A 57,671-nucleotide genomic window follows, 5' to 3' on the forward strand; every position below is an offset into this window, starting at 1 on the left:
CACCGGCGTACGGGCCAGCTCGATCGAGCCGGGCATGGCCGAAACCGAATTCACCGTGGTTCGCACCGGCGGCGACCGGGCCGCCTCCGACCAGCTCTACGCCGGCGCCCATCCGATCAGCGCCGGCGACATCGCCGACACCATCTGGTGGATCGCCAACCTGCCGCCGCACCTCAACATCAACCGCGTCGAGGTGATGCCGGTCAGCCAGTCGGCCGCGGGCTTGCAGGTGCACCGGAAGCTGTAGAAGCGCACCCTGTGCGCGACGCTCTTCGATTCCCGATTCCCGATTCCCGATTCCCGACTCCTACTGCATGAACCAGCCGTGGCTGACCACGATCGACTGGCCGGTCAGTGCGGCGGACGGGAAGGTGGCCAGGTACAGCGCGGTCTGGGCGATGTCTTCGAGCGTGGTGAAAGTGGCATCGACGGTGTTTTTCAACATCACGTTCCTGATCACCTCGTCCTCGCTGATGCCCAGCTCCTGCGCCTGCTCGGGAATCTGCCGCTCGACCAGCGGCGTGCGCACGAAACCCGGGCAGATCACGTGCGAGCGCACGTTGTGCGGCGCGCCTTCCTTCGCCAGCGTGCGGGCCAGGCCGAGCAGGCCGTGCTTGGCGGTGACGTAGGGCGCCTTCAGCATCGAGGCCTCGTGCGAATGCACCGAGCCCATGTAGATCACGATGCCGCCGCGGCTTTGACCGGCGCCGTCGTCCTGGTACATGTGCTTCAGCGCGGCCTTGGTGGTGAGGAAACCGCCGTCAAGATGGATCGCCAGCATCTTCTTCCAGTCGGCAAAGGCCAGCTGGTCGATCGGGTTGATGATCTGCACGCCGGCGTTGGAGATCAGGATGTCCAGGCGGCCAAACGCGGCGACCACCCGGTCGGTGCCGGCGTTGACCGCCTCCTCGTTGCTGACATCCATCGCGATGCCGATCGCCTGGCCGCCGGCGGCGTTGATTTCTGCCGCCACCGCATCGGCGGCCTGCTGGTTGATGTCGGCGATCGCCACGCTGGCGCCGTGCTTCGCGTACAGCTCGGCGATCGCCTTGCCGAGGCCACTCGCCGCGCCGGTGATCAGGGCGACCTTGCCTTCAAGACTGCTCATGCCATTGCTCCTTCAGATGGGGAAGGCGCGGCCGCCGGCCGCGCGCATGCCGCAAATTGTAGGCGCCGCTGCGCACGGCGCCATCGGACCTTGGGACAGGACCTCAGCCGAGGTCCTCGGCCAGATAGGTATAGGCGGTGAGGCCGCCATCGAGCGCTTCGTACAGCTGCGCCGCTTCGGCGCCGCTCACCCCGGCACTGGCGATGCGTTCGCGGTAGCTCTGTCGCAGCGCCTCGAGGTCGTAGCCCACGTAGTCGAGCATCAGGTCGGTGGTGTCGCCGCTGCGCCTGTGCGCGAACACGTAGCCGTCGCCGTCCACTCGCACGTTGACCGCGTCGGTATCGCCGAACAGGTTGTGGATGTCGCCCAGGGTCTCCTGGTAGGCGCCGACCATGAAGATGCCGAGCCGGTAGCTCTCGCCGTCCTTCAAGGCGTGCAGCGGCAGGCTCACGTCGACGCCCTCGGCGTCGACGTAGTGGTCGATGCGGCCGTCCGAATCGCAGGTGAGGTCGACGATCACGCCCCGGCGCGTCGGCTGCTCGTCCAGCCTTGCGATCGGCGCGATCGGGAAGATCTGGCCGATCGCCCACACGTCGGGGATCGACTCGAACACCGAGAAGTTGACGAAATACTTGTCGACCAGTTTCTCGTCCAGCTCGTCCAGCGCGGCGCGATGCGAGCGCTCGGCCGGCAGCAGGCGCGTGCGCACCGCGTTGGCGACGGCATAGAACATCTCGTCCAGCCGGGCGCGGTCGGCCAGCGCCAGCTGGCCCAGCGCGTACAGCGTCTGCCCTTCGCTCAGGTGGTGCTGGGCTTCGTGGAACAGCTCCAGCGCGGGGCGCCGATCCAGCTCCCCGTACGTTTCACGCAGGCGGCGCAGCACCGGCGGTTCGTCCGCGCACGGCGGCGGGATCGCGCCGGCCGGCACTTCTTCCACCTCGGTCACGTTGACCACCATCACCGCATGGTGCGCGGTCATCGCGCGGCCCGCCTCGGTGAGGATGTGCGGCGCGGCCAGGCCTTCGGCGGCCACCGCCTCGGCCAGCGACTGCACGATGGTCGAGGCGTATTGTTCGATGGAATAGTTGATCGAGTTGTGGCTGCGCGAGCGCGAGCCCTCGTAGTCCACGCCGAGGCCGCCGCCGACGTCGACGATCTCCAGCGGCACGCCCATCCGGCGCAGCTCGACGAAGTAGCGGGTGGCCTCGCGCATGCCGTTGGCGATGTCGCGCACGTTGGAGATCTGCGAGCCCATGTGGAAGTGCTGCAGCTTCAGCGTGTGCTTGAGGCCGGCCGCGTCGAGCCGCTCGATCAGGGTCAGCACCTGGTTCGGCGACAGTCCGAACTTGCCCTTGTCGCCACCGGTGTTCTGCCACTTGCCCGCGCCGATCGAGGCGAGCCGCACGCGCACGCCGAGCAGCGGCTCCACGTCCAGTGCCTTCGCCTCGCTGAACACGTGCTCCAGCTCGGACAGCTTCTCGATCACGATGTGCACGCGCAGGCCGAGCTTGCGCCCGATCAGCGCCAGGCGGATGTACTCGCGATCCTTGTAGCCGTTGCAGATCACGATCGAGCCGGGCCGCGCCATCGCCAGCACCGCCATCAGCTCGGGTTTCGAACCCGCCTCCAGGCCGAAGCCGTGGGTGCCCGCCGCCACCAGCTCGCCGGCCACGCCGCGCTGCTGGTTGACCTTGATCGGATAGATCGCGGTATAGCCGCCGGCGTAGCCGTGTTCGGCGATCGCCTGGGCGAACGCGCCCTGCAGCCGCGCCAGGCGGTCGGCCAGGATGTCGGGAAAGCGCACCAGCAGCGGCAGCCGCAGGCCCTCGGCGCGGGCGCGCTCGACGATCTGCGGCAGTGACAGCGCCGGGCCGTTGACGCCACGCGGGCGCATCACGATGTCGCCGGCACTGTCCACGTCGACATAACCGTCGCCCCAGTGGGGTACGGCGTAGGTGTGGCGGGCAGCGTCGGTGTTCCAGGGGTTCGCCATGGTGAGAGATCTCCTCGATGGAAAAGGATGATGTCGTCGCAGCGGCGAGCCTTGACGTCTTGCTCAACGGTAGGAGCACGAGCCCGAGCGACCGGAAGCCTCGCACGCCGCGGGGCCGATCGGACTGGTCGGCCACCGGCGGGACGCCGGCAGGCCAGCCGCCATTGTAACGGGCGGGTGTGACGATATGCGCAAGACCCGGCCGCCGCTGGCGGGACGTTCACGGCGGTTGTCGCTACAATGGGCAGTCTTGCTATCCCACCACGGTTCGTCAGGAACACCCGCCATGTCGCAGCAGACCACGCCGAATGAAGCCAGCTGGTTCACCGAAGCCCACCAGGCTTCCGGTTCCTCCATCGGTTTCCGCACCGAGCAACTGCTGCACGCGGAGAAGACCCCGTTCCAGACCATCGAGATCCACAAGACCACCGACTGGGGCAACCTGATGGTGATCGATGGCTGCGTGATGCTGACCACCCGTGACAACTTCTTCTATCACGAGATGATGACCCATCCCGCGCTGTTCACCCATGCGCGGGCCAAGCGCGTGGTGATCATCGGCGGCGGCGACTGCGGCACGCTGCGCGAGGTGCTCAAGCACGAGGAAGTCGAGTCGGCCGTGCAGGTGGAGATCGACGAGCGCGTCACCCGCCTGGCCGAGCAGTATTTCCCCGAGCTGTGCGAGTCGAACGACGACCCGCGCGCCGAGCTGCTGTTCATCGACGGCATCAAGTACATGGCCGACGCCGAACCCGATTCGCTGGACCTGGTGATCGTCGACTCGACCGACCCGGTGGGTCCGGCCGAAGGCCTGTTCAACGCCGCGTTCTACGCCAGCTGCTTCAAGGCACTGCGCCACGGCGGCCTGCTGGTGCAGCAGAGCGAATCACCGCTGGCCCACCTGGAGCTGATCAAGTCGATGCGCTCGGCGATGCGCACCACCGGCTTCAGCGCGGTGAAGACCCTGCCATTCCCGCAGCCGTGCTACCCCACCGGCTGGTGGAGCTGCACGATGGCGCGCAAGGGCGGCGACCTGTCCGGCTTCCGCGAGCGCGGCGCGCTGAGCAAGAACTTCCCCACCCGCTACTACAACGCCGAAATCCACAAGGGCGCACTGGCCCAGCCGGAATTCATGCGCGAAGCTTTTGGCGAATAAGCCAAAAGCTTCAAATGGACATGGTACGGATCTCCGAAGCGCGGCTTGGAACAAGCGCGCTCTGGTGGTGCCCAGGCCTACCTCGGGCCAGCAGCCCCGCATTCAAAACATCTTCGAGCGCACCTTCGGCAGCAGCACGATCAGCAAGGTGGCGATCGGCCCCAGCAGCAGCGACAGCAGAAACCACAGCAGGCCGCTGCGGTTCTTGCCCTGTGCCAGCGCGGCATTGATCAGGGCCAGCGTGCCCCAACCGACAAACCAGGGTGCGCCGTCGGCGAATGTCGACAGATGATCCACTACGCGTCTCCCGAACGATAATCATGGGGGCGCGGCCTTGCGCCGGGGAACGTCCATCCTAGCAAGCTCGGTGAAAACCGCGCGTTCTGGCCGACCGCCGAATCAGCCACGCTTAATCTGCGGGCGGTATGCTGCACGCTTTGACTGCGGAAGCACGCCCATGCTGCACGGACTGCGTCACCTCGCCCTGGTTTGCTCGCTGTCGCTGCTGGCCGCACCGGCATTCGCCGCCAAGACCAAACCCGAAGCCAAGGCGCACGGCCCCAGCGCCAGTGCCCAGGCCCGCGACAAGGCGCAGCTGGCCTTTCAGCGCGATCTGGTGAGCGTGCTGGCACCCGGTGGCGATCCGAACCGCCTGCTCGGGGCTGCGCTGCTGGCACGTCCACTGTTCAACCAGCCGCCCGCCAACAGCTTCCATCGACTGATCGAACGGGCGGCGATGGCCGAAGGCGCCGGCGCCGCCATCAGCTGGGCCCAGCTGGCCGATTGCGACGCCGAGGCCGATGCGTGTCCGAACAGCGCCGCGCTGGACAAGCTGCTGAGCCAGGCCCCCGACAACGCCGCCGTCTGGCTGGTCAAGCTGGGCGCCGACGCGCGGGGCATGAAGCAGGATGACGCGCGCGACGACCTGGCCAAGGCCGCGGCGGCGAAACTCTACGACGACTACAGCGGCGCCAGCCTGCAGGCGCTGGCCGGTTCGGTCGGCGTGCTGCCGCCGCCGGCCGACACGCTGGACCCCGCCCATGCGGGTGGCGCGGTAGGCATGCAGACCATCCTGGTGTTCGGCCTGGCCAGCGGCCAGCCGCAGCCGAGCCTGCCGCTGATCGCCAAGCTTTGCGAAAACGCCGGCAAGGATGCCTCGATCAAGTCCGACTGCCTGGCGCTGGGCAAGACGCTGGAATGGGGCTCCAGCCCGCTGGCCCGATCGCTGGGCCTGCACCTGCGCGAGGTGCTTTCCGACGATCCCGCCGCGCAACAGGAAGCGAAGGACGCCCGCCGCACGCTGATCTGGCAGGTGCAGAACTTCACCCAGCTGCTGGCCCGTGCCCCGGACGATGCCGCGCTGTCGCAGCGCCTGCTGGCGCTGGCCCGCAAGGGCGGCACCCAGATGAGCCTGCAACTGGCTGCGTTGCGCGAGAACAGCATCCCCACCGACCCGCCTGCCGACTGGCAGCCGCGAACCGCGGCGAATCAGGAATAGGGCACCGGGGAGGGCCGGAGCGGCGCGCTTTTCCGCTTCGCGATCGTCCCTGCCCGATTCCCTGCCCAGGCCCCATTCCCCTTTCGCGCCTCGCCCGTTAGGCTGGGATCACCTTACGTGGCAGGGGTGATCCGATGCTTACGACGCTGGTGGCAAGCAGCAAGGGTGGTTGCGGCAAGAGCACACTGGTGACGCAACTGGCGTCGCACTGGGCACAGGCGGGGCAGCACACGGCCATCGTCGACGGCGACCGGCAACATTCCAGCTTCCACTGGGCCGAACTGCGGCCGGACAACGTCCCCGGCGTGCTGGCGCTCGAAGGCGGTCGACGCGGCCTGCAGCGGGTGCCTCCGGACACGCAGCAGCTGTTGATCGACACCCCGGCCGGTTCCACCGAGCGTGACCTCGAGCCCTACCTCGAATCGGCCAACGTGCTGCTGGTGCCGGTGCTGCCGTCCTCGTTCGACCTCGACGCCACCCTGCATTTCCTCGACGAGCTGCGCTCGATCAACCGCATCCACCGGGGCAAGCTGCCGGTGGCGCTGGTGGCCAACCGGCTCAAGCCGTGGACCCACGCCAGCCAGGACGCGGTGACCCGGCTCGCCGAGCAATCGCCCTTCCCGATCGCGGCGCAACTGCGCGACAGCCAGGCCTATGTGCTGCTGGCCGGCCTCGGCAAGGGCATCTTCGACTACCAGTCCGAACAGGTCCGCAGTCACCAGCAGGACTGGAAGGCCTTGCTGCGCTGGATCAAGCGCCAGCACTGAAGCACGCTCCCTGATGCATCCCGCGCGCCTCGCGCAACCACTGCCGGAGTCCCCCATGCACGAACTGATCTTGTTGCGCCACGCCGAAGCGGTGCCGATAGAAGCCGCCGGCGAGGATCGACAACGCCCGCTGAGCAGCCGCGGCGAGCAGGAAGCCCAGGCCGCCGGCCTGTGGCTGGCCTCGCACAAGCTGCGCCCGGACCGGGTGCTCTGCTCGCCCACCTTGCGCACCGACGAAACCACCCGGCTGGCGCTGGCGGCGATCGACAACGCCCCGGTGCCGCAACAGGCCGCCGAGATCTACGACGCCTCGCCCGGCGAGCTGCTGGCCCTGCTCGACCAGCACGACGACGCCGGCACCGTGCTGCTGGTCGGCCACAATCCCGGCATCGAGCGCCTGGTCGCGCTGCTGGTCGAAGGCCGCTCCGACGAATTCCGCGGCATGCCTCCCGGGGCGCTGGCCGTGCTGCATCTGAACGGCTCGCTGGAGCCGGGCAACGCGCGACTGGATGCCTTCTGGTCGCCCTGACCCGCCGCTCCGACCCGCCCGGCGCTTCGCCGGCATCGACGCTTCCCGTACCGTGCTGGCGGCCGTGCAATCACGGCCGCACCGGGCGCAGCACGTATCATCTGCCCATGTCCGTTACCTGCCGATTCCTGCTACCACTGCTGCTGGCGCTGACGCTGCTGCAGGGCTGCACCGTGTCGCGGGCGCAGATCCGCCGCGCCGACGCGGTGGTGGCCGCCACCACCAACCGCAGCAGCAGCTGTGACCAGCCCGACCATTGCGCCACGCCGTCGCCGCTGCGGGCCGCGGCCCTGGAGGCCGTGGCCGCATCCACGGCCGCGCAGCCGGTGCACGTGGTCACCCTGCTCGACGACAGCGAGCCGGCGCTGGCCGCGCGCATCAACCTGGTGCGGGCGGCGCAGCAGTCCGTCGACGTGCAGACCTTCATCTGGGACCAGGACGACGCCGGCCAGCTGATGCTGGACGAACTGGTGCGCGCGGCCAGACGCGGCGTGCGGGTGCGCATCCTGGCCGACCAGCTGTTCTCGTTCGGCAACGTCGACCTGCTCGACCGGCTGGCCCGGATCAGCCCGAACCTCGAGGTGCGGCTGTACAACCCCACCTTCCACAAGGCGCGCACCCAGCCACTGGAGTTCGCCGCCGGCGTGCTGTGCTGCTTCATGCAGTTCAACCAGCGCATGCACAACAAGCTGCTGCTGGTCGACGGCCTGATCGGCATCACCGGCGGGCGCAACTACCAGGACCGCTACTTCAACTGGGACGATGCCTTCGACTACGTCGACCGCGACGTGATGGTGGGCGGCCCGGCCGCCCGCGCCATGGCGGACAGCTTCGACCTGTTCTGGGACCATCCCCGTGCGGCGCCGCTGACCCACCTGCGCGACGTCAACGCGCGCCTGCTGGGCGACACCACGCCACCGGACTGGCCGGCGCCGAAGTACCGACGCCCGCAGCGGGTGGCGCAGCTGCTGCAGGCCGCCGAGGACCCGGCGTGGTTGCAGGCCTGGCTGGTCGATCCCAGCCTGCAGGTGGGCAAGGTCGACTACTTCAGCGACCTGCCGGCCAAGACCGACGAGCCCGACAAGCGGCGCGCGCGGCAGTACACCGGCCACATCATGCGCATGGTCAGCGGCGCGAAGCGCGAGGTCCTGCTGCAGACGCCGTACCTGGTGATGAGCAAGCGCGCGCAGCACATCTTCCGCGTGCTGCATCGCCTTTCCGACCCGCCACGGGTGATCGTGTCGACCAACTCGCTGGCCTCCACCGATGCGTTCGCGGTGTATGCGATGTCGTACAAGCACCGCAAGCGCTACCTCACCAAGTTCGGCTTCGAGATCCACGAGTTCAAGCCGCACGCACCCAGCGCAGCGGTGGACAACGAACTGGCCAACCTGGACACCGACGCCGCCGCGCTGCCGCCGGACCTCGTCAGCCCGGACGGTCCGGCGCGCGCCCGCTTCCACCTGCTGGGCAGCCGCGGCAGCAACAACCGGCCGGCGCCGCTGCACAGCGAAGGCCGGCGCTACGGCCTGCACGCCAAGTCGATCGTGGTCGACGATGCCTTCGCCATGGTCGGCTCGCACAATTTCGACCCGCGCTCGGACCACTACAACACCGAGGCCGGGGTGATCGTCTACGACCACGCGTTCGCCGACCAGCTGCGCCACAGCATCATGCGCAGCGTGCAGCCGGAGAACGCCTGGGTGGTCGCCCCGCGACAGTCGAAGGTGCCGGTGCTGACCGACATCAACCAGGCCATCGGCACGGTGTCGGAAAGCCTGCCGCTGTTCGACCTGTGGCCGTTCCGCTACGCCACCAGCTACGACCTCAAGCCCGGCTGCCAGCCGATGCGCGCCACCGATCCGGACTTCTACGCCTGCTACCAGCCGGTCGGCGACTTCCCCGACGTGGCGCTGTCGCCGAAGCTGATCATCACCCGGCTGGTCACCGCGTTCGGGGTGGGCGCCAAGGGCGTGCTGTAGGGGCGGGCTTCGCCTGTCTTGCGCAACGGCAGCCGCCGCCGTTACGGGACGCGGGCGATGCGGTCGCCCTGCGAGGAGTAGCGCATCGGCAGTTCGCCGCTGAGGCCGTCCGGATGATCGGCCGGCACGGCGAAGCGCCAGCCGCGCACGCTGCGCAAGGCGTGCTCGTCGAGGACCGGGTCGCCGCTGGACTGGATCAGGCTGGCGGCGCTGACCTGGCCCTGGCCATCGATGTCGAGGTGGAGCAGGACGCGGCCATCGAGGTGGCCACGCAGCTGCTCCCATGACTGCGAGGTGTCGGCGGGTGTCGCCAGCGGCACCAGGGCCGGCGCGGGTGCGGGCACGAAGGCGGCCTGCACCTCGTCGGCGACGATCCGCGGCGGCTGGGCGCGGCGCGTCGGCACCACGCGGGGCCGGACGTGCGGGCGGCGCGGCGCCGGGCGGGCACGCACGGCGGTGGGCGTGTCGACCGTGGCGGCATAGCGCGCCGGCGGGCCGGGCCAGGCGCCGGTCTGCGTGCTGAGCCAGCCGGTGCCGGCCGTGCCGACGAGCAGGGCCAGCAGGCTGAGAGTGGAGGTAGTGCGCAGGCGAAACATGGCGGCCTTTATGCACCCGCCCGGGCGAATCGCGGCTGAAGCCGCGACCCGCTCACCGTTCGAGGATGGCGGTGACGCCCATGCCGCCGGCGGTGCAGATCGAGATCAGGCCGCGGCCCGAGCCCTTCTGTTCGAGCATCTTCGCCAGGGTGGCCACGATGCGCGCGCCGGTGGCGGCGAACGGATGGCCCACCGCCAGGCTGGAGCCGTGCACGTTGAGCCTGGCCGGGTCGATCGAACCCAGCGGCGCATCCAGGCCCAGGCGCTGCTTGCAGTAATCCGCCGACTCCCACGCGCGCAGCGTGCACAGCACCTGCGCCGCGAACGCTTCGTGGATCTCGTAGAAATCGAAATCCTGCAGGCTCAGGCCGTTGCGGGCCAGCATCCGCGGCACGGCGATGGTCGGCGCCATCAGCAGGCCCTCGCCGTGGACGAAGTCGACCGCGGCCACCTCCGCGTCGCGCAGGTACGCCTGCACGGTCAGCCCGCGCTGCGCCGCCCAGGCGTCGCTGCCCAGCAGCACCGCGGCCGCGCCGTCGGACAGGCCGGTGGAGTTGCCGGCGGTCAGCGTGCCGTGGCCGGAGCGCTTGTCGAACGCCGGCTTCAGCGAAGCCAGTTTCTCCATGCTCGAATCGGGCCGTAGGAAACCGTCGCGCTTGAGGCCACGGAACGGCACCAGCAGGTCGTCGAAGAAACCCTCGGCATAGGCGGCCGCCAGCTTGTGGTGGCTGTCCAGCGCCAGTTGGTCCTGCGCCTCGCGGCCGACATGCCACTCGCGCGCCATCTGCTCGCAGTGGTCGCCCATCGACTTGCCGGTGCGCGGCTCGGCCACGCCGGGGAACGAGGGTTTCAGTTCGCTGAAGGAGAACCCGCGCAGCGCGACCTTCAGCTTGTCCATCGGCGTCTTCGCGCGGTTCATCGCCAGCAGGCGCTTGCGCAGGCGGGTGCCGTAGACGATCGGCACGTCCGAGGTGGTGTCCGAGCCGCCGGCGATGCCGGCCTCGATCTGCCCGGCGGCGATCTTGTTGGCGATGATGATGGTGTTGTCCAGCGAGGTACCGCAGGCACGGGCGGTGGTGATGCCCGGCGTGGTCGGCGCCAGCCCGGAGCTGAGCAGCGACTCGCGCGCCAGGTTCCAGTCCGACGCGTGCTTGATCACCGCGCCCATCGCCACTTCGCCCAGTTCCACGCCATGCAGGCCGAAGCGTTCGACCAGTGCGCCCAGCACCTTCACCGACATGCCGAAGTTGCCGACGTCGGCATAGGCGGTGTTGTTGCGGCAGAACGGAATGCGTACCCCGCCGATGATGCCGACGCGCCTCTGCGTGTTTTCCATGCTCAAAACAGTCCACCACTCAAGTTGGGTCAAGGCTAACCCGCCATGCCGTGCGGCGGAAGCCCAAAACGCTGAATGGTAGAATTGTGCTCTTTGTCCGTGGATGCAAACCCCGTGGAAGCGCAAACGCTGATCGCCCTGCCCATCGTGCTGGCCCTGGAACCGGTCGCGGGCGAGCCGCCGGCGCGCCTGACGCTGAGCCGCGACGAAGCCGCCGAACTGGCCGCCCTGGTCGCCACCGACCTGCATGCGCTGGTGCCGCAGGTCGACGCGGCCCGGCTCGCACTGGCCGGTGCGCTGTTCGATCAGGTCGAATTGCTGCGTCCCGGCTTCCCGGTGTGGAGCACGCTGGACGAGCTGGCCCGGCGCGTGCCGCGCGGGCACCTGGAGAACGTGGTGGCCTTCGGCAGCCACGAGGGCCACATGCCGGCGCAGCCGCTGGAACCCTCGACCCTCTACGCCGAAGGCCCGATGCGGCTGCTGCCGATGAGCCTGCTGGCCCCGGCGGAACTCGCCGAAGAACTTTCCGACCAGCTGGAGATCCAGCTGGTCGGCCGCGGCGAGACGGGCGCGCTGACCGCCGACTGGCTGATGCGCACGCTGGGCATCCGGCTGGAACACGTGCGTTACCTCAGCCGCAACGACCTGCTGGCGCTGACCTGCGTGCAGTACGAACACGTCAACCTGGCGCCGCTGTGGGCGCTGCTGGAAACCGCGCTGCTGACGCCGTATCGCGAGGAATCCACGATGAGCGCGCGCGGCCTGGCGCTGCGCTACGCGGACGGCAAGGTGCTGGCGCAGTCGCCGTCGCAGTGGCTGGCCGGGCAGGGCGGCGACCCGGCCGAGCGGGCGCACGCACTGGCCGGCATCGTGTTCGAGCTGCGCCAGTACGCGGCCCTGCTCGACGCCCACCAGCTGCCGTTGCAGTTGCAGCCGACGCTGGCGGTCGAGGCCGGTGACGGCTACCTGCTGGAAACCCTGGCCGCGGCGGACGCCCGTTACGACCCGCCCACCCTGTTTGCGCACGAGGCTCCCGGCCTGGGCGTGGTGGCGATCACCGTCAGCCAGCGTGGCGAGCAGGGCCAGTCGCGGGTGCTGGCGCATGCCTGGCCGCTGAAGCCGCAGGCACTGGGCAGCCTGCTGGCCCTGCTGACCGATCGCCACGGCAGCGCCGGCGAGCTGCGTGCGCTGGGCCGGATCATGCTGGACGAGCACGGCCAACTGGCGGCGCCGGCCACGATCCTCCACTAGCGGACGGATCGTTCGCCCCCCGTCTGTGCAAACGCCGGAACTCGGCGCATGATGATCCGGCGCCACAGGGGGCGCCACGCTGACGGAAGGACCATGCGGCCGCACAAGTCTGCCGAGGTATTGCCTTCGCTCGCAAACCGGCCGGACTGGTCGGAGAAGGTGCTGCGCGGCACGCCGGTGCTGCTGGCTTATCTCGACCACGAGCAGCGTTTCCGCTATGCCAACGAAACCCATCGGCACTGGCTGGGTCTCGATCCCGAGCGGCTGATCGGCCGGCACCTGATCGAGGTGATCGGCGAGCGCAACCACCGGCTGGCCGGCACGGCGCTGGCCCAGGCCTATGCGGGCACCGCGGCCAGCTACGAGGGCGAGCTGTTCAACGGCAACGAGCGCCGCTACGCCCACGGCAATTTCCAGCCCGACTTCGACCCGGACGGCCACGTCTGCGGCATCTTCACCGCGCTGATCGACATCACCGAACGGCGCACCCTGGAACTGCAGCTGCACGAAAGCGAGCAGCGCTTCTTCAGCGCGTTCCAGCACGCGGCGATCGGCATGGCGCTGACCAAGCCGGACGGCCAGTTCCTGCGGGTCAACGCGGCGGTCTGCCAGATGCTGGGCTATTCGGAACAGGAGCTGCTGCAGCAGGACATCGGCCGGCTGAGCCATCCCGAGGACGTCGCCGCCGACCAGGCGCTGATGGACCAGCTGCTGGCCGGCGAGCGCGATTCCTACCAGCTGGAGAAGCGCAACTTCCACAAGCTCGGCCACGTGGTGCACATCCTGCTCAGCGTGTCGCTGGTGCGCGATGCGGCCGGGGCGCCGCTGTATTTCGTTTCCCAGGTGCAGAACATCAGCCAGCGCAAGGCCTTCGAGGACGCGCTGCACCGCGAGCGCGAGCTGGCCGAGGTGACCCTGCGCTCGATCGGCGACGCGGTGATCACCACCGACCCCCAAGTCCGCGTCACCTCGCTCAACCCGATCGCCGAGGCGATGACCGGCTGGAGCAGCGCCGAGGCGAACGGCCGGCCGATCGAGGAGATCTTCCAGCTGTTCGACGCCCAGGGCGGCCTCGCCGTGGCCAACCCGCTGCGCTCGGCGATCGAGCAGAACCTCATCGTCGACCTGGCCGGCAAGACCCTGCTGCGCCATCGCCACGGCTTCGACACGCCGGTGGAGGATTCCTCCGCGCCGATCCACGACCACGCCGGCAACGTGATCGGCGGCGTACTGGTGTTCCATGACGTCAGCGAGAACCGGGCGCTGGCGCTGAAGATGATCCACCTGACCCAGCACGACACGCTGACCGGCCTGCCCAACCGCAGCCAGCTGCCCGGCCACATCAACCGGGCGATCGACAGCGCCAGCCGGCGCCGGCAACGCGCCGCGGTGCTGTACATCGACATCGACAACTTCAAGCAGGTCAACGAGCTGGTCGGCCACACCGCGGGCGACCAGGTGCTGCGCTCGTTCATCAGCCAGCTGCAGCGCTGCCTGCCCGGCGACGAATTGCTCAGCCGCTACGGCGGCGACGAATTCGTGGTGGTGTTGCCGCACGTGGACAGCGCGGGCGAGGCGGCGAGCCTGTGCCGGGACCTGATCACCCACGGCGAACAGACCCGCATCGCGGGCCAGCCGGAGCTGTCGCTGCACCTGAGCATCGGCATCAGCATCTATCCGGACGATGCCACCAGCGCCGACGAGCTGGTGCAGCATGCCGAGACCGCGCTGATGGCGGCGAAGGCCCAGGGCCAGCACGGCTATCGCTTCTTCACCGCGTCGATGAACGAGCGCGCGCGAGCGCAGCGGCGGATCGAGACAGGCCTGCGCCAGGCCTTGCCGGGCAATCAGCTGAAGCTGCACTACCAGCCGAAGGTCGACGCGCACAGCGGCCGCATCGTCGGGGCCGAGGCCTTGCTGCGCTGGCAGCTCAACGGGCGCGATCTGTACAAGCCGGACCAGTTCATCCCGGTGGCCGAGGATTCCGGGCTGATCCTGCCGATCGGCGCCTGGGTGCTTCGCCAGGCCTGCCGCCAGGCGCGGATGTGGCAGCAGGCCGGGCACGAGATCCCGATTTCGGTGAACGTGTCGCCGCTGCAGTTCCAGCACGCGGATTTCTACACCTGGCTGGACGACGTGCTGGAGGAGGCCGGGCTGGAATCGCGCCTGCTGGAACTGGAACTGACCGAACGCATGGTGATGTCCGGCGGCGAGGCCACCACCGGCCTGCTGCAGCGGATCAAGCGTCGCGGCGTGCGGCTGTCACTGGACGATTTCGGCACCGGCTATTGCAGCCTGTCCTACCTGAAGCATTTCCCCATCGACGCGCTGAAGATCGACCGCGTGTTCGTGCGCGACATCACCAGCGATCACGACACCGCCACCATCACCAGCGCGATCGTCGCGATGGCGCGCAGCCTCAACAAGGACGTGATCGCCGAAGGGGTGGAAACGCGCGAGCAGGGCAGTTTCCTGCGCCACGCCGGCTGCTCGCAGCTGCAGGGTTTCCTGTACGGCATGCCGATGCCGGCGAGCGAACTGCAGAAGCTGCTCGCCGAACCGGTGACCGCGCCGTAGGGCAGGCGGCGTCCGCCTACGAATCGGCGGCCAGCGGCATCTCGTACATGAAATAGTGACAGCGCTGCATGCCCAGGCCTTCGTAGGTGGCCTGGGCGTGGCGGTTTTCGGTTTCCACGTACAGCCGCAGGCCCACCGCGCCGGCCGCCGCCGCGAGCCGTTCCACTTCCTCGTACAGGGCGCGGAAGACCCCGCCGCGGCGCGCGGCGGGAATCACGTAGACGCTCTGGATCCACCAGAAATCGCCGTTGCGCCAGTCGCTCCATTCGCGCGTCACCAGCAGGCTGGCGACCGCCGTACCGTCGCGTTCGGCAACCAGGTAGAAGCCGCGCTGCGGCTGCTCGAACACGCCGGCCACGCCGCGCGCCAGGATCGCCGGATCGAGCCGCTTCTGCTCGGTTTCCCAGGCCATCGCCGCGTTCCACTGGACCAGGCTGGCGAGATCGGCGGGTTCGGCGGCACGAATCTGCAGTGGCACGGCATGACTCCCATCGGTGGTGAGGCCACATCCTAGCCTGCGTGGCCTTCACATGCCGCCGCGTAGTTTCTGCGCCGGGGCCGCGCCCGGCGAATGGCCCCTCGCCTGCACGCCGCGCCACGGCCGCCGGGTTCCCCGCCGCTGCCCGTCATCCCCCACCGGCAAGCCACAAGGATGCTCCGTTTGAACATCGGCCCTTTCCTCGACCTGCTGAAGCTGCGCCGGTTGAACGCGTTCCGGCGCCGGCGCGCCGCCGCCCGCACCCGGCCCGAGCAGGAGCCCGCGCTGCGCGCCGAACTGTTCAGCGCCGAACAGATGGAGCGGCACGGGCGGGCGCTGGCGAGCCAGCACCGGCTCAGCGCGCGGCGCAACGCCGACCTGCTGCTGGCGCGGCTGGCCGACAACGAGGCGGTGCTGACCCACACCTGCGAACGGCTGACCCACGCCACCCGCAAGCGCCTGCGCATCACCCCGGCCGGCGAATGGCTGCTGGACAACTTCTACCTGGTCGAGGAACAGATCCGCATCGCCCGGCGGCACCTGCCCAAGGGCTACAGCCGCGAACTGTCGCGCCTGGCCCAGGGGCCGTCCGCCGGCCTGCCGCGCGTCTACGACATCGCGCTGGAGATCATTTCGCACGGCGACGGCCGCGTCGATGCGAACAGCCTGCAGCGTTTCATCCAGGCCTATCAGGAGGTGTCGCCGCTGAAGCTGGGCGAGTTGTGGGCGATCCCGATCATGCTGCGGCTGGCCCTGATCGAGAACCTGCGCCGGGTGGCCGCCCGAGTGATGGCCGACTGGCGCTACCGCGGCCGCGCCGCGCGCTGGGCCGACAACCTGATCGCCACCACCGAAACCGACCCGAACTCGGTGGTGCTGGTGGTGGCCGACATGGCCCGCTCGGACCCGCCGATGAACGGCCCGTTCGTGGCCGAGATGGCGCGCCGGCTGCAGGGTCAGAGCCCGGCGCTGGCGCTGCCGTTGAGCTGGATCGAGCAGCGCCTGGCCGCATCGGGGCAGAGCGTCGAACACCTGGTGCAGGTCGAGGCGCAGCAGCAGGCCACCAACCAAGTCACCATCAGCAACAGCATCGGCAGCCTGCGCACGCTGGCGGCGATCGACTGGCGCGATTTCACCGAGCACTGCAGCCTGGTCGAGCGCTGCCTGCGCGACGATCCGGCCGGCATCTACGCCGCGATGGATTTCGCCACCCGCGACCGCTACCGCCACGTGGTGGAATCGATCGCCCGCCAGCACAAGCTGACCGAATTGGCGGTGGCCGACGCCGCGATCGCGCTGAGCGCCGCCGCGGTCGCCGCCGGCGGCGACACGCTGGCGCAACACGTGGGCTACTACCTGGTCGACCGGGGCCGCGTCGCGCTGGAGCGCCACCTGGGCATCCACCCGCGGCTGGCCGTGGTGCTGCGCCGGGCGTTCGACCGGGCGCCGTTGCCGATCTACCTGGGCACGCTGGCCGTGCTCACGTTTGCCTTCGCCCAACCGCTGGTGGCGGCCGCGGCCCATGACGGCTTGCCGCCGTGGGCGCTGATCGCGGTCGCGGTGCCCGCCGTGATCCTGGCCAGCCAGCTCGGACTGAGCCTGCTCAACTGGCTGGCCACGCTGTCCATCGCGCCGCAGCAGTTGCCGCGGATGGATTATTCGCGCGGCATCCCCGCGCACGCGCGCACGCTGGTGGCGATCCCCAGCCTGTTCGCCAGCGAACAGGACGTCGAGGACCTGGTCGAGGCGCTGGAGGTGCGTTTCCTCGGCAATCGCGACGAGCACCTGCACTTCGCCCTGCTCACCGACTTCGCCGACGCCGACCGCGAAACCCTGCCCGGCGACGAGCACCTGCTGCGGCTGGCGCAGCGGCGCATCGAGGCGCTCAACGACCGCTACGCCAGCGCCGCGGCCGACCGCTTCTTCCTGTTCCATCGCCCGCGCCGCTGGAATGCCGCCGAGCAGTGCTGGATGGGCCACGAGCGCAAGCGCGGCAAGCTGGCCGACTTGAACGCGCTGCTGCGTGGCGGCGGCGGCGCGGCCTTCATGCGCGTGGTGGGCGACATCGCCTCGCTGCCGCCGGTGCAGTACGTGATCACGCTGGACACCGACACCGAGCTGCCGCGCGATGCGGCGCAGGCGTTCGTGGGCGCCATCGATCATCCGCTGAACCGCGCGGTGTACGACCCCGAACGGCGCCGTGTGGTCAGCGGCTACGCGATCCTGCAGCCGCGCGTGGGGATCAGCCTGCCCAGCACGGCGCGTTCGCGCTACGCCCAGCTGTACGGCAGCGACGCCGGCATCGATCCGTACACGCAGATGGTTTCGGACGTCTATCAGGACGTGTTCGGCGAAGGTTCGTTCATCGGCAAGGGCATCTACGCGGTCGACGCCTTCGAACGCACCCTGGATGGCCGCTTCCCGGAAAACCGCATCCTCAGCCATGACCTGGTCGAGGGCTGCCATGCGCGCTCGGGCCTGCTCAGCGACACGCAACTGTTCGAAGCCTGGCCTGCCCGCTACGGCGCCGATGTCAGGCGCCGCCATCGCTGGATTCGCGGCGACTGGCAGCTGCTGCCGTGGCTGCTGCCGTGGGCGCCGACCGCGCACGACGGCTGGCGGCGCAACGCGCTGACCGCGTTGTCGCGCTGGAAGATCCTCGACAACCTGCGCCGCTCGCTGGTGCCGGCGGCGCTGCTGGCGCTGCTGCTGGTCGGCTGGCTGGTGATCTCGCCGGTGCTGTCATGGACCCTGGCGGTGCTGGCGATGGTGCTGGTGCCGCCGCTGCTGTCGGCCCTGCTGGAGCTGGTGCAGAAACCGCGCGACGTGGAACTCGACCAGCACCTGCGCGCCGGCCTGCACGACGGCGTGCAGCACTTCGTGCGGATGGGGCTGGGGCTGGCCTGGCTGCCGCACGAGGCGCATTACCATCTCGACGCGATCGTGCGCACGCTGTGGCGGATGGCGGTCAGCCGCCGGCAACTTCTGCAATGGCAGACCTCCAGCGAGGTCGAGCGGCGCAGCAGCAACGCAGCCTCGGCGATGTGGCGGCTGATGTGGATCGGCCCCGCGCTGGCAATGCTGATGATCGTGCTGCTGGCGCTGCAACGGCCGCTGGCGTTGTGGCTGGCCGCACCACTGCTGCTGTTGTGGCTGGCCTCGCCGCTGCTGGCGTGGTGGATCAGCCAGCCGCGCACGCAGGACAGCTTCGTGCCGGATGCGCGGCAGCAGCGCTTCCTGCGCACGCTGGCGCGCCAGACCTGGGCGTTCTTCGACGTGCACGTCAACGCTGCCGAGCACTGGCTGCCGCCGGACAACCTGCAGGAGCAGCCCGGCCCGGTGGTCGCCCATCGCACCTCGCCCACCAACATCGGCATGGCCTTGCTGGCGGGCCTGGCCGCGCACGACTTCGGCTTCCTCCGCACGGCGCGCCTGCTCGAACGCACCCGGCTGACCCTGGACACCATGCAGCGCCTGCCGCGCCACCGCGGCCACTTCTACAACTGGTACGACACCCAGACCCTGCAGCCGCTGGCGCCGATGTACGTGTCGGCGGTGGACAGCGGCAACCTGGCCGGCCACCTGCTGACCCTGTGTCCCGGCCTGCTCGAGCTGATCGACGCGCCGGTGTTCGGCGCGCACCTGCTGCAGGGCCTGCTCGACACGCTGGAACTGCTGCACGACGCACTCGAGCGCGACGCCGCGGCGCAGCTGGTGCCGCTGCGACGCCTGCTGCACGAGGCCATCGCCACGCCGCCGGCATCCACCGGCGCCACGGTGCTGCTGCTCACCGAGCTGCGCCGGCACGTCCATGCGCTGGCCGCGGCGGCGGACGCGCCGGCCGCCGGCGACGCGCGCTTCTGGCTGGATGCCCTGCGCGGGCAGATCGACGAACTGCACGCCGACGCCGTGCTGCTCGAACTCGATGCGCCGCCGGACGAAGCCGTGGGCTTCAGCGGCATTCCCACCCTGCATCAGCTGGCGCGCATCGAACCGCTGTGCTGGCCGGACGCCGCCGACGCCGAAGGCGTGCGCGAGCGCGCGTCCGCCCGGATCGCCCTGATCGAACAGCTGGCCCACCTCGCCGAGCAACTGGCGCAGATGGACTACCGCTTCCTCTACGACAGCACGCGCGACCTGCTGGCGATCGGCTACAACGTCGACCAGCACCGGCTGGACGCCAGCTACTACGACCTGCTGGCGTCCGAAGCGCGGCTGGCCAGCTTCGTGGCGATCGCCCAGGGCCAGCTGCCCAAGGACAACTGGTTCGCGCTGGGCCGGCTGCTGACCACGGTGGGCGGCGAACCGGTGCTGCTGTCGTGGACCGGCTCGATGTTCGAATACCTGATGCCGACCCTGGTGATGCCCGGCTTCGAGGGCACCCTGCTGGAGCAGACCTGTCGCGCCGCGGTGGCCCGGCAGATCGAATACGGCAACCAGCTGGGCATCCCGTGGGGCGTTTCCGAATCGGGCTACAACACGCTCGATGCGCACTTCACCTACCAGTACCGCGCGTTCGGCGTGCCGGGGCTGGGCCTGAAGCGCGGCCTGGGCGACGACGTGGTGATCGCGCCGTACGCCAGCGCGCTGGCGATGATGGTGGCGCCCGCGGCGGCCACCCGGAACCTGCAGCGCCTGGCCGGCATCGGGGCGCGCGGCCTGTACGGCCTGTACGAAGCGATCGACTACACGCCGGCGCGCCTGCCGCTGGGCCAGGACGCGGCGATCGTGCGGCAGTTCATGGCGCATCACCAGGGCATGACCCTGCTGGCGCTGGACTACGCCCTGCTGGAGCGACCGATGCAGCGCCGCTTCGAATCGCACCCGCAGTTCCAGGCCAGCAGCCTGTTGCTGCAGGAGCGCGTGCCGAAGACCGCCGCCGAATACCTGCACGCCACCGGCTTTCCCGAGCGCGCCGGCGGCGTGCGCCCCGAGGCGCGGCTGCGCGTGTTCGCCGATCCCGACCGGGCGCTGCCGGCGGTGCAGCTGCTTTCCAACGGGCGCTACCACGTCATGCTCAGCAGCGGCGGCGGCGGCTACAGCCGGCGCGGCGAACTGGCGCTGACCCGCTGGCACGAAGACATCACCCGCGATCACTGGGGCAGCTTCTGCTACGTGCGCGAGGTCGCCAGCAACGCCTGCTGGTCCACCGCCTACCAGCCCACCTGCCGCAAGACCGAGCAGTTCGAGGCGATCTTCTCCGAGGCGCGTGCCGAGTTCCGCGTGCGCGAACGCGAGTTCGACGCGCATACCGAGATCGTGGTGTCGCCGGAAGACGACATCGAGCTGCGCCGCACCCACCTCACCAACCGCGGCCGCACGCGGCGCACGATCGAACTGACCAGCTACGCCGAAGTGGTGCTGGCGCCGCCGATCGCCGACGCGCTGCACCCGGCCTTCAGCAAGCTGTTCGTGCAGACCGAGCTGGTGCCCGAGCTGCAGGCGATCGTCTGCACCCGCCGCCCCCGCGCGGCCGGCGAGCACATGCCGTGGATGTTCCACCTGCTGGCCGTGCACGACGCCGACATCGTGGAGATCTCCTACGAAACCGATCGCGCGCGCTTCATCGGCCGCGGCCGCAGCACGGCCGATCCGCAAGTGTTTGATCGCGGGCAGGCGCAGTTGTCCAACAGCGACGGCTCGGTGCTCGATCCGATCATGGCGATCCGCTGCCGGATCACGCTGGAACCGGACCAGACCGCCACCATCGACTTCGTCAGCGGGATCGCCGAGCAGCGCGATGGCTGCATCCAGCTGATCGGCAAGTACCGCGACCGCCACCTCGCCGACCGCGTGTTCGACCTGGCCTGGACGCACAGCCAGGTGCTGCTGCGCCAGCTCAACGCCAGCCTCGCCGATGCCCAGCTGTACGAGCACATGGCCACCAGCATCCTGTATCCCAACGCCAGCCTGCGCGCCCAGCCCGCCGTGCTGCGGGCCAACCGGCGCGGCCAGTCCGGCCTGTGGGGACAATCCATTTCCGGCGACCTGCCGATCGTGCTGCTGACGATCACCAGCCCCGCGCGGATCGAGCTGGTGCGCCAGCTGGTGCAGGCGCACGCGTACTGGCGCCTGAAGGGCCTGGCGGTGGACCTGGTGATCTGGAACGAGGACCGCGCCGGCTATCGGCAGGAACTGCAGGACCAGATCATGGGCCTGATCGCCTCGGGCAGCGAGGCGAGCCTGCTCGACCGGCCCGGCGGCATCTTCGTGCGCCCGTCGCAGCAGTTGTCCGGCGAGGATCGCGTGGTGATGCTGGCCAGCGCGCGACTGATCCTCGGCGATGCGCGGGGCAGCCTGGCCGAACAGATCGGACGACGGCAACCGGCCGTGCATGCGCCGCGCTTCGAGCCCAGCCTTCCGCTGCGCAGCGACGGCGACCCGGGCGCGGCGGAAGTTTTGGCGCCGGCGTCGCTGCAACTGGCCAACCCGCACGGCGGCTTCAGCGCCGATGGCCGCGAGTACGTCATCGTGCAGCAGGGCGGGCAGGGCACGCCGGCGCCGTGGTGCAACGTGCTGGCCAATCCGCACTTCGGCACGGTGATCTCCGACTGCGGCAGCGCCTACACCTGGGCCGAGAACGCCCACGAGTTCCGCCTCACGCCCTGGCACAACGACCCGGTCAGCGACGGCGGCGGCGAGGCGCTGTACCTGCGCGACGAGGACACCGGCCAGGTGTGGTCACCGACCCCGCTGCCGTGTCGCGGCCGCGGCAGCTACACCACCCGCCACGGTTTCGGCTACAGCGTGTTCGAGCACGTGGAAGACGGCATCCGCTCCGAGCTGTGGATCTACGTGGCGCTGGATGCCTCGGTGAAGTTCTCGGTGCTGAAGCTGCGCAACAGCTCGGGCCGCACGCGCCGAATCAGCGTCACCGCCTACGTCGAATGGCTGCTCGGCGACCTGCGCGCGAAGACCGCGATGCACGTGGTGACCGAATCCGACCCGGCCAGCGGCGCACTGTTCGCCCGCAACGCGTACAACACCGAGTTCCCCGATCGGGTGGCCTTCCTCGACGTGGACGACCCGGCCCGCGGCATCGATGGCGATCGCAGCGAATTCCTGGGCCGCAACGGCAGCATGCACGCGCCGGCTGCCTTGGCCCGCGCCCACCTGTCCGGCCGGCTGGGCGCGGGGCTGGACCCCTGCGCCGCGCTGCAGTCGCAACTTACGCTCGACGACGGCGCCGAACGCCAGCTGATCTTCCGGCTCGGCCTGGGTCGCAACGGCGCGGACGCCGCCGCGCTGGTGCAGCGCTTCCGCGGCAACGGCAGCGCCGCTGACGCGCTGGACAAGGTGCGTGCGCACTGGGCGCGTACGCTGGGCGCGGTGCAGGTGCGCACGCCCGAGCCCGCGCTGGACGTGCTCGCCAACGGCTGGCTGCTGTACCAGACCATCGCCTGCCGGATCTGGGCGCGCAGCGGCTACTACCAGTCCGGCGGCGCGTTCGGCTTCCGCGACCAGCTGCAGGATTCGATGGCCACCCTGCACGCGGCTCCCGCGATCGCGCGGGCGCAACTGCTGCTGTGCGCCGCGCACCAGTTCGTCGAGGGCGACGTGCAGCACTGGTGGCATCCGCCGCTGGACCGCGGCGTGCGCACCACCTGTTCGGACGACTACCTGTGGCTGCCGCTGGCCACCGCGCGCTACGTGCTGGCCAGCGGCGATCGCGGCGTGCTCGACGAGACCGCCGGCTACCTCGACGGCCGCCCGCTGCATCCGGGCGAGGAGTCGTACTACGACCTGCCGCAACCCGCCGGCCTGCGCGAGACGCTGTACCGGCATTGCGTGCGCGCGATCGAGCACGGCCTCGGCCAGCGCGGCGTGCATGGCCTGCCACTGATCGGCGGCGGCGACTGGAACGACGGCATGAACCGCGTCGGCGAAGCCGGCCGCGGCGAAAGCGTGTGGCTGGGCTTCTTCTCCGGCGAGGTGCTGACCCACTTCGCCGAGGTGGCGCGACTGCATGGCGACGAAGCCTTCGCGCAGCGCTGCGAAAGCGAGGTCACGCGCCTGCACCTGGCGCTGGAACAACACGGCTGGGACGGCGCCTGGTATCGCCGCGCCTACTTCGACGACGGCACGCCGCTGGGCTCGGCCGGCAACGACGAATGTCGCATCGACTCGATCGCACAAAGCTGGTCGGTGCTGTCCGGCATGGCGCCCGCCCAGCGGCAGCAGCAGGCGATGGAGTCACTGAACCGGCACCTGGTGCGACGCGATGCCGGCCTGATCCAGTTGCTCGATCCGCCATTCGACCAGTCGCCGCTGGACCCCGGCTACATCAAGGGCTACGTGCCCGGCGTGCGCGAGAACGGCGGCCAGTACACGCACGCGGCGATCTGGGCCACGATGGCCTTCGCCGAACTGGGCGACCACGAGCGCGCATGGGAACTGCTGCGCATGATCAACCCGGTCAGCCACGGCAGCGACGCGAATCAAGTGGACGTCTACAAGGTTGAACCCTACGTGGTCAGCGCCGACGTCTACGCCGTCGCCCCACACGTCGGCCGCGGCGGCTGGAGCTGGTACACCGGTTCGGCCGGCTGGATGTACCGGCTGATCGTCGAATCCCTGCTCGGCCTGCGCCTGGAAGCCGGCAGGCTGCGCTTCGCGCCCGTGCTGCCGGCGCAGTGGGACGGCTTCCGCCTGGACTACCGCCACCACGACACGCTGTACCGGATCGACCTGCGGCAAAGCGAACCCGGCACCGTGCCCGCACTGTGGCTGGATGGCGAACCGCAGCCCGACGGACAAATCACGCTGGCCGACGACGGCGTGCAGCACGAGGTGGAACTCAACTGGCCCAGGGCAGGGTGATCGCGCGCCGAAGCACTCCCTGCAGGTGATCAACGATCCAGCGGACTCAGCACGCCATGCCCGCCCCGATTGAGCACATGCGTATAGATCTGCGTCGTCGCCACATCCTTGTGGCCGAGCAGTTCCTGCACCGTGCGAATGTCGTAGCCGGACTCCAGCAGATGCGTGGCGAACGAATGGCGAAGCGTGTGTGCGCTCACCGGCTTGACGATGCCTGCGCGACGACAGGCACCTTTCAGGGATCGCGACAACAGCGCCTCGTCAAAGTGATGGCGACGCTCCACGCCGTCCATCGGGTCGAGCGAGCGCTGGCCCGACGGAAACACGAACTGCCAGCCGAATTCCCGCCCGGCGTCGGGATATTTCCGGGCCAGTGCATGCGGCAGGCGAGCCACGCCGAAGCCGGCAAGCAGGTCATCCTTGTGCAACACCCTGGCGCGCTCGATTTCGCGCTGCAGCGGTTCGACCAGGCTGTTTGGCAGCACCGTGCGCCTGTCCTTGCCGCCCTTGCCGTCGCGCACGGTAATTTCATTGCGGGCAAAATCCACATCCTTCACGCGCAGCCGCATGCACTCCATCAAGCGCATGCCCGTGCCATACAGGAGGCTGGCCAGCAACCAGGGACGGCCCTCCATCTGTGCCAGCACCGCATGCACTTCGTCCCGCGCCAGAACCGTGGGAACCCGCCGGGAACGTTTCGCGCGCACCATCGTCTCCATCCATGGCAGGTCGATCCGCAACACTTCCCGGTATGGAAACAGCAACGCCGACAGCGCCTGATTCTGCGTGCTTGCAGCAACGCCGCCATGCACGGCCAACCCGGAAAGAAAGCCCTCTACTTCGACCGCGCCCATCTCGCGGATGACGCTTTCCGTTCGCCAATTGGCTGCGGTGGCCTAACAGTTCGTTCAAGGCGGACGGCTGCGCCGCCGCTTAACTCCAGCGTTAGGTGTTCAACATGGTCACGCTGCAGAACGCACTTTTCGGGCGAATTGCCGACCGCGAGACAGCTATCGACTTGGCAAAGGGGGCCGCCCTTGGGTTCTTTCTGGCGGCCGTATTCGTCACGCTCTTCGCTTTTCTGGCATGGCCACGTCTGCTCTTTGTCGCAGCCCTATATGCAATTTGTGGGTACTTTACGCGTTACAAATTCAGTCGTCTCGCAGCCGTGGCCGGGGTCAGCTTGTCAGTTCTTTGTTTTCTGGTTCCCTTTCTGTTTCCGGAGAGCCGGAGTGGCATGGTCTTCGCGCTCGTGATTTGGTTCGGAGTTCGCGGCATCGAGGCAACATTCAAATTACATGGTAGGTTCTCTCTGCAAAGTTCGTCGCAGAACACCTAACCATTCGTCCAAGCGGACGGCTTCGCCGCCGCTTAACTCCAGCGTTAGGCTGCACAGCATGGACTCGCAGGCAATTGACGATTGGGCAAACGCATACGTTGCCCTGCAACAAGATGGCTCTCGACCGCTAGACGGCCATCAATTGTTTTGGGCCGCAGAGCGCTTCATGTTTCCAGGGGATACGGCAGACGCCGAGGATTGTTGGGCAACGATCCTGGCGATCCTCGCGCGTGACCCGCCCAAGAATGTCCTCGGCGTGCTTGCAGCGGGGCCCCTTGAGGACCTTATTCATCATGTCGGGCCAGAGTTCATAGACCGCATAGAGCTTCAAGCGCGCAAAGATCCTGCTTTTCGTCATTTACTCGGTGGCGTCTGGGCAAGTAGTACGCCCGATATCTGGGTACGTGTAGAGGCGGCACGTGGCACAACGTGGTAGTACTGCCTAACATCTCGTTCAAGGCGGACGGCTCCGCCGCCGCTTAACTCCAGCGTTAGGCCCCCATGACCATCCCGGCGGACCACAAGTTTTTCAATGCATGCAGTACGGGCAAATCGGAACTTGTCCGTACACTCCTGGCTGCAGGCGTCGATCCGGAGTCTCGTGACTCCAACCAGTTCACGGGACTTATCTGGGCTGGAAGGAAGGGGCACATTGATGTCGCTGAAGCTCTTCTTTCCTATGGTGCGAACGCCGAAGCAGGTGATGCTCGCCGCCGCACACCGCTATTTCACGCGACTACGTACCAAAGGTATAAGTTCGTACAATTCCTCGCCGCACGAGGGGCAAATCTGACTCCCGTCGACACACATGGTTGGTCGCCGCTTGACTTCTCGCTCTGCAGCCATCACAAAAAGATGTCCGAATTGCTCGTTTCCCTTGGTGCAAAAAGCGCGAATTGTGCCTAGCAATTCGTTCAAGGCGGACGGCTGCGCCGCCGCTTAACTCCAGCGTTAGGTCGCAGATGAGCCACTTCCGTGCATTTGAAGTTGAAGTACTTCGACTTCTTGGCAATGCAACGCTCGGCGAGGCTGTGGTGGCGGCCGTCTGCCGTGACGCCGAGTTGGTCAGCTTCTACCATTCTGGCGTTGGGTACTTCCTAACCGTTCGCCATCATTTGCTGCCCAAAGCATGCGCGGTTCTTAGCCAACCGATGGTTCTTGGCCAAGTGGGCGAAGTGGCGGGTAGCTATCTCGTATTCGTGCAAGACAACGAACTCATGCTTGAGTACGCTGGCACAACCGATGTCCCAGAAAGCGTCCGAGATCTTCCTGTCAAGGTTGTAGCGCAAGGCGCTGCACCCTAACCACTCATCCAAGCGGACGGCTGCGCCGCCGCTTAATTCCGGCGTTAGGCCGTAGGGAGCAGGTATTGAACAAGTCTATTGCTAGCTCATTGCTCGCGATGCACGCCCTCGGGAACGTTGCCGCATTCATGTCCAATCCCGACTATTACCTGTGGGCAACTTTCTCTTTGCTTTCCCTGGCGGTTTGTTGCTTTCTAGTCAACAGACAAGTTGCCAAGCTCGTTGCGCTCTCTTACCTTGCAATCGGCCTGTATAGCTTCATCGTGGGCATCGCTTTTTTCGATCATGGGCAACTGAGCGGTCTTGGTGTCTTTGCAATCGTTCTGGTCTTTCCGCCAGCGTTCTACGTGGTCTATCGCGTTTATTCATCCAAGCCAAGAGCGGGTAACATAGCTTCCGGCGTGGCCTAACCAATCATTCGAGGCGGACGGCTTCGCCGCCGCTCAATTCCAGCGTTAGGTTCAGAGGATCGGAAACGAGGTACATGGAATGAGCGAGTACAACCCAGATCGTCCGTACATCCGCGTACAAGACATGGCCACCTTCAAGGCCATCGACACTGAAACAGCATCAATGTATGGCCGTACAGTTCGAGCCGCAGAAATTTCTAACGTCGACTACAAGATGCACTTCACTAGGTTTCATGAGACCTCATCTATGAAGCCGCCACCGAGTTGCGGCAGAATTTTCATGGGCTATGTCGTTGTCCGTAAGCTGGGAAGGCCCGATCAGTATGAAACGTGGATGCCTGATCATGTATTCGAAGAGCTCTACGGTCAGCCAGTTTCGACGCCAGAAACCTAACATTTCGTTCAAGGCGGACGGCTTCGCCGCCGCTTAACTCCAGCGTTAGGCCGCAGATGAAGAATCTCGACATATTCTTAGACCGGGTCGAATCAGACGGCATTTTCGTCGCAACCAATAATGCTGACGAGGTGCCGGTCGGCACAGTGTTCACGCAGCTCGTAAGGATTCGCGCCGGGGGTGCCTCCGACGATGGTAGCGGTGTTGAGTTGTCCTCAACCCCTGTTCGCCTCCGCCTGAGTAGCGCTGTCATTTTTCGTAAGGCTGTTCCGGCAATACCTCGGGGCTGGAGCGCAGGCCTACGCCTAGACGGCACGGGCTTGGATGCAGTCACAGATGCACTTTCTGGCAAGATGGCAGGAGAGTTCATTCACCTGCGGGCTGCGGATGCGGCCTAACATCTCGTTCGAGGCGGACGGCTACGCCGCCGCTCAACTCAAGCGTTAGACGCCACAACAAACATGTCCGAGAACTCTGCGAAGCCCTACGAGGAAACGGTGTCGTGTGAGGCACGGCAAGATGAGGGCGTCATCTTCATCAAGGTTGTTGCAATGCCATTCGAGGGTGCGGTCGAGTTCGACACCGCGCAAGCACGCGCATTTGCAAAGCGCATTCTTGCTGCTGTTGAGGTCGTCGAAAGTGGTTGGGTTGGTAATTCGGGGGCCCCGCCTGTCGCAGGTGGCGTCTAACATCTCGTTCAAGGCGGACGGCTTCGCCGCCGCTTAACTCCAGCGTTATACGAGAGACACTATGCGTCGCAGGAAACGCTCGCCCTAAGCATCCTCAGCTTGGCAAGCTGCCAACTGAGCCAGCCGTGTTCAAACATGAGGTTCGAGCGCTTCAATGGCGCAGACCGAATAGAGATCACCAACCTGAGCAACCAATCGCTTCGGATCATTAGCGGGAAGCATGAAATTCAAAAGTTTGCTGCGTTTGCTCAAGCGCATGGTTCCGACTGGGCCACGCCGGTCACCGGCACGCCCGTCGCAGAGGTCCGCGCAAATTTTTATTCGGGGGACAAATTTCTTGGCGACCTCGGCGTAGGCAGCAATTTTTTAACTGCGCAAGGTTACGGCTATTTCCAGAGCCGTACCGTTTCACAGGAAGACCGCAAAGCAATAATGAAGCTATTTGGCGTGTTAGATCCTTATGCGGCTAAGTAATCAAGGGTATAACAACTCGTCCAAGCGGACGCGCGTGCCGCGCGCCGCTTAACTCCAGCGTTAGGCCGCTCTTCATGACAATGCCGCAAGAACCTGTCCCGGAAGTTGAGGAGTTCCTGTTTGGTTCGGGATTGGTCGTAGACGACTACTATGTGGAGCGCTCGCCAGTCTCCGAAGTCATCTGCTACGTCAACCGAGATGGCCGCGCTTTCGATCTCCATATCAGCAACGAGAAGCTGGCGTCGGCAGCAATTGAACATCTCTTGAGACTTGGCGTTCGGGTCGTGACGCTCGGTGGGGTCGCACAAGTAGAGTCCGCGCCCTAACATCTCGTTCAAGGCGGACGGCTTCGCCGCCGCTTAACTCCAGCGTTAGGCCAAAACTAGGGAGTTCCATGAAGACGCTGCTATCTCTACTTCTGACCCTCCTAGCCTTTCCGGTGCTGGCAACAGGGCCTCAGCTTTCCCCGAATGCTCCAAAAGACAAGCCGCAAAGTGTACCGCTTGGGCAAATGAGCACCCTTGAGGCAGCGATGGCTCCCTACGTAGCTCAGGCCAGATCCACCTATCCGGAGGCAAGATCTCGCTTCCTAGCCGGCCTGCCTATTGGGCAATCCTTCTTTGTCACTGCTCGCTTGCACGATGCTTACGGCATGACCGAGCAAGTATTCATCGCGGTCAGCGCCATCCACAAAGGTATGATCACCGGGCGGATCGCAAGCCAAATCGGTCATGTCTCCGGGTACCGATTTGGCGACCCATACACCTTCTGCGAGTCCGACCTCCTTGACTGGCTCATCACGCACCCTGACGGCTCAGAGGAAGGCAACGTAGTGGGAAAATTTCTGGATACCTATCAAGGTGACGGTGCCTAACAAGTCATTCAAGCGGACGGCTACGCCGCCGCTTAATTCCAGCGTTAGACGGCAGAGCTGACTCTTGGCCAGCATCACGCCACGTGTCGTATCGTTGCGATTTCGAAGATTCCCGGGGGTACATATGGGTGATATCACCAAGAAAGAGCTTAAAGACATTGTGTTTGTCACTGCTCACAATGCAGGCGCGCTCACCGACGATGTCCAGAGCAAGATTGACGCGCCTTCGACTTCTATACATATCAACGCTTCCTCAAGCTCACCTTAGAGCGGAGAGAGAAAGCAGACCGTACGGGAGAACATGGTGGGGGAACTAGGAGCGCAACATCTCTCAGAGAAGCGCTCGAGCACCTTGATTACATTCTTTCCCAATAGTTACCTCCGGCTTTGAGTACAGGCCATGCGAATTACGGTTACGCTCCAACCGACGGCGCAACGTGTGCCGTCTAACCAGTCATTCGAGGCGGACGGCTCCGCCGCCGCTCAATTCCAGCGTTAGACACCACAATGAAGGTTCTCATCAAATTGGGAGTCATGCTGGCAGTAGCGGTGCCGGCGTCGTGTCTCGCCCAGCAAGTCGGTGCTTCTGCGCACGCAAAGAAGTTCAAGGTCCCAACCACGGAGCGCGCTTGCTTGCAAAAGAGCGGCGAGTGGATTCCGGTAATGCCAGGCAACACCACCCACTATTGCTTCATGCTCACGAGCGACGGTGGCAAGCCTTGCAAAAACTCAAAAGATTGTCAGAGCGTTTGTATCGCGGAGCCTCGCGGCAACAAGTGCGCTGTCACGTTTACAGGGTGCTTTCAACCAACGGGGCACGGTACCGTCACGCAATGTGTAAATTGAGCGTATGGGCACGTGGTGTCTAACAACTCATTCCAGCGGACGCGCTGCGCGCGCCGCTAAATTCAAGCGTTAGGGCGCAATGGACGCACTCCCGCAAACCAGCCTCACAAAACCTGAGTTGCTGACCATAGCAAAGGGCCTCAGGGCATGCGAGCCGACCGCAATAGATCGAGCTGTGGCTTTTCTTGTACAGGACAGCCGGGGCAATTGGCACAACCGAGCACACGCCAAGTTCTCTCGTCGGCTTAAACATTGCTCGCTTAGTCCTACCCAGTCCAAAGCATTGGTTGGCTGTATCACTGCTCGCTTGGCGCATGGCTACTTCTCTGAGCAATTTGCAGACCAACTCAGACTCGCACTGTTCCTCGACCGCGATGCGCTACTTGGCACCGCCACAGAGGCCCTTGGCAGCGTTCTGCCGCATGTTCGGCGGTATGCTGGCTGGGTAATCGCTTCCCAGGGGGCGGGTTGCGCCCTAACAATTCATTCAAGCCGAAGCCGCTTCGCGGCTCGGCTTAATTCAGGAGTTAGGTGCAATGGACACTGCGCAGCAAATCGAATGGGCAGCAAAGCAGGTTGAGGCGCTCCCGCACGAGCTGTCTTGGCGTACCTCCGTCCTCCGTCAGCTGCAGTACTGTCAGGCGGTGCTTTCTGGCACTGAGCCACCTGAGCGCCTCGAAGAGCTCACCATGGGCATCATCGCCGTGCGCGAACTTGAAGGGTGGCAGCCAGAAGAACTGCCGAGCACAATCTCCGCAGTCCAGTACGAGCTTCAGCAAAGGTATCTTCCGTACGCAGCAAAGGTGCGCCTGGGCATCCATCGCCGCACCTAACAACTCGTTCAAGGCGGACGCGCGTACCGCCCGCCGCTTAACTCAAGCGTTAGGCCTCATGAAAGCTTTGCTACTCGCCGCCCTGTTATCAGTAATTTCGGTGCCTGCTCCCGCTCAGGAGCATAGAGAATTTCTGTCTTGGTATAACGGCTGGACGGTCCAGACAATTTGGGGCGTTGGAAAAATCTACGGCAGCTACTTCGGTACAACAGTTAAGTGTGGAAGCGTCGCGATTCCGGTCCATCCGATCTACGACACCCATCAAGCCGCCGCTCCCCCAACAGCCAAAGAATCAAGCGAATATGCAGCCGCAAAAAACCTGGCACTTCTCCACGAACTTGAAGCGAACGGCAACAAATGCACGTTCCAACTTATCGCAGAGAAGTCCTAACCAGTCGTTCAAGGCGGACGGCTTCGCCGCCGCTTAACTCCAGCGTTGGGCCGCGCATGACAGATCTTCGCCAACTTCGAGAAATCGCAGCGCAGCTTCGAGAGTTGCAGCGAACTTCCCCAACTGCTGCCGCTGACATCCTGGCCTGGGATGCCTCAGCCCGCAGATTCTCAGAGTCGCTAGACGTGGCGCTTCCGCCCGAAGTTATGCATTACCTGCATGACGCTGATATCCGCGTCAAGGATCCCGGCTATCGCGTCGCTCAAGATAAGGCAATATCGGGCATCATCGCGGATCTGGAGGCAGGCATCCTTCCCCAGACTACCGCCCTCGGCCTCTCCTTTCACCCGCGCTGGCTGGGGGCGCTCGCCCTTATTGTTTTAGTGATCATCTCTTGGGCCGTTGTCCGATGAGCGGCCTAACAATGCGTTCAAGCCGAAATTGCATCGCTACGCCAACAACATGGCAGAAAGAGCTTGCCATGTTGTGAGCTACGCGCTGCAATTCGGCTTGACTTGAGCGTTAGCCCTTATGTTCAAAGTACAGCCACTAAAACATGTTGTGCCATTCACTGCGTCGGTGTTCATCACATCGTTGGTTGTAGCCATGTACCCGTTTCACTTTGCATCCCTCAATCTTCCGGAAACCCTTAAGACGTATCTGCCAGGCGTTGTACTGTGCGCGATCTTTTCAGGCTTCGCATTTTGGCTTGGTTTGGGCTTTAGTCATCGCGTCCCAGATGCGCGCAAGACATTTTTCCTGGTCGCAATTTTCTACTTTGTATCGTTCATGGCTGTAAAAGCTATGGCTGCGTACATCGCGTGGTACATGATTTTTTCTATCCTAGTAATCGCTTTTCCTGTCATTCTCGGTGCATGTTGGCCCGCGGCTTGGGCTAACAACTCGTCCAAGGCGGACGCCTCCGGCGCCGCTTAACTCCAGCGCTAGGCCTTCAGTGAGCATCGCGGAACTCCAATCCAAATCTGCCTCGCCGAGCGAGCTTGTGCTGCCACTCGCAGCGGCTATCGAAGCGCTACAACTCTTGGAGCAAGCGGGCGTTGTGGTTGTCGGCTGGGAGGGTTGGCTGCACTACCCAGATGGCAAGCTCGGGCATTCAATGAAGCACCAAGGCACTGCATTCACTTCCCAACTGACTCAAGCCGAAATGTATGCTTGGTTCCGTAGCACCATGCACAGGTCTCAAGCTGAGCATCACAATCATCCAGAGGCGTCTGGCAGTGAGCTTCTTTTCTGCATCACGGTACAGGCCTAACCCATCATCCAAGCGGACGCGCGAAAAGCCGCGCGTCGCTTAACTCCAGCGTTAGGCTTCAAGGAGCATCCTCTGTACCTTGTGAGATATGAGACTCGTCCCTTGGTTTCTGACAGTCTCGTCAGCCCTACCGGTGCCATGGTCAATGTGTGGGTCGTCGCACCTACTGAGCAGCAAGCACTCGACCGCGCAGCACAAGAGATTCAAGAAGCTGGTTGGCGCATCGAAGTTCTTGACGCCGTCTTTGTTGTTACCCGCGAGGATTTCAGTAAAGACAACACAGACCTGGAGTACTTCGAGCAGGCATTGGTAGACGGCATCGTCTTGGTCTTTCACACTTGGCAAGACGGCACGCGGCACTGACTTGCTGCATGCCTAACATCTCATTCAAGCGGACGGCTACGCCGCCGCTTAATTCCAGCGTTAGGCGCCTATGAACTTAGTCGAGATCTTTGTAGCGTTTGGGGCTGGTTACGTAAGTGGGCTGTCAATCTCGTCCGGCTTCTATGTTCACGATATTCGAGAGCGCAATCGAGCCTCATGGAGTTCAGCGAAGGAAGCTGCGTGGATACTGCTTGCATGCATCAATATTTTCATCGGCGGTCTTATGCCGGTTTTCCTGTTCGGCGCATTTGTCTTCGGCAACGATCCTAATTCCTCACAGTTCTGGCCAAAGGCTGCCATCTTCACTCTTGGCCTTCTTCTTGGCGGGGCCTTAGTATTGGTCGGTGTGCAACAAAGCAAAAACGGTGCTCGCGCCATCGTTGGCACGGACGCCTAACCACTCGTTCAAGGCGGACGGCTTCGCCGCCGCTTAACTCCAGCGTTAGGGGCACAAAAATGGATCGCGATTTCGCCAAATACCCAAAAGACAACAATGGGGAGCTTCTTTGGCGCTTGATTGAAAACGGCGACGACTTTTCCATCTCTCGCGACATCGATTTCAGTCTTGATTTTGATACAGAGCAAGCAGCCCTCGAGTGCGGGATGTTCTTGTTCAAGAATGAGTATAAAGTCCAACTGGATCCTCCACTTGAGGAGAATTCAGGTTCACCATGGACGGTCACAGTAATCCCTTACATGGCCCCGAACTACGCGGATATCAGCCACCTGGAGAGCTATCTAAAGGACGTTGCCAAGCACTTCGGCGGCGACTGCACTGGCTGGGGCTGTGTCTGCGCAGGCACCCCCTAACAATTCATTCAAGCCGACCGTCAAACCGCTACGCGGTTCGTCGGCGTCTTAATTCAGGCGTTGGCCTTATCTGAGGCCTACTTGCGTGAAGTTTTTTGGCTACCCTTATGGAGGCAATAACCCATGCGACGTGTGGTGACTCTTCTTGCACTTGGTGTTGCCTTGATATTCCGCTTAGTCCCGGCGGCGCACAGTTCCGAGCAGGTCGCGGGGTATATCTACGACGGGACCGGAAGATCAAACAACCTCTCCATTGTCATCAACGTTACAACTCATGGTGTCGCGATACAGGGCACTCCGGATGCGCGCATCAACAATCCGGATGACGTGATTACCAACAACTACGAGGATTGCGGCAACGAAGACTTCTACTGTCTAACCGGCATGCTTGAGATCGTCATTCCCAAAGCCATGCCGATGAAACAATGGAAATACCACGACGTGTCCTGCCAGAGCGTCGCGCAATCGGGAGGCGATGCTTACCGCATCACTTGTCGGTCACCCAAGTACCGTGGCCGACCGACCTATACGTATTCGCTCACGCGCGGCGTATTGTCCATCGAGAGCTCTCCCGTGGCGGGTGACTACAGGTATGATCTACGCGGCAAATACGGATTGTTTTCGCCGGGTGTTCAACCTTAGGAAAGCGCTGTGTTCAACTGTTGCGCATTCGGGCAAAAGGCGGCTGACACGAGCTTTTAGGTAGTTTCACTCTTGGTCAACACACCTAGTTTAGGCGTCGCGTCGCTGGCTAACTACTCGTCCAAGCGGATGCGCGTACAGCGCGCCGCTTAACTCCAACGTTAGGGAACACTAGGTGAGAATTCGCGACCTGTTGCTTTCGACGCTTCTAGGTAGTTGCCTTGCAGCCTGCTCCTCGCACGATCCAGTGGCGCGCTCAACCTCGCCCGACGGTGCGATCGACGCCGTTTTAGTCGAATCAAATAGTGGCGCCACGACGTCATTCTCGCACGACGTATGCCTCGCTCCTCACGGTGCGAGCTGCACTGCCGCAAGCTCTTTAGTTCAACTTTATAGTGCTACTCGAAGCGATCAAGCATATGGGGTAAACGTTCGCTGGGCGAACGCTTCGCTGATTAAGGTGGAGTACTTGGAAGCCCAGCGCGTAAAGGTGCTGCATCCGACCACGGCAATCCTTGATCGCACCGTCACCGTAGCCCTGCAGCCCGGCATCATTGATGCCTCTGCTCCGCCCGGCGGCATGCTGTACAACCTCCAAGGCAGGCCGCAAGATGCTCCCCAACAATTCGTTCAAGGCGGACGGCTCCGCCGCCGCTCAACTCAGCGTTGGACTCAACAAGGGGAAGTTCATGGCTGAATTGGAAGCAGAAGGTAGCTATCGCTCGGAAGTTGCGCTTCGGATGCGTCGGCGCGCCCTGGATGACCGCTTGCGAAGGTTCACTGCGGGTGTCTTTGGGCTTATGGGCTACTCAGCGGTATCCAACTTCCTTGCCACGCTCGGCTCCTTCAGCGGCGCCACCGAACACCAAACGCTTGCACTGTTTAGCGTTGCCTTCGGGCTATTGCTTGGCGCGCTATACTCGTTTGGCGCCTATCGCGTCTGGTTCAAGGACGACATTCGTTGGTGGCCAGTTGCCTTCCCGGCCGGTATCTTGATTGTTCTATCCCTTCTCGCCTTCGTGGCGGGAGCGCTTGCCTTAGTACCGCTTGTCATCAATGTGGCCTTGCTCGTCATGGTTCCGATTCGCAAGCGGGCCGCGGCAGCTGCGGCGGCCATAGCGCGCAAGCCTCTCAGTGTCTCGCCGTTGTTCAAAGAGTAGTTTCCAATCCAGCAACTCGCGTTTCCCAACTATGTGCATCGTCCATCCGTGTTGGATCGTAACCGTCTAACATCTCGTTCAAGGCGGGTGGCTGCGCCGCCGTTTAACTCCAGCGTTAGCGCTCATGACACTATTTCGCGTGCTTCTCGCAATTACGTTGTCCGGCACATCTCTCGCGTCTGTGGCCTGTACGCCTTTTGAGCCAAGCGTCTCGTATGCACAGCAAGCTAGCTTTGCTGCCGTGGGCCATGCTGTCAGTAACCGCTGGGTCAGCTCGCGTGGGGAGCTAAGGGTAAGCGTTGCTGTCGACAAGGTTCTTGTGGGGCATGCTCCGGGCCGTTCAGAGGGAGTATCGCCCTGTGCTTTTCCGATCAAGGAGGGTGCGAGAGTTGTTGTCGCTCGAATCCGTGGCGAGCTTGTTGTCTACCCTGCTGATATGTATGAGCGGTCGTTTCGCCAAGCTTTTGGCAAGGATCACTAACCATTCGTCCAAGCGGACAGCTGCGCCGCCGCTTAACTCCAGCGTTAGCCGTATCGGAGATTCTTTGACATGAAGCTCTTTGGTCATCTCTCATCAACTCCAGAGCGGCAGATTCCGCTGGAGCTTTCCGAGGCGACCCTGTCGGCCACCTCCGCGGAGCTCAGGGAAATTGCTGGCTTTTTGCTCCATGCCGCGAAGGCCATGGATCAGCTCGGGAAGAGCTTTGATCATATGCATCTATCAGACACGTTGCGTCAGTTCGAAAATTCACCAGCCTTGGTTGTCGCTGTTGGTGCATCTGCGTAACGCGGCTAACATTTCGTCCTAGCGGACGCGCGTACCGCGCGCCGCTTAACTCCAGCGTTAGGGGACTCATCAGACGTATCGCAGCGACAGCAGCCTGTTTTCTACTCTCAGGGTGCGCGAGGCTGCTCGGCCCAACGGACGGCTTCTTTTTCGTCGTCGGCACTACGCCAGGCAATTCCAGCTGCTGGCTTTCGGTCACCTCTCTTAGTTCCAAAGCCACACTCCAAGAGCGAGTGGTGTCCGGCAACTTCCGGGAAAGTTTCATCGTTGCACCCTCGGACAACGGGCACAGAGTTGTGTTGAGCTGCCACAATAGGGTAGTCGCAGGTCGCACATTCAAGTACGGCCACGACGTTCGTGCAGGCGGCGAGCTCGCGGTCAGTGGCAGCGCCCTCTAACCCGTCATCCAAGCGGGCCGCTGCGCCGCCGCTTAATTCCAGCGTTATGTCGCATGAAAATTACCTCGCTAATCATTGTCCTTTCACTTGCCTTCAGTGCAACTTCGTGCGCGGCTGCAGCCGCTGCACCGGACAACCCGCTGTCTTGTAATGTCGGTCCAGTTACCAAGTCATACGGCGGCGGGCAATGGCTCGTTTATGGCTGCAGCGACGGCAAGAGCGTCGTCCTAGTCACGTCACAAGAAAACCCGGGGTTTCCATTCGTTTTTTCCTTTCTGTACACCAGCAGCAGCATGACGCTTCATGGCGAAGGCACCGGCAACAAGCAAGCCACGGACGCAGCTTTCAACGAGCTGCAAGCACTTAGCCAAGCCGACGTTGCCGCTCTGTTCCAACAAGCAAAAGCACATGCAGCCGCAGGCGCTGGGCCGCACGCGATATAACCAGTCATTCAAGCGGACGGCTTCGCCGCCGCTTAACTCCAGCGTTAGGCCTACGACCATGAGTTCACGAATCGCCTTGCTTCTGCTGCCGACGCTACTCCTGGCTAGCTGTGTGCATGTCAAAGAGGCCGACGGAGCACGGCGACCGAAGACCGAGATGAGTCAGGCAATTTCAATCGCGCGCTCATATATCCACACCCATAAGATCGACGTCTCCGACCAATTCCTGAGTAGCGTCACTTCGTTTCATGACGTATATAAGCCGGAGAAGACAGGTTGGCGCCTTGCTTGGGTCCCTGCAGATCCCTTTACCCTCGACGGTGAATGGTCGATTTATGTCTACGATGATGGCCACATCAAAGCCGACGGCGAGTAGGCCTAACAGTGCGTTCAAGCCGAACTCGTTTCGCCGCACAAAATTGCGTGGAAGAAAAAGCTTGCCACCCAATTTGCTCCGCTACACGAGTCGGCCAACTTGGTCGTTAGGCACCAGAACCAAGATATGAACTGCCGACACTTGCACGTTATCACCGGCGCTTCAGGAGCTGGCAAGTCAACACTCATATCCGCATTGGAAAGCCTTGGATACGCCACCGTTCCAGAAGCAGCCCTCGCGATCATGCGCGAGCAACGGAGATGCGGTGGCAGAGCGCTTCCTGATGTTGATCGCACAGCGTTTATGGAAGCGGTTCTTGCTCGCAGTATCGAGGACTACGAAACAGCTCTGTCTCTAAAAGCACCCGTGTTCCTGGATCGCGGTATCCCCGAGTGGTTCCGGTTCCTGGACTCGGGCGACAATCATCGTCAGATGGTGGCGCGCTACCGATATTCCGTCACGGTGTTTGTGGCGGAACCTTGGCCGGAGATCTATGTCCGCAACCACGAGCGCCAAGCAAGCTTCGAAAGAGCGGCGAGATCTTATGAGGCAACTGTTTCAGCGTATGTCCAGGCAGGCTATGAAATTTGTGTCATTCCCAAAGCCTCCCTCCAGGAGCGCGTAACATTCATACTCGGCAGAACGGGGCTGGCACCTAACAATTCCGTAAGAGACTTCCCGTCAATCCCAGCCGCATGAGGCTTTTGCCCTGAGCTTTCGGGCCACTGCTGGTGAGGGTGTTGTTCGATGCTGCGTACTGCGTATCAGTGCTGCGCGGCTCCAACGAGTGTCAGGCTGCATTTCCGTCCCGCAAGGGGATTTCCTTCGGTCATAACCGGTCTTGTCGAGTCGGTTTCGCTGACTCGGACCTCGGTATAAACCGCACCCAAAGACCTCTTTCGTTCATCGGACTGTCCGGTGCCCGGGGATCAGCCGGAACACCGTTTGGACCATCTGGTCAGTCAGGTTCTCTCTGGGTCGGACTGAACCGTTGTCTACCACTTCGCGCTGACGATGGAACGAAACCTTGTGGCTACGCGGCGTTGGCCGTGTGATGTTTCTGGTGCATGGGATGGCTGAGGCAGACGTGCGGATCGTAGTCCACCTCGCGCGCCAGCATCGCCCAGATTTGTCGTGCGTGTTTGTTGGCGATGGCCAAGGTCACCTTGCCGAACGGCATGCGCCCGTCGAGTGAGCGTATCCACAACTATTCCGGCGTGGCCTTCTCCGGCGCGATGACCTTGGCCCGCTGCAGGCTGCTGCGGGCGCCCTGGATCAGCAGCGTGCGCAGGTACGCATCGCCGCGGCAGCTGATCTCGCCCAGGTGCACATGCCCGCCGCTGGAATGTTGCGTGGGTACCAGACCCAGCCAAGCCGCCATCTGCCGGCCCTGCTTGAACTCGCGGGCGTTGCCCACCGTCGCCACCGCCGCGTCGGCGGTGATCGGGCCGATGCCGGTGACGGCGCGCAGCTGTACACACCGCTCGTCCTCGCGCGCCTGCACCTCGATGCGTGCATCGAACGCGTCGAGGTGCAGGCGCAACCGCTTCCAGTGCCCGGCCAGATCACGCAACAGCTCCCTGAGCTCGGCTGGCAACCCGGGAGTCCGCCAGCAGGTGGCACAGCGCCCGGTCGCTCGGCGCCACGATCACACCAAACTCGGCCAGCAGGCCCCGCAGCCGATTGCCGATCGCCAGCGACTCGGCCTTGTAGCCTCGCGGACCCGATGCCAGGACAGGCGCACCTGCTGATCGGAGTTCTTGACCGGCACGAAGCGCATGTTGCCCTGCCACGCCGCCGTGGCGATCGCCTCGGCATCGGCGCGATCATTCTTGGTCCGACCACTCTTGCGGAATGGCGTGACGAACTGGGCCGCCATGATCCGCGGCTGCAGGCCGTACGCCTGGCACCGTCGTGCCCAGTAATGCGCCCCGCTGCACGCCTTCATCGCCACCACGGTCCCCGCTGGCCGCTGCGCCAGCCACATGGCAAACGCCTCACGTTTGAGCTCCCGTCGTTCCAGCACGTGCCCGGCGCCATCCATTGCACACACCGAAAACACGTTCTTCGCCAAGTCCACACCCAGGGTTATAGTGCTCATGGAGACTTCCTCTTCTGCTGACGGTTGTGTCGCAACACCATCATGGCCTTCGAGGCCGAAAGGGCAGGAAGTCTCTTTTTACTCGTTCAAGGCGGACGGCTACGCCGCCGCTTAATTCCAGCGTTAGATGCACGGAGCGCATATGTCGCAGGAAACTGATAGCACTCACCGGGCAAAGGAAGGCATAGTCATCTGTCTTCGCGATCTTGGCGATGGCCGTTCTCGGTTGATATTCGATGACGTCGTTGCGGACGATCCGGCTGCACGAGATCGAGTATGGAGGCACAAAGTCTTCTTTACTCACAATGCGTACTCAAACGACCACTTAGACAGCATGGAGTTGTCAGACCAGCAGTTTCAAGAAATCGGCGAGGCTGTTGTTGCGCGCCTCTTGGCCATCAATAAACGCTTCAAATAGGTGGATGCTCGGCGGACAACTAACTACTCATTCGAGGCGGACGGCTTCGCCGCCGCTCAATTCCAGCGTTAGCGCTCATGAAGACCTCCATACTAAAGATTGCTTTCCTCATGTTCCTTACGTCGCCATTTGCGGCGCGAGCCGGCGAAACTTGCAGGCTTCTGCCAACATGGCATTCAGTTCCAGAGTCTGCGCGCTCTACGCTTGCCCAAGATATGGGCCCAATCGCGGAGCGCGGTGAAGCCTTCCAATCTACGGATGCGCTCAGCGGCGATGACACTCCCCGGAATCGGTTCTTCGGCGCATGCGTGCAAGGCAATAGACTCGTGGTGGCCATCGAGCGGGGCGGCATCGGCTATGCACTTGAGGTCACAGAATTTGTCGGCGGCAAGAAGATTCGCGAGTGGTACCACACTCTTCCCTCAGGCCCATTTACACCGGCGTTCGCTGTCCCACCTAGCAAGCGCTAACCACTCATTCGAGGCGGACGGCTTTGCCGCCGCTCAATTCCAGCGTTAGGCCAACGGAGAGACACCTCTTGCGACGAGCTTTGCTCCCCGCCCTCCTGTCGTCCTTCCTCGTTGCCCCGGTCTTGGTGTCTGGCTGCCCGACGGCACCCGCAAGCTTGCGTCAGTTCTTGGGGCAAGGCGGCTGGGCCGTACTAGGCACCTACGTGGTTTCGCTCCACGATCTCAACGGCGATGGCATCCAAGAGGCAGTGGTCCTGCTTACCGACGCGGATTGGTGCGGTAGTGGCGGCTGCGCCTTGCTAGTCGCCCAACAACGTGGGGTGGCATGGCAGCTCATCAGCAAAACCACTTTGGTCCATCCGCCGGTAGTCGCCTTAGAGCGCAAGCGTTCTGGTTGGCAATCCCTTGGTGTCATTGTGGGCGGGGGTGGCGTGGCCACACATCCGGTCACTCTGGATTTTCGGCAAGGTCGATACCCCTCCAACCCCACCATGCTACCTGCATCGCCAGGCTCATCCACTTCTGGCGAGCCACTCATCAATGGTCTGCAGTGCCAGAGTCGCGCTGCAAGGCCTAACACCTCGTCCAAGCGGACGCGCGGACGCGCGCCGCTTGACTCCAGCGTTAGGCGAACATGGTGATTGACGAAACTTTCAATGCTTTCTCAGCGGTTGGCGACGAAGCGTCGCTCATTAAATTTGTCGAGTCGCTCGCGGCCGACCGGAAGCTATCCGAGTCTTTGTCAGTGACGCTTGACGGGTTTCAAGGCGCTTGGGCCAACCAAACCATCGCCGACTTTTTGTTGGCGGCATCTGCATGGGCAAAGGATTCAGACTTCGGCGTGCGTCCTGGCCCCAAGCCCGCCAATCCATGGCAGCTTTTTGCTACCTTCTTGTGGGCCGGGCGTGGCTACGAGTAGCGCGCGTAGCATCACGTTTGAACTGCCCAATTGATCAGTCTTCATCGAAGCACTCCCGGGCGTCAGGCAGCGCAATGAAGCGACTGTGGCCATGGATGTATTTATCGCTTTTCGCAGCCGCCTTTCTTGGCGGCCTGTCGCTCCTGGGCAGAACTCAAGGTCACACCAACGTCGACTGGGTGTTCGTAACCGTCTCTTTCTTTGGCCTCCTGGTCTTTCCACCCCTGGCGGTCGGGTATGCACGCTCACGCACTTCAACCCGTCTTCCCACCGCATCGCTTTCCCGAGGGTTTCGCGGCGGGTGGTGGGCAGACCCGTTGCAGTACCTTCGTGTAACCAGCCTGTTGCTTGGCGGCATGTTCCTTGGCTCGCTGTTTACGTTGCCCCATGCCGCATCGCAGGACGTCATGATGGTGTGGTGGTACGCCGCGATGGCACTTGGCTCAACGACAGGCGAGTTCGTCGCGCTCAGGACGTTTCGTGGCAGCGTTGCCTGACCTCTCGTTCGGGGCGAACGGCTTCACCGCCGCGCATTCCGGCGAGTCGTGTTGGTTCGCCGTTGCAGGTATTTCGCCCAGCTTCGCCTTGGCTCGTCATCTGTCGCTGCTTTACTGGTCTGCGGCCTCCAGAGGCGAAACGGGCACTCCCCGGCTCTGGCCAAGTGCGGGGAGCCGCTTTTCCTGGCTGACATGCCGCCCGCGGGGTGAATGGTTGCGCTGCAGGGTTGGGCATCCGGCTACCCCTGCCGGTCTTCAAGGATGCAAGTTCATGCGGCGGTCTCGACCGGATGGGTGCGCATCTTATGCATCAACTTAACCTGTCGACGTGCAGGCTTTGCGGGTAGATTTGGTCTTCGGTGCGAAGGTGGTGCATCAGCGCGCCAGCACCGTTGTCACGCGTACCGCCCGAGGCCCGGGATGCTGCGCCCCCTCATGGAGAAATTCGCCTCATGCCGACCACTCGTTCGGACGCTCTGGTCTTTTTCGGCGCCACCGGTGACCTCGCCTACAAGAAGATCTTTCCCGCCCTGTTGGCGATGATGACGCGCGACGGGCTGGATCTGCCGATCATCGGCGTGGCGCATTCGGGCTGGGACGTGGAGCAGCTGCGGCAGCGCGCCCACGACAGCCTGGTCGAGGCGGCGAAGCACGACGGCGGCAAGCTGGACGAGGCCGCGTTCAGGAAGCTGTCGGCGTGCCTGCGTTATGTCGATGGCGACTACAACGACGCGGCAACGTTCACCGCCCTGAAACAGGCGCTGGGCGAGGCGAAGCGGCCGCTGCACTACCTGGCCATTCCGCCCAGCCTGTTCGGGGTGGTGGCGAAGGGGCTCAAGCAGGCCGGCTGCGCCGACGATGCGCGGATCGTGGTGGAGAAGCCGTTCGGCCGCGACCTGGCCTCGGCCCGCGCGCTCAACCGGACCCTGCACCAGGTGTTTCCGGAGTCGGCGATCTTCCGCATCGATCATTACCTGGGCAAGGAGCCGGTGCAGAACCTGCTGTATTTCCGTTTTGCCAACACCGTGCTGGAGCCGGTGTGGAACAACCGCTACGTGGACCGCGTGCAGATCACCATGGCCGAGGAGTTCGGCGTGGACGGCCGCGGCGGCTTCTACGAGGGCGTGGGCGCGATCCGCGACGTGCTGCAGAACCACCTGCTGCAGGTGACCTCGCTGCTGGCGATGGATGCGCCGATCGGCAACGACCCCGATGCCCTGCGCGCGGAGAAGCTGCGGCTGTTCCGGGCGATGCGTCCGCTGGACCCGGCCGAGGTGGTGCGTGGCCAGTTCAACGGCTACCGCAAGGTGGAGGGCGTGGCCGCGGATTCCAACGTGGAGACCTTCGTGGCGCTGTGCCTGCACATCGACACCTGGCGCTGGGCCGGCGTGCCGTTCTACATCCGCGCCGGCAAGCGGTTGCCGCTGACCACCACCCAGGTGCTGGTGGACATGAAGACGCCGCCGCTGTCGGTGTTCGACCCGATCGGCGCGCCGCAGTCGAACTACTTCCGCTTCCGGCTCAGCCCGGAGGTGGTGATCGCCGAAGGCATGCGGGTGAAGAAGCCGGGCGAGGAGATGCGGGGCGAGGCGGTGGAGCTGGTGGCGCGGCACGATTCCGGACCGGAGAAGTCGCCGTACGAACGCCTGCTGGGCGATGCGATCCGCGGCGACAACGGGCTGTTCACCAGCGACGAATGCGTCGAGGCGGCGTGGGCGGTGGTCGACCAGGTGCTGGCCCATGAGGGGCCGGTGGCGTTCTATGAACCGGGCAGCTGGGGGCCGGATGCGGCAGCCGCCATCGTCAGCGATGATGAGGGCTGGCACGACACCCGACCGGAGCAGAGCACGCCATGTTGACCGACCGCACCTCCGAATCCGCCGCCGTGGTGTTCCTCCTGGACGTGGACAACACCCTGCTCGACAACGACCGCTTCGGCCGCGACCTCAGCGACACCCTGGACGCGGCCTTCGGTGAGGCCGAGCGCGAACGCTACTGGGCGATCTACGAAGAGCTGCGCCAGCTCGGCGGCGTGGCCGACTACCTGGGCGCGCTGCAGCGTTTCCGCAGCGGGCTGGACAACGAACCCTCGCTGCTGCAGATGTCGAACTACCTGCTCGAATACCCGTTCGCCACCCGGCTCTATCCGCATGCGCTGGACACCGTGGCGCACCTGCGCACGCTGGGCACCACGGTGATCCTGTCCGACGGCGACGTGGTGTTCCAGCCGCGCAAGATCCAGCGCGCCGGGCTGTGGCAGGCGCTGCGGGGCGAGGTGCTGGTGTACGTGCACAAGCAGCAGATGCTGGTGGCGATGCAGCAGCGCTACCCCGCCGCGCACTACGTGATGGTGGACGACAAGCCGCAGGTCCTGGCCGCCATGAAGCAGCGGATGGGCCATCGGCTGACCACCGTGTTCGTGCGCCAGGGGCATTACGCCGCCGCGGCCGCCACCGAAACGGTCGACCCCGCGCCGGACATCACGATCGCTCGCATCGGCGATCTGCGCGGGCGTAAGCTTGATGACTTTCTGCCGGCGGCTCCGGTCATCGCCCTGGCAGCTGATGGAACCTCCCCCCGAAACCCGTTGTGAAGCGACATGGAGCAAGCATGAAAGCGACCCGCCAATTGCACGACCTCGGCCAGAGCCTGTGGCTGGACAACATCACCCGCACCCTGCTCGATGACGGCACGCTGGCGCGCTACATCGAAGAGGATTCGATCACCGGACTGACCTCCAACCCCAGCATCTTCGACGCGGCGATCAGCGGCGGCGACGCCTACGACGCGGGCATCCACGCCAAGTCGCTGGTGGGCATGCAGGGCGAGGCGCTGTTCACCGAGCTGGCGCTGGAAGACCTGCGCCGCGCGGCCGACCTGTTCCAGCCGGTGTTCGAGTCGACCGGCCAGGTGGATGGCTGGGTCTCGATGGAGGTCTCGCCGCTGCTGGCCGCCGACACCGCCGGCTCGATCGCCGCAGCCCGCCACATCCACCACAAGGGGCGGCGCGACAACCTGTTCGTGAAGATTCCCGGCACGCCCGAAGGCGTGCCGGCGATTGAGGAAGCGATTTTCCTGGGCATTCCGATCAACGTGACCCTGCTGTTCTCCTGCGCCCAGTACGAGGCCGTGAGCGAGGCCTACATGCGCGGCATCGAGCGCCGCCTGCAGGCCGGACTGGACCCCAGGGTGGGCTCGGTCGCCTCGCTGTTCATCAGTCGCTGGGACGTGGCCAGCAACAAGCAGCTGCCCGACGAGCTGCACAACAAGCTGGGCATCGCGGTGGGCCAGCAGACCTATCGCGCCTACCGGCAGATGCTGGCCTCGCCGCGCTGGCAGAAGCTGGCCGACGCCGGCGCGATGCCGCAGCGGCTGCTGTGGGCCAGCACCGGCACCAAGGATCCCAACGCATCCGACACGCTGTACATCAGCGCCTTCGCCGCGCCGGAGACCATCAACACGATGCCGGAGAAGACCCTGCACGCCTTCGCCGACCACGGCCAGCTGCACGGGGTGATGGACGTGGACGGCGGCGACGCCGACGCGGTGCTCGCGCGCATCAGTGCGGCCGGCGTGGACATCGACCAGCTGGCACTCACGCTGCAGCGCGAAGGCGCCGAAGCCTTCGTCAAGTCGTGGCACCACCTGCTCGACGGCATCGCCGAGAAGGCCCGCCAGCTGGCCGAGAAGTCCAAGGGGCCGGCGCTGAAATGAGCCAGGGCACACTTACCCGCCTGCCGCAGTGGCAGGCCTTGCAGCGGCATTTCCAGGACATCGGCGGCAAGCACCTGCGCGAGCTTTTCGCGGGCGATCCGAAACGTGGCGAGGCGCTGACCGTCGAGGCGGTGGGCTTGTACCTCGACTATTCCAAGCAGCGCGTGGACGCCGACACGCTGCGTCTGCTGTGCGAACTGGCCGGCGCTTGCCAGCTGCCGCAGAAGATCGAGGCGATGTTCAGCGGCCGCAGGATCAATACCACCGAGGATCGCGCCGTGTTGCACGCGGCGCTGCGCGCGCCACGCGGCGAGCAGATCCTGGTCGACGGCCACGACGTGGTGGCGGACGTGCACGCGGTGCTCGACCGCATGGCCGCGTTCTCGGAACAGGTGCGCAGCGGCGCGTGGAAGGGCCACAGCGGCAAGCCGATCCGCAACGTGATCAGCATCGGCATCGGCGGCTCGGACCTGGGCCCGGTGATGGCCTACGAAGCGCTGCGCGATTACAGCCGCCGCGACATGACGTTCCGCTTCGTCTCCAACGTCGACGGCACCGATTTCGCCGAAGCGGTGCGCGACCTGGACCCGGCCGAGACGTTGTTCATCGTCTGCTCGAAGACCTTCACCACGCTGGAAACCCTGACCAACGCGCACGCGGCGCGCGCGTGGAGCGTGGCGGCGCTGGGCGAGGAAAGCGCGGTGGCGAAGCACTTCGTGGCGGTCTCCACCAACGCCGAAGGCGTGGCGAAGTTCGGCATCGACACCGCCAACATGTTCGGCTTCTGGGACTGGGTCGGCGGACGCTATTCGATGGATTCGGCGATCGGCCTGTCCACCATGCTGGCGATCGGCGCGCACGGTTTCCGCGAGATGCTGGCCGGCTTCCACGCGATGGACGAGCATTTCCGGCACACCCCGCTGCAGCACAACCTGCCGGCGATCATGGGCCTGCTGGGCGTCTGGAATGCCAACTTCCTGGGCGCCGCCACGGTGGCGGTGCTGCCGTACGAGCAATACCTGAAGCGCTTTCCCGCTTACCTGCAGCAGCTGACGATGGAGAGCAACGGCAAGCACGTGACGCTGGACGGCGCAGCCGTCGACTACGCCACCGGACCAATCTACTGGGGCGAGCCGGGCACCAACGGCCAGCATTCGTTCTACCAGCTGATCCACCAGGGCACCCACATCGTGCCGTGCGACTTCATCGGTTTCGGCCAGACGCTGAACCCGATCCCCGCCCAAGGCGGCGGCGACCAGCACGACCTGCTGATGGCCAACCTGATCGCCCAGGGCGAGGCGCTGGCGTTCGGCAAGACCGCCGACGAAGTGCGCGCCGAAGGCACGGCCGAGGCCCTGGTGGCGCATCGCACGTTCGAGGGCAATCGCCCCAGCAGCACGATCCTCGCCGCGAAGCTGACGCCGCACAACCTGGGCACGCTGATCGCGTTGTACGAGCACAGCGTGTTCGTGCAGGGCGTGATCTGGGACATCGATTCGTTCGACCAGTGGGGCGTGGAGCTGGGCAAGCAATTGGCCAAGGCCACCATCGCCGAACTGATCGCGAAGGACGAGCCCTCACTGGATCACGACAGCTCCACCAATACCCTGATCCGTCGCTACCGGCAGCTGCGCGACGGTCATCCCTGACGGTACGGGAGCGCACGCTGTCCACGAGAGACTCCCTTCGGACAGCGTGCGCTCCCGCGAAATACGCCCACCCGTCGCATCACTCCAGAGAACCCATGAGCCAGAAGATCAGCCCCCTCGCCGGCAAGCCGGCACCGCAGTCGATCCTGGTCGACGTGGCGAAACTGCTCGCCGCCTACGCCGACACCCGGCCCGATCCATCGGTGCCCGCGCAGCGCGTGGCGTTCGGCACCTCGGGTCATCGGGGCAGTTCGCTCGACGGCAGTTTCAACGAGTGGCACATCCTGGCGATCAGCCAGGCGATCTGCGAGTACCGCAAGTCCAAAGGCATCGATGGCCCGCTGTTCATCGGCGCGGACACCCATGCACTGTCGCAGCCGGCGTTCGAGAGCGCGCTGGAAGTGCTGGCGGCGAACGGCGTGGACGTGATGGTTTCCAGCGGCGGCGAGTTCACGCCCACCCCGGCGATCTCGCACGCGATCCTGGTCTACAACCGTGGTCGCACCACGGCCCTGGCCGACGGCATCGTGATCACGCCTTCGCACAACCCGCCCGACAACGGCGGCTTCAAGTACAACCCGACCAACGGCGGCCCGGCCGACACCGACATCACCAAGTGGGTGGAGAACCGCGCCAACGCATTGATCGAGGGCGGGCTTAAGGACGTCAAGCGCCAGCCGTTCGCGCAGGCGCGCAAGGCGGCCACCACGCACGAACACGACTACCTCAACAGCTACGTCGCCGACCTCGCCAGCATCATCGACTTCGACATCATCCGCAGCGCCGGCGTGCACATGGGCGTCGACCCGCTGGGTGGCGCCGGCGTGCATTACTGGGCGCCGATCGCCGAGCGTTACAAGCTCGACCTCACCGTGGTCAGCGAGGTGGTCGATCCGCAGTTCGCCTTCATGAGCGTGGACTGGGACGGCAAGATCCGCATGGACCCGTCGTCGAAGTACGCGATGCAGCGGCTGATCGGGCTGAAGGACCAGTACGACGTGGCGTTCGCCTGTGACACCGACCATGACCGCCACGGCGTGGTCACCCGCTCCAGCGGCCTGATGGAGCCGAACCATTACCTGTCGGTGCTGATCGACTACCTGTACCGCCACCGCCCGCAATGGAGCAGCAACGCCGCCGTGGGCAAGACCGTGGTCACCACCGCGCTGATCGACCGCGTGGTGAAGCGGCTGGGGCGCCAGTTGTACGAGGTGCCGGTGGGCTTCAAGTGGTTCTCCGCGGGACTGTTCGACGGCGCGCTGGGCTTCGGCTGCGAGGAAAGCGCGGGCGCCTCGCTGCTGCGCCACGACGGTTCGGTGTGGACCACCGACAAGGACGGCCTGGTGCCGGCGCTGCTGTCCGCCGAGATCACGGCCCGCGAAGGCCGCGACCCGGGCGAGCTGTTCGACCGGCTCACTGGCGAACTGGGCCGGCCGTACGCGAACCGTCTCGAGGCGGCGGCCACGCCCGCGCAGAAGGCGAAGCTGTCGAAGCTGTCGCCCGACCAGCTGAAGCGCGACCAGCTCGCCGGCGAGAAGATCGAACAGGTACTGGACAAGGCGCCGGGCAACGGCGCGGCGATCGGCGGCATCAAGGCGGTCGCCGCCAACGGCTGGTTCGCCGCCCGGCCGTCCGGCACCGAAGCGATTTACAAGATTTACGCGGAAAGCTTCAAGAGCGAAGAACACCTCAAGAGCCTGCTCGACGAGGCGCAGAAGATCGTCGACGCCGCGCTCGCCTGATCGTGGGCTTGGGTCTTCTGGGCGACGTCATTCCCGCGAAAGCGGGAATCCAGTGACCTCAAGGTCGCCGACAGGGAGAGGCACTGGATCCCCGCTTTCGCGGGGATGACGGTGGTTGCCTCGCACCATTCCCCCACACTGGAGAACATCATGTCCCACGACCTCGACCAGCAATGCATCAACATGCTTCGCTTCCTGTCGGTGGACATGGTGCAGAAGGCCGACAGCGGCCACCCCGGGCTGCCGCTGGGCGCGGCGCCGATGGCCTATGTGCTGTGGACGCGGCACATGAAGTTCCACCCGGCCGATCCGCACTGGGCCGACCGCGACCGTTTCGTGCTTTCCGCCGGCCACGGCTCGGCGCTGCTGTACAGCCTGCTGTTCGCCAGCGGCTACGACGTGTCGCTGGACGACATCAGGCAGTTCCGCCAGTGGGGCAGCAAGACGCCCGGCCATCCCGAGTACGGCCATACGCCCGGCGTCGAAGTCACCACCGGGCCGCTCGGCCAGGGCCTGGCCAATGCGGTGGGCATGGCGCTGGGCGAGGCGCAGCTGGCGGCGACCTACAACCGCGAAGGCCATCGCATCATCGACCACCACACCTACGCCATCGTCAGCGACGGCGACCTGATGGAAGGCGTGGCCAGCGAGGCCGCGTCGCTGGCCGGCCATCTCAAGCTGGGCAAGCTGATCTGCCTGTACGACGACAACTACGTGACGCTCTCGGCCGGCACCGACATGACGTTCTCGGAAGATCGGGGCGCACGCTTCGACGCGTATGGCTGGCAGACCATCCATGTCGACGACGGCAACGACGTGGACGCGATCCATGCCGCCCTGCGCGCCGCCCGCGAGGACACCAGCCGGCCGTCGCTGGTCCTGGTGCGCACGCACATCGGCTACGGCTCGCCCGAACAGGACAGCTACAAGGCGCACGGCTCGCCGCTGGGCGTGGAGGACGTGAAGAAGACCAAGCAGAAGCTCGGCTGGCCGGTGGAACCGGACTTCCTGGTGCCCGAGCCCGCGCTGGCGCACATGCGCGAGGCGCTCGAGCGTGGCGCGAAAGCCCAGTCGGACTGGGACGAGCGGATGAGTGCCTACGCGGCGGCCTTCCCCGAGCTGGCCAGGGAGTTGCGCGCCCGCCTTGGGGGCGCGCTGCCGCAAGGCTGGGACGCGGACATCCCGCCGTTCCCCGCCGACCCGAAAGGCCTGGCCACCCGCGTGGCCGGCGGTCAGGTGATGAACGCGTTCGCGAAGAAACTGCCGGCGCTGTGCGGCGGTTCGGCCGACCTCGATCCGTCCACCTTCACCGCGCTGAAGGGCCTGGGCGACTTCAACCCGGCCGTCGTCCCGGGCGAAGACACCGAAGGCTCCGACGGCGGCGGCTGGAGCCGTGCCGGGCGCAACTTCCACTACGGCGTGCGCGAACACGCGATGGCCGCGATCAGCAACGGCCTGGCCGCGCATGGCGGCTTCATCCCGTTCGACGCCACCTTCCTGATCTTCTCCGACTACATGCGCCCGTCGATCCGGCTGGCCGCGCTGATGGGGCTGCACGTGGTGCATGTGTTCACCCACGACAGCGTGGCGCTGGGCGAGGACGGCCCTACCCACCAGCCGATCGAACAGCTGGCCAGCCTGCGCGCGATCCCCAACCTCACCGTGATCCGTCCCGCCGACGCCAACGAGACGGCCGAGGCCTGGCGCGTCGCGGTGAGCTCGAAGAAGCATCCGGTGGCGCTGGCGCTGACCCGGCAGAAAGTGCCGACGCTGGACCGCCAGCACCACGCCGGCGCCGAAGGCCTGCGCAAGGGCGCGTATGTATTGAGCGATGCCACCGACGGCAAGCCGTCGCTGATCCTGATCGCCAGCGGCTCCGAGGTCGGACTGATCGTCGAGGCGGCGCAGAAGCTGCAGGCCGACGGCGTCGCCGTGCGCTGCGTGTCGATGCCGAGCTGGGAATTGTTCGATGCGCAGCCGCAGGCCTATCGCGACGAAGTGCTGCCGCCCGCCGTGGCCGCGCGGCTGGCGGTGGAGCTGGGGGCATCGCAGGGATGGGAGCGTTACGTCGGCCCGAACGGCGACATGCTAGGCATCGACCGCTTCGGCGCCTCCGCGCCCGCCGAGGTGCTGCTGCGCGAGTTCGGCTTCACCGTCGCCAACGTGGTGGCGCGAGCGCGAGCCCTGTTGGCGGGGTGACGTCTCTGGCGAAGGGCGCCCGCGTCGCCCTGCGGCGGGACGCTGGCGCCGTCAGCTGAACCAAAACCGAAGACTGGTACACAAATTCGGCGTTTGTGGCCGTTAGCCTATATATCTGAACTAATCAGTCTGCTATTTTCCCGACCCGGTGCTCCCTCGCCCAGGTCAATCCCTTGTCCCTTTTTTCATCTGCTGCAAAGCCCGCCGCGGTCGCCGGCTGCGCCTTCACGTTGCTGGCCGGTCTGGCGCTGGCCGGTTGCGCGGTGGGTCCCGACTACCGGCGGCCCGACGCACCGTCGGCGGACCGCTACACGGCGCAGCCACTGCCGGCCAGCACCGCGACGGCGAAGGCCGCCGGTGGCGATGCCCAGCGTTTCCTGCAGGGCCGCGACGTGCCGGCGCGCTGGTGGACGACGTTCGGCAATGCCGAGCTGACCCGCCGGGTAACCACGGCGCTGGAGCACAGCCCCACCGTGGCGTCGGCCCAGGCCGCGCTGCGCCAGGCGCAGGAAAACGCCAACGCGGCGCGCGGCGGGTTGTTCCCGTCGCTGGACGCCGGCGCCGGCGCCACCCGCCAGAAACAATCCGCCGCGCAGTCGGTGGGTCCGGGCGGGCGCGGCCCGTTCACCGTCTACAACGCCTCGGTCAGCATCGGCTACACCCTCGACCTGTTCGGCGGCGTGCGCCGCGGGATCGAGGCGCAGCTGGCGCTGGCCGACTACCAGCGCGCCCAGCTCGACACCACTTACCTGACCCTGGCCGCGAACGTGGTCACCGCGTCGCTGCAGGAAGCCTCGCTGCGCGAGCAGCTGCGCGCGACCGAACATATCCTCGACATCCAGGGCAAGAGCCTCAAGATCGCCCGCCAGCAACAGCAGATCGGCTCGAAGTCGCTGTCCGACACGCTGGCCGTGCGCTCGCAAGTGGCCGCCACCGAAGCGACCCTGCCGCCGCTGCGCGCCCAGCTCGCCGCCACGCGCAACCAGCTCGCCACCTACCTGGGCACCACGCCAGCGCAACTGGAGTTGTCGCCACTGACGCTGGATGCGATCGGCCTGCCACGCGACATCCCGGTCAGCCTGCCCTCGGGCCTGGTCGAGCAGCGCCCGGATATCCGCGCGGCTTCGGCACAGTTGCATGCGGCTTCGGCCCAGGTCGGCGTGGCGACCGCGGCGATGCTGCCGCAGATCACGCTCTCCGGCAGCGCCGGTTCGCAGGTGTTGCGCGCCGGCGACCTGTTTTCCGCCGGCACCGGCGCCTGGTCGCTGGGCTTGGGCCTGACCCAGCCACTGTTCCACGGCGGCGAGCTGCTGCATAAAAAGCGCGCCGCCCAGGCCGGCCTGGACAAGGCCGTGGCGGACTGGCAGCAGACCGTGCTGGTCGCGTTCCAGAACGTCGCCGATGCGCTGCAGGCGCTGCAATACGACGCCGAGGGACTGGCGGCGCAGGCCGCCGCCGAGGACGCGGCATCGCAGCAGCTCGCCCTGGTCGAGCGCCAGTTCCAGCTCGGCTCGACCGGCTATCTCAACCTGCTCGACGCCCAGCGCAGCTATCAGCAAGCGCGCATCGCCCTGATCCAGGCACGCGTCGCGCGCCTGGCCGACACCGCCGCGCTGTACGCCGCCCTCGGCGGTGGCTGGCGCAGCGACACCCTGGCAGCCGGTCAGAAGCCATAGCTCTATCCATGAGTGCGGACAGGATGTCCGCTTATCGACTTTCGCGATCGTGGACGATCGCCCCAACCCAAGGAGTTCGCGCATGCCCACGCGCGTCGACAAGAAACCCAGCACCACCAAGCGCATGATCTGGATGGTCGTCGGCGTGTTGCTGCTGATCGCGCTGATCGCCGGCATCAAGGTGCTGCTGGTCATGCGCATGATCCACGGCATGCCGAAGCCGGCGCCGTTCACGGTCAGCACCACCACCGCCCGCGCACAACCATGGCAACCCGCGCTGAGTGCCGTCGGCACTTTGCGTGCAGCCAACGGTGCCGACCTGGCGATGGACGTGGCCGGCCTGGTCACCGGGGTGAGCCTGAAATCCGGCCAGGACGTGAAGCAGGGCCAGCTGCTGCTGCAGCTGCGCGACGGCGACGACGTGGCCCAGCTGCAACAGCTGGAGGCCGCGGCGCAGCTGTCCCAGCTGACCTTCGAGCGGGCGCGCAAGCAGCTGGCGGCGCAGGCGATCAGCAAGGCCGATTACGACACCGCCGCCGCCGATCTCAAGGGCCGGCAGGCCGCGGTGGCGCAGCAGAAAGTGGTGGTGGCCAAGAAGCAGTTGCGCGCGCCGTTCGCCGGCCGCGCCGGCATCATCACCACCAGCCCCGGCGACTACCTCAGCGCCGGCACCACGGTGGTGACGTTGCAGCAGCTCGATCCGCTGTTCGTCGATTTCTCCGTGCCGCAAAGCGAACTGGGCCGCCTGCAGGTGGGCCAGGTGGTGAACCTGAAGCTGGATGCGTATACCAACCGCAGCTTCACCGGCAAGCTCAGCGCGATCAGTCCCAAGGTCGACCTCGGCACGCGCAACGTGCAGGTCGAGGCGACCGTGCCCAACCACGACAAGGCGCTCACCCCGGGCATGTTCGCCAAGGTCAGCGTCGACGTCGGCAACGAGCAGCCCCGGCTGACCCTGCCGCAGGCCGCGATCGTCTACAACCCGTACGGCGACACCGTGTACGTGGTGCAGCCGTCCAAGGGCAAGGACGACAAGGGCCAGCCGCTGCCGCCCACGGTGAAGCAGACCTTCGTCACGGTCGGCGAAACCCGCGGCGACCAGGTGGCGATCCTCAAGGGCATCGAGGCCGGCACCGTGGTCGTGACCAGTGGCCAGATCAAGCTGAAGAACGACGCGCCGATCGCGATCGACAACCGCGTGAAGCCCGCCGACAGCGCCCATCCCGCGCCGCAGGAACACTGAGCGAACGCCATGAAATTCACCGACCTGTTCATCAACAAGCCGGTGCTGGCGGTGGTCGTCAGCCTGCTGATCCTGGTGCTCGGCGTGCGTGCCGTCAGCAGCCTGACCGTGCGCCAGTACCCGAAGACCGAGAACGCCACGGTCACCGTCAGCACCGCGTATTACGGTGCCGATGCGCAGACCATGGCCGGCTTCATCACCCAGCCGCTGGAGCAGGCGATTTCGCAGGCGCAGGGCATCGACTACCTGTCCTCCAGCAGCGTGCAGGGCGTGTCCACCATCACCGCGACCCTGCACCTGAACTACGACGCCAACCGCGCACTGACCGAGATCACCACCCAGGTGAATTCGGTGAAGAACCAGCTCCCGCCGCAGGCGCAGCAGCCGGTGCTGAACGTGCAGACCGGCGAGACCGTCGACGCGATGTACATGGGCTTCTACAGCGATGTGCTGCCCACCAACAACATCACCGACTACCTGGCGCGGGTGGTGAAGCCCAAGCTCGATTCGATCGATGGCGTGCAGACCGCCGAGCTGCTCGGCGCGCGCCAGTTCGCCCTGCGCGCCTGGCTCGACCCGGCCAGGATGGCGGCGCACGGCATCACCGCCACCGACGTGAACACGGCGCTGGCGTCCAACAACTACCTGGCTGCGGTCGGCTCCAGCAAGGGCCAGGCGGTGACGGTCGACCTGACCGCCGACAGCAACCTGCATTCGGTCGACGAGTTCAAACAGCTGGCGATCAAGCAGGTCAACGGCGCGATCGTGCGCCTGCAGGACGTGGCCACGGTCTCGCTGGGTTCGGAAAACTACGACTTCAACGTGGCCTTCAGCGGCAAGCGCTCGGTGTTCATCGGCATCAAGGTCGCGCCCGACGCGAACGTGCTGGACGTCGCCAAGCGCGTGCGCGATGCGTTCCCGGAGATCCAGAGCCAGTTGCCCGGCGGCCTGACCGGGCGGATCGTCTACGACGGCACCGAGTTCGTGAACAGCTCGATCAACGAGGTGGTCAAGACCCTGGTCGAGGCGCTGCTGATCGTCACCCTGGTGATCTTCCTGTTCCTCGGCAGCCTGCGCGCGGTGATCATCCCGGTGATCGCGATGCCGCTGTCGCTGGTCGGCACCTTCTTCATGATGCTGGCGCTGGGCTACTCGATCAACCTGCTGACCCTGCTGGCGCTGGTGCTGGCGATCGGCCTGGTGGTGGACGACGCGATCATCGTGGTGGAGAACGTCGACCGGCACATGAAGGAAGAAGGCAAGACGCCGCTGCAGGCCGCCTTGCTGGCCGCGCGCGAACTGGGCGGCCCGATCCTGGCGATGACCGTGGTGCTGATCGCGGTGTATGTGCCGATCGGTTTCCAGAAGGGACTGACCGGCGCGCTGTTCAGCGAGTTCGCCTTCACCCTGGCCGGCGCGGTGACGGTATCGGCGGTGATTGCGTTGACGCTGTCGCCGATGATGGCCTCGAAGTTCTTCCGCAGCGAGCAGGAGAGCGGTCGCTTCGTGCAGTTCATCGACCGCCAGTTCGACCGCGTGCACCACGGTTACCAGCGCGTGCTGCACAACACGCTGTCGACCAAGTCGGTGGTGATCGTGATGAGCGCGCTGCTGCTGCTGGCCACCATCGCGCTGGGCGTCACCGCCCAGTCCGAGCTGGCCCCGGAAGAGGACCAGGGCATCGTGGTCGGCCAGATCGTGGGCGCACCGAACACGACGGCGCAGCAGATGAACGTCTATGCGACGCAGATGTTCGAGCTGTCCAGGGAGCTGCCGGAATACGAGCAGATGTTCCAGCTGACCGGCGTGCCCACCATCAACCAGGGCATCGGCGGCGTGCTGTTCAAGCCGTGGGACCAGCGTCATCGCAGCGCGCACGAACTGCAGCAGGTGCTGCAGCAGAAGTGGAACGGCATCGCCGGCGGCCGCGTGGCCGCGTTCCAGTTCCCGCCGCTGCCGGGCGCGTCGGGCCTGCCGATCCAGGTGGTGATCACCACCACCGAGCCATTCGAGAACCTCAACGAAGTGGCCTCCCAGGTGCTGCAGAAGGCGCAGGCCAGCGGCAAGTTCTACTTCGTCGACTCCGACCTCAAGGTCGACAAGCCGCAGGGCACGGTCAGCCTCGACCGCGACATGATCACCACGCTCGGGCTGACCCAGCAGGACGTGGGCGCCGCGCTCGGCTCGGCGCTGGGCGGCGGCTACGTCAACTACTTCTCGATCTCCGGCCGCTCGTACAAGGTGATCCCGCAGGTATTGCAGGCCGACCGGCTCAACCCGGACCAGGTGCTCGACTACTACATCCGCGTGCCGGACGGCTCGGTGATCCCGGCCTCGACCGTCGCCAGGATCACCAGGCAGGTGGTGCCGCAATCGCTGAACCGCTTCCAGCAGCTGAACTCGGCCACGATCTCCGGCGTCAGCGGGATGTCGCAGGGCGATGCGCTGAATTACCTGCGCGATCTGGTGAAGGAGGTGGCGCCGACCGGCTACAACGTCGATTACGCCGGCCAGTCGCGCCAGTTCACCCAGGAGTCCGGCGGTTTCGGCGCGACCTTGCTGTTCGCCGTGATCATCGTGTTCCTGGCCCTGGCCGCGCAGTTCAACAGCCTGCGCGATCCGATCGTGATCCTGGTCTCGGTGCCGCTGGCGCTGTTCGGCGCGCTGATCTTCGTCAACCTGTTCACCAGCCTCAACATCTACACCGAGGTCGGCCTGGTGACCCTGATGGGCCTGATCAGCAAGCACGGCATTTTGATCGTGCAGTTCGCCAACCAGTCGCAACTGGACGGCATGTCCAAACGCGAAGCGATCGAACATGCCGCGGCGGTGCGCCTGCGCCCGATCCTGATGACCACCGCGGCGATGGTGCTGGGCGTGCTGCCGCTGGTGATCGCCTCCGGCGCCGGTGCGGCGGGCCGCTTCAACATGGGCCTGGTGATCTCCACCGGCCTGGCGATTGGCACCGTGTTCACCCTGTTCGTGGTGCCGGCGTTCTATATGCTGCTGGCCGCCGATCGCCACGGCGGCCAGCCGTCGGATGATCCGCGATGGTTGGAACCCGGCTCGACGGCGCCGGCCTGAGCGGCAGACAGAAAGAAGGCGCGGTCACCCGCGCCTTTCTT

Annotated in this window: 49 protein-coding genes and 2 pseudogenes (1 of these 51 cut by a window edge); 43 read left to right on the forward strand and 8 right to left on the reverse strand. The window is 65.2% G+C overall.

Going from position 1 to position 57,671, the window contains the following annotated elements:
• A protein-coding gene (locus I6J77_RS17180; protein WP_204109972.1) for an SDR family NAD(P)-dependent oxidoreductase crosses the window boundary here: on the forward strand, positions 1–247 show its 3' end. 509 nt of this gene lie to the left of the window's left edge; 247 of the gene's 756 nt are visible here — the last part of the coding sequence; its start codon lies off the left edge, out of view; it ends in the stop codon at positions 245–247.
• Positions 248–307: 60 nt separating this feature from the next.
• On the opposite strand, the gene I6J77_RS17185 is transcribed toward I6J77_RS17180, so the two are convergent.
• Together I6J77_RS17185 and speA are read right to left on the reverse strand one after the other, a co-directional pair.
• On the reverse strand, positions 308–1,108 hold the full coding sequence (locus I6J77_RS17185) for a 3-hydroxybutyrate dehydrogenase (protein WP_204109973.1): 801 nt from the start codon (positions 1,106–1,108) through the stop codon (positions 308–310).
• Positions 1,109–1,211: 103 nt separating this feature from the next.
• Positions 1,212–3,101 (reverse strand): arginine decarboxylase, encoded by a 1,890-nt coding sequence (gene speA / locus I6J77_RS17190; RefSeq protein WP_204109974.1) that lies wholly within the window; start codon positions 3,099–3,101, stop codon positions 1,212–1,214.
• Between the two features lie 286 nt (positions 3,102–3,387).
• Between speA and speE the strand changes: the two genes are divergently transcribed.
• On the forward strand, positions 3,388–4,257 hold the full coding sequence (gene speE / locus I6J77_RS17195) for a polyamine aminopropyltransferase (RefSeq protein WP_056764530.1): 870 nt from the start codon (positions 3,388–3,390) through the stop codon (positions 4,255–4,257).
• Between the two features lie 102 nt (positions 4,258–4,359).
• On the opposite strand, the gene I6J77_RS17200 is transcribed toward speE, so the two are convergent.
• Positions 4,360–4,554 (reverse strand): hypothetical protein, encoded by a 195-nt coding sequence (locus I6J77_RS17200; protein ID WP_056715824.1) that lies wholly within the window; start codon positions 4,552–4,554, stop codon positions 4,360–4,362.
• Between the two features lie 160 nt (positions 4,555–4,714).
• Between I6J77_RS17200 and I6J77_RS17205 the strand changes: the two genes are divergently transcribed.
• The 4 genes from I6J77_RS17205 to I6J77_RS17220 all read left to right on the forward strand — a co-directional run bounded on the left by I6J77_RS17205 (position 4,715) and on the right by I6J77_RS17220 (position 9,033).
• The gene (locus I6J77_RS17205) at positions 4,715–5,755 is read left to right on the forward strand and encodes a hypothetical protein (protein ID WP_204109975.1); all 1,041 of its coding nucleotides are present in this window, start codon (positions 4,715–4,717) and stop codon (positions 5,753–5,755) included.
• A 134-nt stretch (positions 5,756–5,889) separates the two neighbouring features.
• Positions 5,890–6,522 carry a ParA family protein gene (locus tag I6J77_RS17210; RefSeq protein ID WP_204109976.1) on the forward strand — a complete coding sequence of 211 codons (633 nt, stop codon included), beginning with the start codon at positions 5,890–5,892 and terminating at the stop codon, positions 6,520–6,522.
• A gap of 55 nt (positions 6,523–6,577) precedes the next feature.
• Positions 6,578–7,051: a histidine phosphatase family protein gene (locus I6J77_RS17215; protein WP_056715867.1), complete on the forward strand. Its 474-nt coding sequence runs from the start codon at positions 6,578–6,580 to the stop codon at positions 7,049–7,051.
• Between the two features lie 107 nt (positions 7,052–7,158).
• Positions 7,159–9,033 (forward strand): phospholipase D family protein, encoded by a 1,875-nt coding sequence (locus I6J77_RS17220; protein ID WP_204109977.1) that lies wholly within the window; start codon positions 7,159–7,161, stop codon positions 9,031–9,033.
• Between the two features lie 41 nt (positions 9,034–9,074).
• Here I6J77_RS17220 and I6J77_RS17225 read toward each other — a convergent pair whose 3' ends face one another.
• Positions 9,075–9,629, reverse strand: coding sequence for an energy transducer TonB (locus I6J77_RS17225; protein WP_204109978.1), 555 nt, complete (start codon positions 9,627–9,629; stop codon positions 9,075–9,077).
• Between the two features lie 52 nt (positions 9,630–9,681).
• A complete protein-coding gene (locus I6J77_RS17230) occupies positions 9,682–10,965 on the reverse strand; it encodes an acetyl-CoA C-acetyltransferase (RefSeq protein ID WP_056764528.1) in 1,284 nt (427 codons plus the stop codon).
• Between the two features lie 114 nt (positions 10,966–11,079).
• Between I6J77_RS17230 and I6J77_RS17235 the strand changes: the two genes are divergently transcribed.
• Both I6J77_RS17235 and I6J77_RS17240 read left to right on the forward strand, forming a co-directional pair.
• Positions 11,080–12,216: a hypothetical protein gene (locus I6J77_RS17235; protein WP_204109979.1), complete on the forward strand. Its 1,137-nt coding sequence runs from the start codon at positions 11,080–11,082 to the stop codon at positions 12,214–12,216.
• A 93-nt stretch (positions 12,217–12,309) separates the two neighbouring features.
• On the forward strand, positions 12,310–14,793 hold the full coding sequence (locus tag I6J77_RS17240; protein WP_204109980.1) for a GGDEF and EAL domain-containing protein: 2,484 nt from the start codon (positions 12,310–12,312) through the stop codon (positions 14,791–14,793).
• A gap of 16 nt (positions 14,794–14,809) precedes the next feature.
• Here I6J77_RS17240 and I6J77_RS17245 read toward each other — a convergent pair whose 3' ends face one another.
• The gene (locus tag I6J77_RS17245) at positions 14,810–15,271 is read right to left on the reverse strand and encodes a GNAT family N-acetyltransferase (RefSeq protein ID WP_204109981.1); all 462 of its coding nucleotides are present in this window, start codon (positions 15,269–15,271) and stop codon (positions 14,810–14,812) included.
• A 174-nt stretch (positions 15,272–15,445) separates the two neighbouring features.
• Between I6J77_RS17245 and I6J77_RS17250 the strand changes: the two genes are divergently transcribed.
• A complete protein-coding gene (locus I6J77_RS17250; protein WP_239309086.1) occupies positions 15,446–24,091 on the forward strand; it encodes a glucoamylase family protein in 8,646 nt (2,881 codons plus the stop codon).
• Positions 24,092–24,120: 29 nt separating this feature from the next.
• On the opposite strand, the pseudogene I6J77_RS17255 reads toward I6J77_RS17250, so the two are convergent.
• Positions 24,121–24,973 (reverse strand): annotated as a pseudogene (locus tag I6J77_RS17255) (integron integrase); the annotation flags it as partial.
• A gap of 76 nt (positions 24,974–25,049) precedes the next feature.
• Between I6J77_RS17255 and I6J77_RS17260 the strand changes: the two are divergent.
• From I6J77_RS17260 to I6J77_RS17370, 23 genes are all read left to right on the forward strand, one after another.
• The gene (locus I6J77_RS17260) at positions 25,050–25,430 is read left to right on the forward strand and encodes a hypothetical protein (protein ID WP_204109984.1); all 381 of its coding nucleotides are present in this window, start codon (positions 25,050–25,052) and stop codon (positions 25,428–25,430) included.
• 166 nt (positions 25,431–25,596) lie between these two features.
• Positions 25,597–25,866: a DUF6869 domain-containing protein gene (locus I6J77_RS17960; protein ID WP_369334540.1), complete on the forward strand. Its 270-nt coding sequence runs from the start codon at positions 25,597–25,599 to the stop codon at positions 25,864–25,866.
• A gap of 65 nt (positions 25,867–25,931) precedes the next feature.
• The gene (locus tag I6J77_RS17965; RefSeq protein ID WP_204109986.1) at positions 25,932–26,336 is read left to right on the forward strand and encodes an ankyrin repeat domain-containing protein; all 405 of its coding nucleotides are present in this window, start codon (positions 25,932–25,934) and stop codon (positions 26,334–26,336) included.
• Between the two features lie 56 nt (positions 26,337–26,392).
• Entirely contained in the window at positions 26,393–26,734 is a 342-nt protein-coding gene (locus tag I6J77_RS17275; RefSeq protein WP_204109987.1) for a hypothetical protein, read from the forward strand.
• A gap of 65 nt (positions 26,735–26,799) precedes the next feature.
• On the forward strand, positions 26,800–27,144 hold the full coding sequence (locus I6J77_RS17280; RefSeq protein ID WP_204109988.1) for a hypothetical protein: 345 nt from the start codon (positions 26,800–26,802) through the stop codon (positions 27,142–27,144).
• Between the two features lie 79 nt (positions 27,145–27,223).
• Positions 27,224–27,538, forward strand: a complete 315-nt coding sequence (locus I6J77_RS17285) for a hypothetical protein (protein ID WP_204109989.1) — start codon at positions 27,224–27,226, stop codon at positions 27,536–27,538.
• A gap of 461 nt (positions 27,539–27,999) precedes the next feature.
• A complete protein-coding gene (locus tag I6J77_RS17290; RefSeq protein ID WP_204109990.1) occupies positions 28,000–28,227 on the forward strand; it encodes a hypothetical protein in 228 nt (75 codons plus the stop codon).
• A 135-nt stretch (positions 28,228–28,362) separates the two neighbouring features.
• Entirely contained in the window at positions 28,363–28,701 is a 339-nt protein-coding gene (locus tag I6J77_RS17295; protein WP_204109991.1) for a hypothetical protein, read from the forward strand.
• Between the two features lie 74 nt (positions 28,702–28,775).
• Positions 28,776–29,027: a hypothetical protein gene (locus I6J77_RS17300; RefSeq protein ID WP_204109992.1), complete on the forward strand. Its 252-nt coding sequence runs from the start codon at positions 28,776–28,778 to the stop codon at positions 29,025–29,027.
• A gap of 68 nt (positions 29,028–29,095) precedes the next feature.
• Positions 29,096–29,575, forward strand: a complete 480-nt coding sequence (locus I6J77_RS17305) for a hypothetical protein (RefSeq protein ID WP_204109993.1) — start codon at positions 29,096–29,098, stop codon at positions 29,573–29,575.
• 1,382 nt (positions 29,576–30,957) lie between these two features.
• A complete protein-coding gene (locus tag I6J77_RS17310) occupies positions 30,958–31,254 on the forward strand; it encodes an immunity protein Tsi6 family protein (RefSeq protein WP_204109994.1) in 297 nt (98 codons plus the stop codon).
• A 58-nt stretch (positions 31,255–31,312) separates the two neighbouring features.
• Positions 31,313–31,645, forward strand: coding sequence for a hypothetical protein (locus tag I6J77_RS17315; RefSeq protein WP_204109995.1), 333 nt, complete (start codon positions 31,313–31,315; stop codon positions 31,643–31,645).
• A gap of 56 nt (positions 31,646–31,701) precedes the next feature.
• Complete coding sequence (locus I6J77_RS17320) at positions 31,702–32,058, forward strand: hypothetical protein (protein ID WP_204109996.1); 357 nt, start codon at positions 31,702–31,704, stop codon at positions 32,056–32,058.
• Between the two features lie 118 nt (positions 32,059–32,176).
• The gene (locus I6J77_RS17325) at positions 32,177–32,581 is read left to right on the forward strand and encodes a hypothetical protein (RefSeq protein WP_204109997.1); all 405 of its coding nucleotides are present in this window, start codon (positions 32,177–32,179) and stop codon (positions 32,579–32,581) included.
• Positions 32,582–33,020: 439 nt separating this feature from the next.
• Positions 33,021–33,281, forward strand: coding sequence for a hypothetical protein (locus I6J77_RS17330; RefSeq protein WP_204109998.1), 261 nt, complete (start codon positions 33,021–33,023; stop codon positions 33,279–33,281).
• Between the two features lie 70 nt (positions 33,282–33,351).
• Positions 33,352–33,699: a hypothetical protein gene (locus I6J77_RS17335; RefSeq protein ID WP_204109999.1), complete on the forward strand. Its 348-nt coding sequence runs from the start codon at positions 33,352–33,354 to the stop codon at positions 33,697–33,699.
• Positions 33,700–33,758: 59 nt separating this feature from the next.
• Complete coding sequence (locus I6J77_RS17340; RefSeq protein ID WP_204110000.1) at positions 33,759–34,112, forward strand: ribonuclease E inhibitor RraB; 354 nt, start codon at positions 33,759–33,761, stop codon at positions 34,110–34,112.
• A gap of 123 nt (positions 34,113–34,235) precedes the next feature.
• Positions 34,236–34,754, forward strand: a complete 519-nt coding sequence (locus I6J77_RS17345; RefSeq protein WP_204110001.1) for a hypothetical protein — start codon at positions 34,236–34,238, stop codon at positions 34,752–34,754.
• A gap of 611 nt (positions 34,755–35,365) precedes the next feature.
• Positions 35,366–35,914: a hypothetical protein gene (locus tag I6J77_RS17350; protein WP_204110002.1), complete on the forward strand. Its 549-nt coding sequence runs from the start codon at positions 35,366–35,368 to the stop codon at positions 35,912–35,914.
• A 550-nt stretch (positions 35,915–36,464) separates the two neighbouring features.
• Positions 36,465–36,701: a hypothetical protein gene (locus tag I6J77_RS17355; RefSeq protein WP_204110003.1), complete on the forward strand. Its 237-nt coding sequence runs from the start codon at positions 36,465–36,467 to the stop codon at positions 36,699–36,701.
• Positions 36,702–37,152: 451 nt separating this feature from the next.
• Positions 37,153–37,542: a hypothetical protein gene (locus tag I6J77_RS17360; RefSeq protein ID WP_204110004.1), complete on the forward strand. Its 390-nt coding sequence runs from the start codon at positions 37,153–37,155 to the stop codon at positions 37,540–37,542.
• Between the two features lie 58 nt (positions 37,543–37,600).
• Positions 37,601–37,918 (forward strand): hypothetical protein, encoded by a 318-nt coding sequence (locus I6J77_RS17365; RefSeq protein WP_204110005.1) that lies wholly within the window; start codon positions 37,601–37,603, stop codon positions 37,916–37,918.
• A 126-nt stretch (positions 37,919–38,044) separates the two neighbouring features.
• Complete coding sequence (locus I6J77_RS17370; RefSeq protein WP_204110006.1) at positions 38,045–38,617, forward strand: AAA family ATPase; 573 nt, start codon at positions 38,045–38,047, stop codon at positions 38,615–38,617.
• A 334-nt stretch (positions 38,618–38,951) separates the two neighbouring features.
• On the opposite strand, the pseudogene I6J77_RS17375 reads toward I6J77_RS17370, so the two are convergent.
• Positions 38,952–40,019 (reverse strand): annotated as a pseudogene (locus tag I6J77_RS17375) (IS110 family transposase).
• Positions 40,020–41,541: 1,522 nt separating this feature from the next.
• Here I6J77_RS17375 and I6J77_RS17380 point away from each other — a divergent pair.
• The 11 genes from I6J77_RS17380 (at position 41,542) to I6J77_RS17430 (ending at position 57,630) form a co-directional block, all read left to right on the forward strand.
• On the forward strand, positions 41,542–41,826 hold the full coding sequence (locus tag I6J77_RS17380) for a hypothetical protein (protein WP_204110007.1): 285 nt from the start codon (positions 41,542–41,544) through the stop codon (positions 41,824–41,826).
• Between the two features lie 74 nt (positions 41,827–41,900).
• Entirely contained in the window at positions 41,901–42,323 is a 423-nt protein-coding gene (locus I6J77_RS17385) for a hypothetical protein (RefSeq protein WP_204110008.1), read from the forward strand.
• A 452-nt stretch (positions 42,324–42,775) separates the two neighbouring features.
• On the forward strand, positions 42,776–44,182 hold the full coding sequence (gene zwf, locus I6J77_RS17390; protein WP_204110009.1) for a glucose-6-phosphate dehydrogenase: 1,407 nt from the start codon (positions 42,776–42,778) through the stop codon (positions 44,180–44,182).
• Positions 44,176–44,916, forward strand: coding sequence for an HAD family hydrolase (locus I6J77_RS17395; RefSeq protein WP_204110010.1), 741 nt, complete (start codon positions 44,176–44,178; stop codon positions 44,914–44,916). The genes zwf and I6J77_RS17395 overlap by 7 nt, the downstream gene beginning before the upstream one ends.
• A gap of 17 nt (positions 44,917–44,933) precedes the next feature.
• On the forward strand, positions 44,934–46,037 hold the full coding sequence (gene tal, locus I6J77_RS17400) for a transaldolase (protein ID WP_204110011.1): 1,104 nt from the start codon (positions 44,934–44,936) through the stop codon (positions 46,035–46,037).
• The gene (pgi, locus tag I6J77_RS17405) at positions 46,034–47,686 is read left to right on the forward strand and encodes a glucose-6-phosphate isomerase (RefSeq protein WP_204110012.1); all 1,653 of its coding nucleotides are present in this window, start codon (positions 46,034–46,036) and stop codon (positions 47,684–47,686) included. Before tal ends, pgi begins: the two co-directional genes overlap by 4 nt.
• Positions 47,687–47,781: 95 nt before the next feature.
• Entirely contained in the window at positions 47,782–49,428 is a 1,647-nt protein-coding gene (pgm, locus tag I6J77_RS17410) for a phosphoglucomutase (alpha-D-glucose-1,6-bisphosphate-dependent) (protein WP_204110013.1), read from the forward strand.
• 150 nt (positions 49,429–49,578) lie between these two features.
• Positions 49,579–51,627, forward strand: a complete 2,049-nt coding sequence (gene tkt / locus I6J77_RS17415) for a transketolase (protein WP_204110014.1) — start codon at positions 49,579–49,581, stop codon at positions 51,625–51,627.
• A 173-nt stretch (positions 51,628–51,800) separates the two neighbouring features.
• Positions 51,801–53,303 (forward strand): efflux transporter outer membrane subunit, encoded by a 1,503-nt coding sequence (locus tag I6J77_RS17420; RefSeq protein ID WP_204110015.1) that lies wholly within the window; start codon positions 51,801–51,803, stop codon positions 53,301–53,303.
• 82 nt (positions 53,304–53,385) lie between these two features.
• The gene (locus I6J77_RS17425) at positions 53,386–54,546 is read left to right on the forward strand and encodes an efflux RND transporter periplasmic adaptor subunit (protein WP_204110016.1); all 1,161 of its coding nucleotides are present in this window, start codon (positions 53,386–53,388) and stop codon (positions 54,544–54,546) included.
• A gap of 9 nt (positions 54,547–54,555) precedes the next feature.
• Entirely contained in the window at positions 54,556–57,630 is a 3,075-nt protein-coding gene (locus I6J77_RS17430; protein WP_204110017.1) for an efflux RND transporter permease subunit, read from the forward strand.
• The last annotated feature ends 41 nt before the right edge of the window (positions 57,631–57,671 follow it).

Source organism: Rhodanobacter sp. FDAARGOS 1247, assembly GCF_016889805.1.
GTDB lineage: Bacteria > Pseudomonadota > Gammaproteobacteria > Xanthomonadales > Rhodanobacteraceae > Rhodanobacter.

Excerpts from the sequence above, each read along its gene's own strand:
- pgm (WP_204110013.1), top strand. The coding sequence starts at position 47,782 with ATGAGCCAGAAGATCAGCCCCCTCGCCGGCAAGCCGGCACCGCAGTCG.
- I6J77_RS17360 (WP_204110004.1), top strand. The coding sequence starts at position 37,153 with ATGAAAATTACCTCGCTAATCATTGTCCTTTCACTTGCCTTCAGTGCA.
- I6J77_RS17395 (WP_204110010.1), top strand. The coding sequence starts at position 44,176 with ATGTTGACCGACCGCACCTCCGAATCCGCCGCCGTGGTGTTCCTCCTG.
- I6J77_RS17275 (WP_204109987.1), top strand. The coding sequence starts at position 26,393 with ATGAGCCACTTCCGTGCATTTGAAGTTGAAGTACTTCGACTTCTTGGC.
- I6J77_RS17220 (WP_204109977.1), top strand. The coding sequence starts at position 7,159 with ATGTCCGTTACCTGCCGATTCCTGCTACCACTGCTGCTGGCGCTGACG.
- tal (WP_204110011.1), top strand. The coding sequence starts at position 44,934 with ATGAAAGCGACCCGCCAATTGCACGACCTCGGCCAGAGCCTGTGGCTG.
- I6J77_RS17430 (WP_204110017.1), top strand. The coding sequence starts at position 54,556 with ATGAAATTCACCGACCTGTTCATCAACAAGCCGGTGCTGGCGGTGGTC.
- I6J77_RS17285 (WP_204109989.1), top strand. The coding sequence starts at position 27,224 with ATGAGCGAGTACAACCCAGATCGTCCGTACATCCGCGTACAAGACATG.
- I6J77_RS17315 (WP_204109995.1), top strand. The coding sequence starts at position 31,313 with ATGAAAGCTTTGCTACTCGCCGCCCTGTTATCAGTAATTTCGGTGCCT.
- I6J77_RS17350 (WP_204110002.1), top strand. The coding sequence starts at position 35,366 with ATGCTCCCCAACAATTCGTTCAAGGCGGACGGCTCCGCCGCCGCTCAA.
- zwf (WP_204110009.1), top strand. The coding sequence starts at position 42,776 with ATGCCGACCACTCGTTCGGACGCTCTGGTCTTTTTCGGCGCCACCGGT.
- pgi (WP_204110012.1), top strand. The coding sequence starts at position 46,034 with ATGAGCCAGGGCACACTTACCCGCCTGCCGCAGTGGCAGGCCTTGCAG.
- I6J77_RS17295 (WP_204109991.1), top strand. The coding sequence starts at position 28,363 with ATGAGGTTCGAGCGCTTCAATGGCGCAGACCGAATAGAGATCACCAAC.
- speA (WP_204109974.1), bottom strand. The coding sequence starts at position 3,101 with ATGGCGAACCCCTGGAACACCGACGCTGCCCGCCACACCTACGCCGTA.
- I6J77_RS17335 (WP_204109999.1), top strand. The coding sequence starts at position 33,352 with ATGAACTTAGTCGAGATCTTTGTAGCGTTTGGGGCTGGTTACGTAAGT.
- I6J77_RS17320 (WP_204109996.1), top strand. The coding sequence starts at position 31,702 with ATGACAGATCTTCGCCAACTTCGAGAAATCGCAGCGCAGCTTCGAGAG.
- I6J77_RS17425 (WP_204110016.1), top strand. The coding sequence starts at position 53,386 with ATGCCCACGCGCGTCGACAAGAAACCCAGCACCACCAAGCGCATGATC.
- I6J77_RS17215 (WP_056715867.1), top strand. The coding sequence starts at position 6,578 with ATGCACGAACTGATCTTGTTGCGCCACGCCGAAGCGGTGCCGATAGAA.
- I6J77_RS17380 (WP_204110007.1), top strand. The coding sequence starts at position 41,542 with ATGGTGATTGACGAAACTTTCAATGCTTTCTCAGCGGTTGGCGACGAA.
- I6J77_RS17230 (WP_056764528.1), bottom strand. The coding sequence starts at position 10,965 with ATGGAAAACACGCAGAGGCGCGTCGGCATCATCGGCGGGGTACGCATT.
- I6J77_RS17290 (WP_204109990.1), top strand. The coding sequence starts at position 28,000 with ATGTCCGAGAACTCTGCGAAGCCCTACGAGGAAACGGTGTCGTGTGAG.
- I6J77_RS17325 (WP_204109997.1), top strand. The coding sequence starts at position 32,177 with ATGTTCAAAGTACAGCCACTAAAACATGTTGTGCCATTCACTGCGTCG.
- I6J77_RS17960 (WP_369334540.1), top strand. The coding sequence starts at position 25,597 with ATGTTTCCAGGGGATACGGCAGACGCCGAGGATTGTTGGGCAACGATC.
- I6J77_RS17225 (WP_204109978.1), bottom strand. The coding sequence starts at position 9,629 with ATGTTTCGCCTGCGCACTACCTCCACTCTCAGCCTGCTGGCCCTGCTC.
- I6J77_RS17185 (WP_204109973.1), bottom strand. The coding sequence starts at position 1,108 with ATGAGCAGTCTTGAAGGCAAGGTCGCCCTGATCACCGGCGCGGCGAGT.
- I6J77_RS17310 (WP_204109994.1), top strand. The coding sequence starts at position 30,958 with ATGGACACTGCGCAGCAAATCGAATGGGCAGCAAAGCAGGTTGAGGCG.
- I6J77_RS17385 (WP_204110008.1), top strand. The coding sequence starts at position 41,901 with ATGAAGCGACTGTGGCCATGGATGTATTTATCGCTTTTCGCAGCCGCC.
- I6J77_RS17965 (WP_204109986.1), top strand. The coding sequence starts at position 25,932 with ATGACCATCCCGGCGGACCACAAGTTTTTCAATGCATGCAGTACGGGC.
- I6J77_RS17370 (WP_204110006.1), top strand. The coding sequence starts at position 38,045 with ATGAACTGCCGACACTTGCACGTTATCACCGGCGCTTCAGGAGCTGGC.
- I6J77_RS17365 (WP_204110005.1), top strand. The coding sequence starts at position 37,601 with ATGAGTTCACGAATCGCCTTGCTTCTGCTGCCGACGCTACTCCTGGCT.
- I6J77_RS17240 (WP_204109980.1), top strand. The coding sequence starts at position 12,310 with ATGCGGCCGCACAAGTCTGCCGAGGTATTGCCTTCGCTCGCAAACCGG.
- I6J77_RS17205 (WP_204109975.1), top strand. The coding sequence starts at position 4,715 with ATGCTGCACGGACTGCGTCACCTCGCCCTGGTTTGCTCGCTGTCGCTG.
- I6J77_RS17340 (WP_204110000.1), top strand. The coding sequence starts at position 33,759 with ATGGATCGCGATTTCGCCAAATACCCAAAAGACAACAATGGGGAGCTT.
- tkt (WP_204110014.1), top strand. The coding sequence starts at position 49,579 with ATGTCCCACGACCTCGACCAGCAATGCATCAACATGCTTCGCTTCCTG.
- I6J77_RS17260 (WP_204109984.1), top strand. The coding sequence starts at position 25,050 with ATGGTCACGCTGCAGAACGCACTTTTCGGGCGAATTGCCGACCGCGAG.
- I6J77_RS17300 (WP_204109992.1), top strand. The coding sequence starts at position 28,776 with ATGACAATGCCGCAAGAACCTGTCCCGGAAGTTGAGGAGTTCCTGTTT.
- I6J77_RS17250 (WP_239309086.1), top strand. The coding sequence starts at position 15,446 with ATGCTCCGTTTGAACATCGGCCCTTTCCTCGACCTGCTGAAGCTGCGC.
- I6J77_RS17345 (WP_204110001.1), top strand. The coding sequence starts at position 34,236 with ATGCGACGTGTGGTGACTCTTCTTGCACTTGGTGTTGCCTTGATATTC.
- I6J77_RS17305 (WP_204109993.1), top strand. The coding sequence starts at position 29,096 with ATGAAGACGCTGCTATCTCTACTTCTGACCCTCCTAGCCTTTCCGGTG.
- I6J77_RS17210 (WP_204109976.1), top strand. The coding sequence starts at position 5,890 with ATGCTTACGACGCTGGTGGCAAGCAGCAAGGGTGGTTGCGGCAAGAGC.
- speE (WP_056764530.1), top strand. The coding sequence starts at position 3,388 with ATGTCGCAGCAGACCACGCCGAATGAAGCCAGCTGGTTCACCGAAGCC.
- I6J77_RS17355 (WP_204110003.1), top strand. The coding sequence starts at position 36,465 with ATGAAGCTCTTTGGTCATCTCTCATCAACTCCAGAGCGGCAGATTCCG.